45 protein-coding genes (2 of these 45 running past the window's edge) are annotated in these 57,671 nt (G+C 43.9%); 16 read left to right on the top strand and 29 right to left on the bottom strand.

Annotation, left to right across the window (positions count from 1 at the left end; genetic code table 11):
- The 9 genes from gltB to ACYUCY_RS00935 form a co-directional block, all read right to left on the bottom strand.
- Positions 1-3,776, bottom strand: partial view of a glutamate synthase large subunit gene (gltB, locus tag ACYUCY_RS00975; RefSeq protein WP_460224566.1) — the 5' portion only. Its footprint begins 673 nt before the window's first position; only the first 3,776 of its 4,449 coding nucleotides appear in the window; its start codon is at positions 3,774-3,776; its stop codon lies beyond the left edge, outside the window.
- Positions 3,777-4,279: 503 nt separating this feature from the next.
- Positions 4,280-6,019 (bottom strand): AAA family ATPase, encoded by a 1,740-nt coding sequence (locus tag ACYUCY_RS00970; RefSeq protein ID WP_460224565.1) that lies wholly within the window; start codon positions 6,017-6,019, stop codon positions 4,280-4,282.
- Between the two features lie 300 nt (positions 6,020-6,319).
- The gene (gene aroB / locus ACYUCY_RS00965; protein WP_460224564.1) at positions 6,320-7,396 is read right to left on the bottom strand and encodes a 3-dehydroquinate synthase; all 1,077 of its coding nucleotides are present in this window, start codon (positions 7,394-7,396) and stop codon (positions 6,320-6,322) included.
- Positions 7,397-7,545: 149 nt separating this feature from the next.
- On the bottom strand, positions 7,546-8,073 hold the full coding sequence (gene aroK, locus ACYUCY_RS00960; protein ID WP_460224563.1) for a shikimate kinase AroK: 528 nt from the start codon (positions 8,071-8,073) through the stop codon (positions 7,546-7,548).
- Between the two features lie 9 nt (positions 8,074-8,082).
- Positions 8,083-10,188: a type IV pilus secretin PilQ gene (gene pilQ / locus ACYUCY_RS00955; RefSeq protein WP_460224562.1), complete on the bottom strand. Its 2,106-nt coding sequence runs from the start codon at positions 10,186-10,188 to the stop codon at positions 8,083-8,085.
- 6 nt (positions 10,189-10,194) lie between these two features.
- Positions 10,195-10,728, bottom strand: a complete 534-nt coding sequence (locus tag ACYUCY_RS00950; RefSeq protein ID WP_460224561.1) for a pilus assembly protein PilP — start codon at positions 10,726-10,728, stop codon at positions 10,195-10,197.
- A gap of 1 nt (position 10,729) precedes the next feature.
- Entirely contained in the window at positions 10,730-11,335 is a 606-nt protein-coding gene (locus ACYUCY_RS00945) for a type IV pilus inner membrane component PilO (RefSeq protein ID WP_460224560.1), read from the bottom strand.
- Positions 11,336-11,908, bottom strand: a complete 573-nt coding sequence (locus ACYUCY_RS00940) for a PilN domain-containing protein (protein WP_460224559.1) — start codon at positions 11,906-11,908, stop codon at positions 11,336-11,338. It lies immediately after the preceding gene.
- Complete coding sequence (locus ACYUCY_RS00935) at positions 11,908-12,966, bottom strand: pilus assembly protein PilM (protein ID WP_460224558.1); 1,059 nt, start codon at positions 12,964-12,966, stop codon at positions 11,908-11,910. Before ACYUCY_RS00935 ends, ACYUCY_RS00940 begins: the two co-directional genes overlap by 1 nt.
- Positions 12,967-13,017: 51 nt before the next feature.
- Here ACYUCY_RS00935 and ACYUCY_RS00930 point away from each other — a divergent pair, with 51 nt between their 5' ends.
- On the top strand, positions 13,018-15,900 hold the full coding sequence (locus ACYUCY_RS00930) for a penicillin-binding protein 1A (protein WP_460224557.1): 2,883 nt from the start codon (positions 13,018-13,020) through the stop codon (positions 15,898-15,900).
- A gap of 126 nt (positions 15,901-16,026) precedes the next feature.
- Positions 16,027-17,190 carry a PQQ-dependent sugar dehydrogenase gene (locus ACYUCY_RS00925; RefSeq protein ID WP_460224556.1) on the top strand — a complete coding sequence of 388 codons (1,164 nt, stop codon included), beginning with the start codon at positions 16,027-16,029 and terminating at the stop codon, positions 17,188-17,190.
- A 96-nt stretch (positions 17,191-17,286) separates the two neighbouring features.
- Here ACYUCY_RS00925 and ACYUCY_RS00920 read toward each other — a convergent pair whose 3' ends face one another.
- Together ACYUCY_RS00920 and rpmE are read right to left on the bottom strand one after the other, a co-directional pair.
- Positions 17,287-18,531 (bottom strand): malic enzyme-like NAD(P)-binding protein, encoded by a 1,245-nt coding sequence (locus ACYUCY_RS00920; RefSeq protein WP_460224555.1) that lies wholly within the window; start codon positions 18,529-18,531, stop codon positions 17,287-17,289.
- A gap of 561 nt (positions 18,532-19,092) precedes the next feature.
- Positions 19,093-19,305, bottom strand: coding sequence for a 50S ribosomal protein L31 (rpmE, locus tag ACYUCY_RS00915; protein ID WP_460224554.1), 213 nt, complete (start codon positions 19,303-19,305; stop codon positions 19,093-19,095).
- 251 nt (positions 19,306-19,556) lie between these two features.
- On the opposite strand from rpmE, the gene ACYUCY_RS00910 reads away from it, so the two are divergent.
- The 9 genes from ACYUCY_RS00910 (at position 19,557) to ACYUCY_RS00870 (ending at position 33,660) form a co-directional block, all read left to right on the top strand.
- Positions 19,557-21,833 (top strand): primosomal protein N', encoded by a 2,277-nt coding sequence (locus ACYUCY_RS00910; RefSeq protein ID WP_460225099.1) that lies wholly within the window; start codon positions 19,557-19,559, stop codon positions 21,831-21,833.
- Between the two features lie 297 nt (positions 21,834-22,130).
- Positions 22,131-22,643, top strand: a complete 513-nt coding sequence (locus tag ACYUCY_RS00905; RefSeq protein WP_460224553.1) for an SPOR domain-containing protein — start codon at positions 22,131-22,133, stop codon at positions 22,641-22,643.
- 113 nt (positions 22,644-22,756) lie between these two features.
- The gene (gene hslV, locus ACYUCY_RS00900; RefSeq protein WP_460224552.1) at positions 22,757-23,296 is read left to right on the top strand and encodes an ATP-dependent protease subunit HslV; all 540 of its coding nucleotides are present in this window, start codon (positions 22,757-22,759) and stop codon (positions 23,294-23,296) included.
- Between the two features lie 37 nt (positions 23,297-23,333).
- Positions 23,334-24,668, top strand: coding sequence for an ATP-dependent protease ATPase subunit HslU (gene hslU, locus ACYUCY_RS00895; protein WP_460224551.1), 1,335 nt, complete (start codon positions 23,334-23,336; stop codon positions 24,666-24,668).
- Between the two features lie 69 nt (positions 24,669-24,737).
- Positions 24,738-25,127, top strand: a complete 390-nt coding sequence (locus tag ACYUCY_RS00890; protein ID WP_460224550.1) for a gamma-butyrobetaine hydroxylase family protein — start codon at positions 24,738-24,740, stop codon at positions 25,125-25,127.
- Positions 25,128-25,381: 254 nt separating this feature from the next.
- Complete coding sequence (locus ACYUCY_RS00885; protein ID WP_460224549.1) at positions 25,382-25,891, top strand: RNA polymerase sigma factor; 510 nt, start codon at positions 25,382-25,384, stop codon at positions 25,889-25,891.
- 235 nt (positions 25,892-26,126) lie between these two features.
- Complete coding sequence (locus tag ACYUCY_RS00880; RefSeq protein WP_460224548.1) at positions 26,127-27,386, top strand: FecR family protein; 1,260 nt, start codon at positions 26,127-26,129, stop codon at positions 27,384-27,386.
- 173 nt (positions 27,387-27,559) lie between these two features.
- Entirely contained in the window at positions 27,560-30,526 is a 2,967-nt protein-coding gene (locus ACYUCY_RS00875) for a TonB-dependent receptor plug domain-containing protein (RefSeq protein WP_460224547.1), read from the top strand.
- A 365-nt stretch (positions 30,527-30,891) separates the two neighbouring features.
- Positions 30,892-33,660: an EAL domain-containing protein gene (locus ACYUCY_RS00870; protein ID WP_460224546.1), complete on the top strand. Its 2,769-nt coding sequence runs from the start codon at positions 30,892-30,894 to the stop codon at positions 33,658-33,660.
- Between the two features lie 47 nt (positions 33,661-33,707).
- Here the strand turns inward: ACYUCY_RS00870 and ACYUCY_RS00865 are convergent, their stop codons facing one another.
- The 7 genes from ACYUCY_RS00865 to ACYUCY_RS00835 all read right to left on the bottom strand — a co-directional run bounded on the left by ACYUCY_RS00865 (position 33,708) and on the right by ACYUCY_RS00835 (position 42,612).
- Positions 33,708-34,271, bottom strand: coding sequence for an FKBP-type peptidyl-prolyl cis-trans isomerase (locus ACYUCY_RS00865; RefSeq protein ID WP_460224545.1), 564 nt, complete (start codon positions 34,269-34,271; stop codon positions 33,708-33,710).
- A 67-nt stretch (positions 34,272-34,338) separates the two neighbouring features.
- Positions 34,339-36,399 (bottom strand): cation:proton antiporter domain-containing protein, encoded by a 2,061-nt coding sequence (locus ACYUCY_RS00860; protein WP_460224544.1) that lies wholly within the window; start codon positions 36,397-36,399, stop codon positions 34,339-34,341.
- Between the two features lie 186 nt (positions 36,400-36,585).
- Positions 36,586-37,098, bottom strand: coding sequence for a DUF1993 domain-containing protein (locus ACYUCY_RS00855; protein ID WP_460224543.1), 513 nt, complete (start codon positions 37,096-37,098; stop codon positions 36,586-36,588).
- Between the two features lie 206 nt (positions 37,099-37,304).
- Positions 37,305-37,883, bottom strand: coding sequence for a redoxin domain-containing protein (locus ACYUCY_RS00850; RefSeq protein ID WP_460224542.1), 579 nt, complete (start codon positions 37,881-37,883; stop codon positions 37,305-37,307).
- A gap of 340 nt (positions 37,884-38,223) precedes the next feature.
- Complete coding sequence (locus ACYUCY_RS00845) at positions 38,224-39,711, bottom strand: phospholipase D-like domain-containing protein (RefSeq protein WP_460224541.1); 1,488 nt, start codon at positions 39,709-39,711, stop codon at positions 38,224-38,226.
- Between the two features lie 50 nt (positions 39,712-39,761).
- The gene (locus ACYUCY_RS00840; RefSeq protein ID WP_460224540.1) at positions 39,762-40,241 is read right to left on the bottom strand and encodes a paraquat-inducible protein A; all 480 of its coding nucleotides are present in this window, start codon (positions 40,239-40,241) and stop codon (positions 39,762-39,764) included.
- A 73-nt stretch (positions 40,242-40,314) separates the two neighbouring features.
- The gene (locus ACYUCY_RS00835; protein WP_460224539.1) at positions 40,315-42,612 is read right to left on the bottom strand and encodes a xanthine dehydrogenase family protein molybdopterin-binding subunit; all 2,298 of its coding nucleotides are present in this window, start codon (positions 42,610-42,612) and stop codon (positions 40,315-40,317) included.
- A gap of 138 nt (positions 42,613-42,750) precedes the next feature.
- Here ACYUCY_RS00835 and ACYUCY_RS00830 point away from each other — a divergent pair, with 138 nt between their 5' ends.
- Positions 42,751-43,224: a hypothetical protein gene (locus ACYUCY_RS00830; RefSeq protein WP_460224538.1), complete on the top strand. Its 474-nt coding sequence runs from the start codon at positions 42,751-42,753 to the stop codon at positions 43,222-43,224.
- A gap of 127 nt (positions 43,225-43,351) precedes the next feature.
- On the opposite strand, the gene ACYUCY_RS00825 is transcribed toward ACYUCY_RS00830, so the two are convergent.
- Both ACYUCY_RS00825 and ACYUCY_RS00820 read right to left on the bottom strand, forming a co-directional pair.
- A complete protein-coding gene (locus tag ACYUCY_RS00825; RefSeq protein ID WP_460224537.1) occupies positions 43,352-43,903 on the bottom strand; it encodes an AAA family ATPase in 552 nt (183 codons plus the stop codon).
- 415 nt (positions 43,904-44,318) lie between these two features.
- Complete coding sequence (locus ACYUCY_RS00820) at positions 44,319-45,311, bottom strand: hypothetical protein (protein WP_460224536.1); 993 nt, start codon at positions 45,309-45,311, stop codon at positions 44,319-44,321.
- A gap of 464 nt (positions 45,312-45,775) precedes the next feature.
- Here ACYUCY_RS00820 and ACYUCY_RS00815 point away from each other — a divergent pair, with 464 nt between their 5' ends.
- Both ACYUCY_RS00815 and ACYUCY_RS00810 read left to right on the top strand, forming a co-directional pair.
- Positions 45,776-46,906, top strand: a complete 1,131-nt coding sequence (locus ACYUCY_RS00815) for a hypothetical protein (protein WP_460224535.1) — start codon at positions 45,776-45,778, stop codon at positions 46,904-46,906.
- A 23-nt stretch (positions 46,907-46,929) separates the two neighbouring features.
- A complete protein-coding gene (locus ACYUCY_RS00810) occupies positions 46,930-48,099 on the top strand; it encodes a hypothetical protein (protein ID WP_460224534.1) in 1,170 nt (389 codons plus the stop codon).
- Between the two features lie 10 nt (positions 48,100-48,109).
- On the opposite strand, the gene ACYUCY_RS00805 is transcribed toward ACYUCY_RS00810, so the two are convergent.
- A complete protein-coding gene (locus ACYUCY_RS00805; RefSeq protein ID WP_460224533.1) occupies positions 48,110-48,514 on the bottom strand; it encodes a hypothetical protein in 405 nt (134 codons plus the stop codon).
- A 150-nt stretch (positions 48,515-48,664) separates the two neighbouring features.
- On the opposite strand from ACYUCY_RS00805, the gene ACYUCY_RS00800 reads away from it, so the two are divergent.
- A complete protein-coding gene (locus tag ACYUCY_RS00800; protein ID WP_460224532.1) occupies positions 48,665-49,444 on the top strand; it encodes a helix-turn-helix domain-containing protein in 780 nt (259 codons plus the stop codon).
- Between the two features lie 40 nt (positions 49,445-49,484).
- Here ACYUCY_RS00800 and ACYUCY_RS00795 read toward each other — a convergent pair whose 3' ends face one another.
- From ACYUCY_RS00795 to ACYUCY_RS00760, 8 genes are all read right to left on the bottom strand, one after another.
- Positions 49,485-49,823, bottom strand: a complete 339-nt coding sequence (locus ACYUCY_RS00795; RefSeq protein WP_460224531.1) for a RidA family protein — start codon at positions 49,821-49,823, stop codon at positions 49,485-49,487.
- 12 nt (positions 49,824-49,835) lie between these two features.
- A complete protein-coding gene (locus ACYUCY_RS00790) occupies positions 49,836-50,282 on the bottom strand; it encodes a hypothetical protein (RefSeq protein ID WP_460224530.1) in 447 nt (148 codons plus the stop codon).
- Positions 50,283-50,304: 22 nt separating this feature from the next.
- Entirely contained in the window at positions 50,305-51,009 is a 705-nt protein-coding gene (locus ACYUCY_RS00785; RefSeq protein ID WP_460224529.1) for a LysE family translocator, read from the bottom strand.
- A gap of 250 nt (positions 51,010-51,259) precedes the next feature.
- Positions 51,260-52,108 (bottom strand): agmatinase, encoded by an 849-nt coding sequence (gene speB, locus ACYUCY_RS00780; protein ID WP_460224528.1) that lies wholly within the window; start codon positions 52,106-52,108, stop codon positions 51,260-51,262.
- 24 nt (positions 52,109-52,132) lie between these two features.
- On the bottom strand, positions 52,133-53,296 hold the full coding sequence (nspC, locus tag ACYUCY_RS00775; RefSeq protein WP_460224527.1) for a carboxynorspermidine decarboxylase: 1,164 nt from the start codon (positions 53,294-53,296) through the stop codon (positions 52,133-52,135).
- A gap of 13 nt (positions 53,297-53,309) precedes the next feature.
- The gene (locus tag ACYUCY_RS00770; protein WP_460224526.1) at positions 53,310-54,515 is read right to left on the bottom strand and encodes a saccharopine dehydrogenase family protein; all 1,206 of its coding nucleotides are present in this window, start codon (positions 54,513-54,515) and stop codon (positions 53,310-53,312) included.
- A 45-nt stretch (positions 54,516-54,560) separates the two neighbouring features.
- Complete coding sequence (gene speA / locus ACYUCY_RS00765; RefSeq protein ID WP_460224525.1) at positions 54,561-56,534, bottom strand: biosynthetic arginine decarboxylase; 1,974 nt, start codon at positions 56,532-56,534, stop codon at positions 54,561-54,563.
- A gap of 123 nt (positions 56,535-56,657) precedes the next feature.
- The gene (locus ACYUCY_RS00760) at positions 56,658-57,107 is read right to left on the bottom strand and encodes an FAD-binding oxidoreductase (RefSeq protein ID WP_460224524.1); all 450 of its coding nucleotides are present in this window, start codon (positions 57,105-57,107) and stop codon (positions 56,658-56,660) included.
- A gap of 87 nt (positions 57,108-57,194) precedes the next feature.
- On the opposite strand from ACYUCY_RS00760, the gene ubiE reads away from it, so the two are divergent.
- A protein-coding gene (gene ubiE, locus ACYUCY_RS00755) for a bifunctional demethylmenaquinone methyltransferase/2-methoxy-6-polyprenyl-1,4-benzoquinol methylase UbiE (protein WP_460224523.1) crosses the window boundary here: on the top strand, positions 57,195-57,671 show its 5' portion. It continues 291 nt past the right edge of the window; the window shows 477 of its 768 coding nt (coding positions 1-477); the start codon lies at positions 57,195-57,197; its stop codon lies beyond the right edge, outside the window.

Genomic DNA, 57,671 nt, shown 5'->3' with positions numbered 1-57,671 from the left:
TCACCATGTCGCTGCGCGATTTCGCCGCTAAGTCGAGCACCAATTGAGCGATCACAGTTCGTTACACGATATTCAAAAACACCGCCTGATTTGCTTTCTATCGTCGGCAATATTTCGGCAACCATTTTTTCTGCGAGCACACCGGTATCGAAAGGGTTGTTTCTTTCAATCTGGCACGTTTGAGGCTTAGAACGAATTAACTCATCGGAATAAACAATTGGGCTCAAATCTAAACGATGCTGTTTTGCCGTATTGCCATTTAATGTTTCCAACAAATCGACACGACCCACCAATTCTTCTAAGCGACTAACCCCGAGTACAGCCATCCATTCTCTTGTCTCTTCAGCAACAAATTTAAAAAAGTTCATTGCCATCTGTACGGTGCCTTTGTAATGATCTTGTCGAAGCCGATCATTTTGAGTCGCAACTCCAGTGGCACAATTATTAAGGTGGCAGATTCTTAAATATTTACAACCCAATGCCACCATCGGCGCGGTACCAAAACCAAAACTTTCGGCACCAAGTATGGCCGCTTTTACAACGTCTAAACCGGTTTTCAAACCACCATCAGTTTGCACTCGAACTTTTCCACGCAGATCATTTGCACAAAGCGTTTGATGTGTTTCGCTTAAACCCAATTCCCAGGGCGAACCCGCATGGCGAATAGACGTTAGCGGACTCGCTGCCGTACCACCGTCGTAACCCGATATGGTAATTAAATCTGCGTAGGCTTTTGCAACACCCGCTGCAATGGTTCCCACACCTGGGCGAGATACTAATTTTACCGACACCAGTGCTTTCGGGTTTACTTGTTTTAAATCGTAAATAAGCTGCGCCAAATCCTCGATCGAATAAATATCGTGATGAGGCGGCGGAGAAATTAATGTCACGCCAGGCACCGAATAACGCAAGCGAGCAATTAAGGCGTTCACTTTACTACCAGGTAATTGTCCGCCTTCTCCGGGTTTCGCACCCTGCGCCACTTTAATTTGTAATACTTCTGCACTAGCTAGGTATGCAGGTGTAACACCAAATCGGCCGGAGGCGACTTGTTTAATTTTTGATGATTTTATCGTGCCATAACGGGCAGGATCTTCACCGCCCTCACCACTGTTCGAACGACCACCGAGAGTATTCATTGCTTCGGCCAAGGCTTCATGTGCTTCGGGCGACAAGGCTCCTAAAGACATGCCAGCAGAGTCAAAACGAGGAATAATATTTTCGATCGATTCAACGTCTTCGATCGCAATCGGTTTTACATCTTCGCGTAATTTTAATAAATCGCGCAAAGTCGCAACGGGGCGACTGTTTATTAGCGATGCGCAATCCCGCCAGTCAGAATATTCGCCGCTGATTACGGCTTTATGCAAAGCATGAACAACATCAGGATTAAAGGCGTGATACTCCTGGCCATGAACAAATTTTAAGAGCCCGCCGGGGTTAATTGGTTTTCGATCGACCCACGCAATACTTGAGAGAATTTTTAAATCTTCAGTCAGATCGTCAAAACCCGCGCCTTGAATTCGACTGGCAACACCGACGAAACATAAATCGATAATTTCTTTATCAAGACCGACGGCTTCAAATAATTGCGCGCCACGATAAGAGGCGATTGTAGAAATACCCATCTTTGACAATATTTTCATCAAGCCTTTGTTAATACCTTTTCGGTAATTTTTGTGGGCTTGTCGACGCTCTAGCATGATCTCTGTTTTTGCTACCAAGTCATCGATAATAGCAAAACTTAAATAAGGGTAAACGGCAGTGGCACCGAAACCAATTAAAGTCGCGATCTGATGAGAATCGCGAGCAGTTCCGGTTTCAACAATAATATTTGCCTCACAACGCAACCCTTCTTCAACCAAACGGTGATGCACAGCACCCGTTGCCAGCAAAGCATGTATTGGCAATAAATCACTTTGAATTTCGCGGTCGGTTAAAATCAAAGTCACTTGATTATTCCGAACCGCCTCTACTGCTTTATCTGCGATATTCTTTATCGCCGCTTTTAAATCGGTTTTGAGTGGGTCATATTGCAGCGACAAATAAGAAACCAAATAATCGGGACGATCAAAAGTTTCAATTGCACGAAACTTTCCCGGAGACAACAATGGAGACGTCAAAATAATTCGGCTTGCATGTGATTCTGTTTGTTCAAAAACAGACTCTTCACGGCCGAGACATGTCTCCAGAGACATCACTATCGTTTCACGTAGGGGATCAATCGGCGGGTTGGTTACTTGCGCAAATTGTTGTCGGAAATAATCATAAAGCGGTCTGACATGCTGCGACAAAACAGCCATTGGCGTATCATCACCCATCGAACCTGTGGCTTCTTGTGACGATTGCGCCAAAACGCGAACGACCTGCTCTCGCTCCTCCATCGACGACTGATAAAGTTTCATATAGGTTTTTAGTTGCGACGCTTCAACACCACAATCAACAATCTCATCACCCATCTCATCTTCAATACGAACAGCGCCCTTATTCAACCATTCGCGATAGGGGCTACCGGCTTTTAGTAACTCATCTACGTCTTCAGTTCGCAGTAGCTCACCAGTTTCTGTATCGACGGACAAAATTTGCCCCGGCCCGAGACGACCTTTCGCAACAACATCTTCGGGCTTGTAACTGTAAACACCAATTTCTGATGCAACAGTAATTAAATCGTCTTTAGTAATGACCCAACGTGATGGTCGTAGACCATTTCGATCAAGTGTACATACCGCGTATCGTCCATCAGTAATAACCAATCCCGCAGGCCCATCCCAGGGTTCAATATGCTTAGAATTAAATTCATAAAAAGCGCGAAGGTCTGGATCCATTTGCGGAACGTTTTGCCAAGCGGGCGGCACTAGCATACGAATCGCTCGGTACAATTCCATCCCGCCCGTCAACAAAATTTCTAACATGTTATCGAGGCTGGAAGAATCTGAACCGGTACGATTTACCAACGGCGTAACTTCCGAAAGTTCAGGTAGCATTTCGGTTTGGAATTTGGGCGTACGGGCAACCGACCAATTTCTGTTCCCCATAATGGTATTAATTTCACCATTGTGAGCTAACAAGCGAAACGGTTGCGCCAAAGGCCATCTCGGCATGGTGTTGGTTGAAAAGCGTTGATGAAAAACACAAATCGCAGTTTCCAAACGCTCATCTGCCAAGTCGGTAAAAAACTTTGGCAAATCAACCGGCATCACCAAACCTTTATATGAGACAACTTTCGCGCTTAGGCTTGAGACATAAAAATCTTTGTCGTCCGTTAAACGTATCTCTGCTTTACGGCGCGCCATAAATAATTTTGCTGCCAACTTACCATCACTCACACCTTCCGCATTTACAAACACTTGTAAAAACTGTGGCAAAGTTGTTTTGGCGATCGGCCCCAAACAGCTTTCTTCTGTTGGCACCACCCTCCAAGCAGCAACTTCCAAACCTCGAGCGTGCAACTCTTCCGCTAAAATTCTTTTTGACGCATCTGCTTTTTCTGCATTCTGGCTCAACATGACACTACCAACGCCGTATTGCGATGCGAGCTCCACGTTACATTCTTGTTTTACAAGGTCTCGAAAAAAGCTATCGGGCTTTTGCAACAACAAACCACAACCATCACCAGTTTTTCCATCCGCCGCGATTGCGCCGCGGTGGGTCATGCAAGTCAATGATTCGATCGCCGTCTTCAAAAGCTTGTGGCTAGGCTGACCCTTGAGATGGGCAATAAGGCCAAAACCACAGTTGTCTTTGAATTCGTCTAAGCTGTATAGCCCACTTGTCATGGTTTTTTCTTTCCAGGATAAAGCGATTGATTTTTGATGTGCCTATCTAATCTAACTTAGGCGAGGCAATTTAATTGCCCAATTGCTGCGTCTAAAAAATCGTAAAACTGCCGCGCTTTTAACGCTAATTTGGACGCTTACGATGCTAGGGCATTAGCTAAATTGTGCCCATGCCGAATAACTTCAAAGAGCCAATAAAGCCAAAACTGGCAGTGGTAGGCACAGGAGTCATCGATCCCCAGACAAAAAAGCCCCTGACGGAGGGGCTTGGCTTTGAATGGGCGGCAGATAGTACCTGCAAGCGGCCAAATTGGCAAGCGATAAAAATCTCTTAAATATCAGGAGCTTAGCTGCGGTATTGCACAAATAATGTACAAAAACTACGGAAGATTCCAGAATGGACAAGTTGGCAGAGCGTCCAAACGAACTAAAACAACAAAATACCCAAGTCTTGGACATTACGTCAAGCTAGGATTTAAAGAACTCGCTTTGGGGGACCATACTTAGAGTTCGCGAAATTCACGAATGTCTGATTGGACACTTGCAAAGGCTCTCGGCCAGGGGCCTGTTTTTTGCTGGGCGCTGGGAAGCGTTTTAATTGCGTTTCTCGCTAGAACAAGAGTCGAATAATTTCCGGCGACGATGATATATACGGTTTTACTGTTTCGTCGAGCCGGATAAACAACCAGATCTTTTGCGTTAGATTGACGACCAATAAAATCTTCTGCTGCCGCCAAAGAACTTGCCGCTAAAATCTGCAAAGTAAATGCTTCAGAAGGCTTGTTGAGAAGCGCCGTTTCCGCAACTGATAGAAGAACTGCTTCATTACTCGGAACATTTTGTGTTCTCGGACTTTCTGCATTCTGTACAACCTGGGATGCGGGTTTTTCCGTTTGCAGGGGCTGAGGCCCAGGCACTTGATCAACAGGCACCGGACTGGTAGCCACCAAATCAGCAGACACAGCATCAACAGCTTCTGGTACTGCAACGTCATCGCGAACAACACGTGTAGCTTCCGCCTCCACAGTTAAGGTGGGGCTCGACTCAAAACTCGGCGTGGGAATTTTTATGTTGACCTGAGGTACTTGATCAATCGATTGAGGAACCGGAACAGCTTCTAGGTTGGAAGCCGGGCTTGTAACTAGAGAAGCTGGATTAACTTGCTCGGAGATTACCGCCACCTCCTGCACGCCTTGTTGATCCCCCAGTATTAACTCAGATTCGGGATTTAACGACAGTTGATCATCTTCATTTCGGCTTTGATAAAAAACAGCTATCAGTAATCCAACAACTAAAACAGCAACGAGTGTCATGTGGGCCGGGGGTAAACCAATTGACTTATTATTTAGCGGCGGCATTGCAAGCTCGATTAGAATCTCGCGCGCTGCATTATTTAGAGCGGCGGGGACACCTTGCGAAATATCCCACAAAAACTGAACATCCTCATCTTTAAACGGCAACAAGCCATCAAAACCGACGTTATCCAATCTAAACCGTAAGTATTCTTTCAATTCAACAAGTGATAGTGGCTTAACCAGCAAAAACTGAAAGAGCAGTGCTTGATTTGCCGCGGTTTTCTTTTTGTTTATTGCCGAAAACCTTTCTCGTAAATCGGGTTCACCGAAAAAAACCAAATGAATATGCCGGTGCTCTTCCATCACAGGTTGAGCCAATTCTATTAGGCGCTCTAAAGAAAAATCATCGAGATGATGTGCATCATCAATACAAATTAATTTAAGTGGATCATTTTCTTCCGCTTGAGCGCCGAACTGCTGAATTAGATTAAACAGTTGCTCACTGTCACCGGCATCTTTAGCCTCTTGTAAGCCGAACTGCCGTGAAATATCTAACAAAATCTGATCCAAATTAGATATCGCGGGAATCTCTAGTTCACACACCAGATCTTGGGATTCCAAGTATTCTAATAGGGCGTACCGAAAGCATGTCTTGCCAACACCAGGCTCTCCAATAACAACGGAAATACTAGAACTGAATTGGCTAAGGTGTAGCAATTGAGAAAGCATTGCTTCTCTTTCGCCACCTTGAAACAAGGGTGAAAAATTCGCTTCGAAAGGGTCGAGAGATAAGCCGAAATAATCGAGATAATTTGTCAAAGAGGAGTCAAAACTATTTGGGTCAAGGTCTGAGCCAGAACCAATTGTGTTGAGGGTGAGATTGCTCTTATCCTTAACACCGGTCTTGCGATTTCCTTGCTGTATCGGCTCTTCAATAGTTTCAGTCATAAGATCAGGGCTTTTTCATAATCCAGATGAATTTAAATGTCGGATTTGCATTTTTTTAAACCAAAATCTGTATTTTTAAACTGCTTACATCCAAAGTTTACTATCTTCACTACTGGTCGTTTCTTGCGTTTCTTGAAGTCGCAGGCTACGACGATTACTCACAGAATACAATCACCAAAAAATCTCAAGATGTTTCGGACTGCCTAGCTTTTTTTGTTTATGTGCCACGCCCCACAATCTCAGCAAATTTTTATGTCAGGTCGTTTAAAATCGACTTCGAAACGGTTCCGATTTCAAATTCTACTCTTTACTTGCACGTAAAGTTTCTAACAATTTGTCCTCTGGAAAATCGGTCGTTGTTATCGCTTCCCCAATTGACTTTAAAAGTACCAAGCGTAATTTTCCATCCAACACTTTTTTATCACCAGCCATTAATTGTAGAAAATGTGCTTCGTCAATATCCGGAGAATGAATTGGAAGGTTTGCTTGCAACAACAGGCTAACCAAACGATCACAATCCTTTTTGCTCAACCAAGATAAACGCCGGGAAAGGTCCGCAGCCATAACCATTCCAGTTGCAACCGCCTCTCCATGCAACCATTGACCATAACCCATTGCGTTTTCTATCGCATGCCCAAAGGTGTGGCCAAGATTAAGCCATGCACGAACGCCTGCTTCTTTTTCATCTTGAGCAACGATGTCTGCTTTAATCTCACAAGAACGCTTTATTGCGTAGGAAATTGCGGCCTCATCCAACCTCAACAAGGCTTCAATATTTTCTTCGAGCCAATCAAAAAATTCGGCGTCAGCTATCAATCCATACTTAATAACTTCAGCTAGACCAGCCGACAACTCCCTTTTTGGCAAGGTCTGTAAGATATTCACATCGACTAACACTGCTTGCGGTTGGTGAAAAGCACCAATCATATTTTTCCCCAACGGATGATTCACGCCGGTTTTTCCGCCAACAGAAGAATCGACTTGAGCAAGCAAAGTAGTAGGGATTTGAATGAAGTTTACACCTCTCTGAAAGGTGGCGGCCGCGAAGCCAGTCATGTCACCAACCACCCCACCGCCTAAGGCTATGAGTGTCGTTGTGCGGTGATGATTTTTCTCTAACAAGACATCGAAAATTTTGTTGAAAGTCGCTAAGGTTTTAAATTGTTCGCCGTCTGGCAGAGTAACTACCGCAAGGTCATAACTTCCAAGGTTTTTTAAAAGCGTATCGAGGTATATAGGCGCAACTGTCTCATTTGTCACGACACAAACCTGCTCCCCTCGAATATATGGCTTTAGTACTTCAGCATGGTTAATTAAGCCTGGGCCTATAAAAATGGGGTATTTACGATCACCAAGATCAACAGTAATTGTTTGCAAACTTGCCTCGCAGGACACGATAAGGGCTTAAGAATAATTTCGAAATTTTAACACAGCACTAGCAAATTAGTCAGAGGGACGATACAACTGCCTTTGTTCAAGCCAATTGGAGAGAGTACCAATTTATAAGGGATTATCTTGAGGCTTGCCTAGAGAAGAGAAAGTTTTTTCGCTACCAATTCCGCAACCGACTTCGGCGACTGGGAATCAGTTTCGATCACATAATCAGCCACGTCACGATACCAAGGGTCGCGTTCATTAAAAAGGTCAATGACTCGCTGCTGAGGGTTTTCAACTTGAAGCAATGGGCGCTTCTTATCCCGGCTAGTTCTCGCGATCAATTGCTTTATATCGGTAGTCAAATATATCGTCGCGCCAGCATTTTTTAATAGTTTTCTATTTTCCTCGCGCACGACAACACCACCACCTGTTGCGATGACGATTTTATCTTTTTGGAGCAGCTCTTTTAATATAGCGGACTCCCGATTCCGAAATCCAGCCTCGCCTTCAACGTCAAATATCCAAGGAATATCCGCGCCCGTGCGCTGCTCAATAACTTGATCGGTGTCTTTAAATTCGTACGAAATTAAGTTAGCCAGAACCCGGCCAACGGTCGACTTACCAGCCCCCATGGGGCCGATAAGCACTATTTGAGAGGGGTTTGCATCATGCTGCAAAACGAAGACTTACTGAACTAAAGTTTCTGCTTGAATGCGCGGTGTGATAAAGATTAGCAATTCTCTTTTATCCGTGTTTGAAGATGTACGTCGAAACAATCTGCCGAAATAAGGTACGTCACCAAAAAACGGCACTTTGGTAACTGAGTCATTTTCCGTTGTTTCATATATTCCGCCCAATACAACCGTTTGACCATCAGCAACCAGTACCTGTGTTGTCACGCCCGTCGTATCGATAACCGGAATCAATCCGCCATTAGCACCAGCAATAAAACGATTCACGTTATCTTGTGTGATAACCAAATCCATGATGATGTTGTCATCTGGGGTGATTTGAGGAGTAGCATCTAGCTTAAGGAGAATTTCCTCAAACCGGGTAATAACGTCACCATCTTCATCAACAGTTTGGTAAGGAATACGCTGACCTTTGGAAATCGTCGCCTGCTGCTTATCGCCCGTAATAATTTTTGGCTGAGAAACGATTTCGCCTTCGCCATTATTTTCTAGCGCAGATAATTCTAAATCCAATAAAATATTGTCCGTCAGAATGCTTGCTTCAATCGCACCCGCTGGTAAACCCGCAGCCAAATCCACAACTGTATTATTAAAAGGAGAAGTTGCACCATTGATCGACACGACATCGCTCCCAGGAGTATCTATAGCGCTACCACCCCAGCGAACACCGATGTCATCGCGGAAAGTTGTGTTTGCGATGACAATTCTTGCCTCAATTTGTACTTGTTGAATAGGAATATCGATTTGATCCACCAAGGCCCTGAACTGTGCAATTTTATCCTCGGTGTCAGTTAATATTATCGAATTAGTTCTCTCGTCAACAATTGCAGTACCTCGCGACGACAAGATAGACCCTGTTGTATTTCCTTCATCATCTTGTTCATCTTCTCTTGTATTGAATAAATCGAAAAGTTCTCGAGCATTCGCAAATCGAACTCGGATGTACTCAGTACGTAAAGGTGCCAATTCTTCCAATTGTTTTAAGGTCTCAATTTCTTGTCGCTCTCGCTCAGCAATTTCGTCCGCTGGCGCAACCAATAACACATTCCCTATTTGACGCTTATCTAGCCCTTTGGATTTTAGTACTACATCTAAAGCTTGATCCCAAGGTACGTTATCTAAACGAAGGGCAATATTGCCTGAAACATTTTCACCGGTAACCAAATTCAAATCGTTAAATTCAGCCAACAACTGCAACACACTTTTAACGGGGACATCTTGAAAGTTAAGTGAAATTCTTTCACCGATATAATCGAATTTATCTTTCCTCGCCTCCACCTCTTTCTTGGTCAAAGGCTTAACACTAACAACATATTCGGTGTCCGTTTGGTATGCAAGGTAGTCGTAGTCGCCGCTAGCCTCAACTCGAATTACCGCGCCACCACGCTGGGTATCGGCGTCAACAAACTTAACCGGCGTTGCAAAATCTACAACATCGTATCGATTCATTAAATCTGCGGGAACGCTGACATCATCAAAACTCAATTGGATTGAGCTGCCTGATTTTTGTAAATCAATATTCACATTCGGATTCGACAAGGTGACGATAACTCGACCCTCTCCCTGATCTCCTCGGCGGAAGTCAATATTTGTAATTCTATTTCCTTGTCCGCGTGACGCAGTAGCCCGACTGGAACTGGCAGTGCTACTAACCGAAGAAGTAGTGCTCGTTGAAGCTTGCGAGCTGGCAACCTGATTTCCTCCGCCCACCTCAATTATGTATGTATTTCCTTCAGCGCGTGAGGAATAGCCGCTAAGCTCTGCTAAATTCAAAATTAAACGAGTTCGATTATCGCCAGGTAATACCATTGCCGTTTTCGCGTTCGCGATAGACAAAGGAAAACGTCTTTCAGCAAGACCATTCTCTACGCCGGGAAAATCCATTACGATTCTCGCGGGATCTTCAATCGTATAGCCTTCTGGCTCAGGGGGCGCTTCAGAAAAATCTAAGCGCACTTCAAACCGATCACCTGGCAAAGCGGAAAAATTAATGCTTTCCAAGGTATTTGCAGCCAGTAAACTCGCCCAAAAAAATCCCGCCCCCAAAATTAGTAACTTGGCGAGGGGAATTAAACAGTTCCGCTTTTGCACGATTAACATGATCGATTATTCCTTCTCTTTCAATTTTAATGTTCTTGGACGCTCAACCCAGCCATCTAGACCATCAGTAACTATTTCAATGATATCTACTTGAGTCTTTGTCGTGGCGACAACTCTGCCATGATTTTTACCCATGTAGTTGCCAACTTTAATGTAGTGTATTTCGCCTTCGCTATCGTCAATGAGGCCCCATAAGGTTCCTGACTTTTCAAACGTCCCAACCATACTAAGGGAAGCGAAATTGAAATTTTCCAACAACTCTTTGGGTCGGTTAAAGTCCGGCTTCACGTCGGTTCTTAAACCCACTAATTGAGTCTGCGGCTGATTAACAGGCGGTTCAAAGGGGTTCCGGAGCCGAGAGGCATCATAAGTAAATGGCTCGTTCGGACGAAACTCTGGTATAGCTGGGATTTCACCTTGAGGTCGGCGCTTGGTTTCCTCAATAAAATCTCTGAGATCTTGGTGATCTTGGCCACCAAAACAACCTACCAAGGATAGGCAAAATACTGTCAATCCAGCGCCAAAAAAATTCTTGCCCATATTATTCATCCTGAGATTTATACCGATATGTCCTAGCTAGGATAGTCATATCCAGACCACGACCAGCTTCAGATTGACTGATAGTAAAGTCATGAAGAGTAACGATTCGCGGCATCCCAGCGATACCACTCACAAATCCACCTAAATCGTGGTACGTACCCTGCACCTTCAATTCAATTGGAAGCTCAACATAAAACTCTTCAACTTTTTCTTCCTGGAAAGTTCTATCGATAATATTGAGACCTGTTGCGGTTCCTTTCTCTTGAATATCCTCAATCAAATCTGGTACTTCCGTTCCACTTGGGAGTTGCGCTACCAAGCCCTTAAATGTTTCTTCCATTGTCGCCAACTGTTGCTTCAACTCTTCCAGGTTTGCGGCTTCGCTAGCCCGAGACTCAAAGGTTTTCTTTAACTCAACTTCCCTATTTTCAGCTCTACTCAACTCAACATTTAGGTTTTTAACAAATACGAAATAAGCAGCAAAGAATATGACCAAAACAGCCATTACCCATAAAGCGACCCTTACCAGGATTGGCCATACACCGATCCTCTCGATATCTGAAAAATCGACATTTTGAATTTGTTCGATAGTATCTGCGATCGCCATTTAGTTGACCTCCTGGTTTTCTGCTTCAGGATCAGGAACAACTGCAGCAATAGACATGCGAAATTGTTGTGCTTGCTCCCCGGATTCAGGAGCCAAACGAATTGTTGATACGTTTGCTGATCCAAACCACTCGGACTCATCGAGGTTACGCATTAATGCAGAAATTCGGTTTGGCGACTCAGCGATCCCTTCTAAATCAATTTGATCGCCAACTCTCGTTAATGAGGTCAGGTAGACACCATCGGGTACAGCACGAACCAAACTATCAAAGTAGCGTACGATGACAGGACGTGAACCCTGTAGATTCTTAATAACCCTCATCCGGTCAACAAGCTCGGCGCGACGTTTCTTTAATTCTTGAATCTCTTCAACTTCTTTTTGCAAAATATCAATTTCGGTTTGCAACATCGCATTACGACTATTCTGATCTGCAATCGCATCTTTAACCGATGTCACCCATACAAAACCGCAAAGTAAACCAAGAACACAAAAACCAATTAATACGGTAAAAAATTCTTTCTTTTTCTCTTGGCGTTGTTCGTCACGCCAGGGAAGTAAATTAATCTTAGCCATTAATCAAAGCTCCTCATCGCAAGACCAGTAGCGATCATTAGTGACGGAGCATCGTTTGCTAAAGATACCGCGTTAACTTTCGGTGCAACTGACATGTTTGCGAACGGGTTCGCAACCGTGGTCTGGGTACCTAGCTTCTCTTCAATTAAATCCGGCAGCCCTTCAAGAGAAGCTACACCGCCAGCCAACACAATATGATCAACGTCGTTATATTGGCTAGAAGAGAAAAAGAATTGCAATGAACGCGTGACTTGTTGCACTACAGCCTCTTTAAAAGGTTCTAACACTTCGGCCTCGTAATCATCTGGCAACCCGCCTTGTTTTTTGGCGATACCGGCTTCTTCTGTCGACAAGCCATAACGGCGCTGAATTTCTTCGGTTAGTTGTTTGCCGCCAAACAATTGCTCGCGTGTATAAATTGTTTTTCCATTTACCAAAACGCTCAAGGTTGTCATTGTTGAACCAATATCAACAACGGCAACAACCTGGTCTTCTTGGTCTTCAAACTGTTCTTGAATTAACGAGAAAGCTCTTTCCATAGTGTAGGCTTCAACGTCAACAATTCTGGGTTGAAGGCCGGCTAAAGCAAGAACATCAACTCGTAAATCCACATTCTCACGGCGACAAGCGGCGAGCAGCACTTCAACTTGATCTGGATTGCGCTCAGATACCCCCTGCACCTCAAAATCGATGGCGACTTCTTCCAAGGGATAAGGAATATATTGGTCAGCTTCAAGGGTGATTTGCGTTTCCATCGCATCATCAGATAGACCCGCAGGCATCTCGATAAGCTTGGTGATAACCGCTGAACCAGCAACCGCTACCGAGGCCGATTTTACTTTTGCCTTAGCAAGCTGCATTACCGCCTGAATGACTTCAGCTACCGCCTCTAAGTCATTGATATTCTTCTCAACAACGGCATTTGGCGGAAGCGCTTTCACCGCATAACTTTCTACGCGAAAGCGGTCGCCTTGGCGGCTGAGCTCCAATAACTTCACGGATGTGGAACTGATGTCCAATCCAATGACAGGTTTTGTCTTTTGTTCGAAGATTCCCATTTTTCTATCAATTTCCGATACTTATACGTGATTGATGTTATAGCACCTTAAATGGCACGTGCAACAGCGATCTTGATAGGTAATCCGTCAAAAAGTACGTATAATAGTCAAGATCAACCTTCGAAATACGCTAACTTGTTAATTTTAAAAGAAAAAATGTCTTTAAACCGCTCATACCTATCAATCTGCCTTTTGGTACTTATTTCTGGTTTTAGCAGCTTATTGCTCGGATATGGCGCTCTCTATTTATACCTTAGTCCGAATTTACCGTCTGTTGAAACTCTTAGAGAACTTAAATTCGAAACTCCTTTAAGAGTGTATTCGGAGGATCAAAAACTGATCGGGGAAATTGGCGTAACGCGAAGTATCCCAATTAGCTTCGAAGAAGCACCTCCTCTCTTAATTAAAGCCTTTCTTGCCGCAGAAGACGATGGATTTTACGCCCATAATGGGGTGAGCATCATGGCGATATTGCGAGCAACTTCACAAATGCTACTTCCAGGGCAAACTCAAACCGGTGGCAGCACAATCACCATGCAAGTAGCAAAAAATTCTTTTCCCATTGATGACGGCTCGGTGATTTATAAAGCCAATCAGATTTTTTTGGCGCTTAAGATCGAAAAAGAATTAGAAAAAGACGAAATCCTAGAACTGTATATAAACCAAAACTACCTCGGAAACAGAGCCGTAGGCATCGAAGCCGCCGCTCAGGTTTATTATGGCAAGGCGACCAGCGATCTCTCCATCGCCCAGTACGCAATGATTGCAGGGTTACCCAAAGCCCCATCCTCTTACAATCCAATCGTGAATCCAGACCGCGCCCTGGTTAGACGTGACTGGATACTTTCTCGGATGTTAAAGCTCGATTACATCAATCAAGAACAATACGACCAAGAAATTGCCGCCCCAGTGACCGCGAGCTTGCATGGCCAAAGTCTCGATATCAGCGCGCCATACGTTACTGAAATGGTAAGAAGCTATATGCTCGACCATTACGGCGAGGAAGCTACAACATTGGGCTACAAAGTTTTCACGACGGTCAATAGCCGCTTGCAGGACTCTGCCCAGACCGCAGTAGTGAATGGTTTACTTGATTACGACCAAAGACATGGCTTTCGAGGCCCTGAAAAACAGCTGACGCCACAATTTGTATCAGCAGAAGACGCTCTTGAAAATGAAGAACAAGAAGACTCGCCGAGAAAACTCTACAAGCTCGCCACTATTCAAGAAGAGACCCTCGAGCTCATAGATGTAAACAATGCCGCCATCCAAGAAGGGGATAGTGACAAGTACCTCGATCTTGATCCCTGGCTAGCTGAGCTCGCACCTATCGAATCATTTGCTGGCTTGCACGCTGCGGCGGTGTTAACAGCGTCAGAGCAAACCCTAATTACGGTTTTGGCCGACGGCCAAATCATCACAATCCCTTGGGAAAACGGTCTCAACGAAACCCGCCGCTACGTTAATGAGAATTACGCGCCTAAAATTTCGTCCATCAATGACATCCTAAAACTCGGCGACGTCATTAGAGTGAGAGAAATAACACCCGGACAATGGCATTTCTCTCAATTACCCAATGTGCAGTCAGCTCTCGTTTCCATGGATCCAAGTAACGGTGCCGTGCGTGCTTTAGTAGGCGGGTTTAACTTTTATCACAATAAATTTAACCGCGCCTATTCAATTCGCGGCCAACGACAACCTGGCTCGAATTTCAAACCATTTCTCTACACAGCTGCACTAGAAAACGGTTTCACACCAGCAACTATTATCAATGACGCACCCATTTCAATTTATGACCCAACCTTAGAAACAACATGGCGCCCACAAAATTCTGATGGGAAATTTGAAGGTCCAATGCGCTTAAGAGAAGCTTTGTATCGATCGCGAAATATTGTCGCTATAAAAATGCTACAAACTCTCGGCACCTCAAAAGCGATAAAAGATATCGATCGTTTTGGTTTTGAAAAATCCCATTTCCCCCGCAATGATCTTTCGATTGCTTTAGGCACGCGAGGCCTAACACCTTGGCAAGTAGCAAGGGGTTATACCGTATTCGCAAATGGTGGCTACAAAGTCGAACCGTATTTTATTCAGCGAATTGAATTATTAGACGGAACCGTGGTGTTCGAAGAAAAACCGATAACGGTCTGTGATGATTGCAAAAAACCATTGAGCGAAGAAGAGTTAGAAGCATTAATGTTGATGCAAGTTAAACCAAGAGACATTGCTGATAGAAAAAATGATCAAGATATTGTGCCTTCACAAAACTCCCTTGAACAAAGTCTACAGGCGGAACTAGATGCGCTTACAGATTCTAACAAGCCTTCGAATTTCAACACTGAATCGGAAAACGAAAATCCATTGAGTGAAGCACATGAATCAGCGAGAACTGGCCTCAAGCACGAAAAAATAATTCCAGAACCGTTACCCCAAGCACCGAGAGTTGTTGATGAAAGAACTGCTTTCATCATCGACAGTATGTTACATGATGTAATCGCCAGTTCACGTGGCACCGGTTGGCGCGCGCGCGAACTTGGAAGAAGCGATTTAGCCGGAAAAACAGGAACTACAAACGACAACACCGATGCTTGGTTTTCTGGTTACAATGAGGGCTTAGTGACGACCACATGGGTTGGCTTTGACCAACCTTCTCCTTTAGGTAGGAGCGAAGTGGGCGGCTACGCAGCTCTGCCAATTTGGATGGAATATATGAAGGTCGCGTTGGATGGTGTTCCCGAAAAAACATTGCGGCAACCAGAAGGGATTACGCGGGTACGAATCAATAGTAAAACCGGTTTACGTACGCAAGCTAGCGACCCCAATGCTATTTTCGAATATTTTAAAACTGAAGAAGTACCGGAATGGGACAATAGTACTGAACAATTGATTGATTCTTCAGGCAGCGAAGAAACCCACCCAGATCAATTATTTTAGTTTTCTTTTTAAACACAGCAACTAAAGCACTACCAATAAAACAACATCTTCTCTTAAGATATTTTCATTTTATTCTAATAAATTTTTCGATCATACGAAGCAATTTCAAGCGCCAGGAGTTTACGAATGCAAACTATATCGCCAAAAATAATGCTGAAAAATCTTATAGCAATAATTTTCCTTGTAACCATTTGCAGTAATGCTATTTCACAACGAGCGGGCGTCGCGAACAACCCAATGACGGTAAACGTCGATGAATATTTATCAAAAATTCAGCTCCCTGAAGGTTTTGAAATTTCCATTTATGCTCGCGACGTCAACAATGCGCGATCGCTTGCCTTAAGCGAAAACAATGTACTTTACGCAGGAAGCCGACGAGGTGGTAAAGTTCATGCCATCACGGATACAAACGCAGATTTCGTTGCGGACCAGGTTAGCGTGGTCGCGGAGGGATTAAATATCCCCAATGGGGTCGCATTAAAAAATGGTGATTTATATGTTGCCGAAGTAAGTCGTATTTTGAAATTTAGTGATATCGATAATAATTTTGACAAAAAACCAGATTATACCGTCGTCACTGATAAATACCCGACTGAAGGCCATCATGGCTGGAAATTCATTCGCTTCGGTCCAGATGGCAAACTCTACGTGCCGGTTGGCGCTCCGTGCAACACCTGCGAACCCGATGAGGAACACGCCGTTATCACTCGAATAAATGATGACGGTAGTGAGAAAGAAGTTTTTGCTAAAGGCATTCGCAACACTGTCGGTTTTGATTGGGAACCAGATTCTCAGCATCTTTGGTTCACAGATAACGGCCGTGATATGTTGGGGGATGACACGCCACCGGAAGAATTAAATCGTGTCACCAAAGCGGGAGAACATTTTGGCTTTCCTTATCGATACGGAAATTCCGTCGTCGATAGCGACTATAAAACCGATAAAAAAGCTGAGGAATTCACTCAACCTCAGTTGGAATTTCCCGCCCATAGCGCAGGATTAGGGATGCGTTTTTATTCCGGAGACTCGTTCCCCAGCGAATACAAAAACGATATTTTTATCGCCTACCACGGCTCATGGAATCGTTCGAAGCCGCAGGGCTATTACATCATGCGCGTCGACATGGAGAACGGGGAAATTAAAAACCAAGAATTGTTCGCTTCAGGCTGGTTAATCGAAGAAAAATATTGGGGACGCCCTGTGGACTTAGAAATCATGGCCGACGGTTCTATGTTGGTGTCCGACGATCACGCGAATGTGGTTTATAGGATTCAATATACCGGAAAGTAAAAAAAACAGCCTCTGAAATTTAACCAATATTTTCAGAGGCTCCTCGAGCTTTACCGTTTCAATTTGTTCAACCGGTGATTGCCCAGCTCAATTTTTTTATAAAGGATAATGCTGGGGATATGGCAAACGAGCTACCTTAGTTTCAATCGCCGCTGCTGCAACCGCTGACGATACTGTTGCTAACAAGCGCGGATCAATAGGTTTGGGCAAAATATAATTAGTACCGAAACTAAAATCACAGTTTCCGTATGCTTGCTTAACTTCTTCAGGTACCGCCTGCTTCGCCAATGCGCGAATCGCTTCAACCGCCGCCAATTTCATTGCTCTATTTATTTCACTTGCTCTGACATCTAGGGCGCCGCGAAAAATAAATGGGAAACACAACACATTGTTAACTTGATTCGGATAGTCGGAACGTCCTGTCGCCATAATTAAATCGTCACGTGTTGCGTGAGCCAGTATCGGTGATATTTCCGGATCGGGATTCGAACAAGCAAATACAATAGGCCGTGGCGCCATTGATTTTAATTGTTCCGCGCTCAATAAATTTGGCCCAGACACTCCCAAAAAAACATCGGCATCAACAATTGCGTCACCTAAGGTACGCTTATCCGTTTCGTGAGCGAACTGTTTTTTATATTGATTTAAATCTTCGCGGCCGCTATGAATCACGCCTTTGCTATCTATCATTGTAATATTGTTGATATCAGCTCGAGCATCCAACAATAGCTTGCAGCAAGCTATTGCAGCAGAACCCGCACCTAAACAAACAATTTTTGCATCGCGAAAAGATTTACCTTGAACTTCTAACGCATTCAGCAAACCGGCAACCGTTACTATTGCAGTGCCATGTTGATCGTCATGAAAAACTGGGATATCGCAACGGCGAATTAATTCCTTTTCAATTTCAAAACATTCCGGTGCTTTTATATCTTCGAGATTAATCCCACCAAAAGTTAAAGCGATGCGGCTCACTGTGTCGATAAATTCCGTCGCCGACTCAGTGTCGATCTCGATGTCTACAGAATTAATTTTTGCGAAGCGTTTGAACAACAAACTCTTGCCTTCCATCACCGGCTTGCTAGCCAGCGGACCTAAATTTCCCAGCCCTAGTATCGCCGTTCCATTGGTAATTACGGCAACCAAATTGCCTTTTCCGGTGTAGCGATAAGCGTCCTCGGGATTTTCAGCGATAGCGCGAACCGGCTCAGCAACCCCTGGGCTATAAGCCAGGCACAAATCCTGCTGGGTCTCCGCCGACGTTGACAGCTCCGAGCTCATCTTCCCTGGTGTGGGGAACTCATGATAATCAAGCGCGGCTTGGATAAATTCGTTTCTCATAACAGATACTCTTAACGTGACCACCAGCGCTATAGCTGAGGTCTTTAATATCAAGCCTAGCAGAGACTGAGATTGACGAATGCGGTCGCCAAAGAACAAGGTCGCTGCATAGGGGCAAAAGATCGCGTTCGGTCTATGTTTCCCGGTTTAAGCTCAATAACACAGCGATTGGCAGGCTCTATTGGCGGCAGTCCGCTACTAGCACTTCACAAGTTTATTCAGCTCACTTGACCCAAATAAAGATGTGCACGCCATAACAAACGCAAGCACAGGCTCAGCCAACACGCTGCTCATTAGCAGGTGACTTAACATTAGGAGTTTTGATACGTGGGTAAAGGTCGTACCACTGGATCGTCGCTTAGACGAGGGGTGTTACTTTCATGAACTGCGGATAGTTGAATCGTTCATGAATTTGCATTTCAGTAAGCAATATTTTTGTCTTCAAACTCAGCTTCGCGATCTTTAGAACCTGAGGTGACACACAAAGATTAAATTACTGACTGTTTGCCTAGCCGACAAATGCTGTCGGCCGGACAACACTAACATTTCCAAACTTTAAAATTACTTAGCGCCGCGAGTACCAAAACGCTTCTTAAAGCGATCGATACGGCCGCCCGCATCAGCGACTTTTTGCTTGCCTGTATAGAAAGGGTGGCACTCAGCGCAAACGTCTAGAGAAATCTCTTTCGCCATCGTAGATCGAGTTTTGATAACATTCCCGCAACTACAAGTCGCTGTCATTTCGCCGTAATTTGGATGAATTTCTGCTTGCATCACTGCTTCCTCAACAATATTGTTCGTGCCACGGCGACCAACGCACCATGATCACAAATTAAAGGCGGTTTTCCTAGAGAGGGTTTAAGCTCCGGACGAATTTGGCTTGGTGTCACCAAATCTAACCACCTTTGGAAAAATAAGACGGCGCATACTACCAGAAACCCCATACAGCGCAAGCAGAGATGCGGGATATTCATACAGATCAGCAATTAATCTCTAGCATCACATTTTAGAGTCGGAGCAAGCTCATTACAGTCCAGCAAGAAGTCGCCAACAATCAACATGTCCGGCATAGAATCCAGCGTCTTATCATCAAAGTTGCTTTACCAACGCCACTGCGCAGAGTTTTCGATTATCTCCCTCCGGCTGGGCTGGATGATCCGGCCTTACAGCTGTGGTCACCCGGCATGCGCGTGTTGGTGCCGTTTGGGCACCAAAGCCTTATCGGCATAGTACTCGGGGTCAAAGACGACTCTCATTTAGCCACTGAAAAGCTTAAACCGATTAAAGAGGTTCTCGACACCGAAGCCTGCATGAGCGGTGAGATTTTAGCCCTATGCCAATGGGCCGCCAGTTATTATCAACACCCAATCGGCGAAGCTTTAAGTACGTCTCTGCCTACTCTGTTGCGACAAGGTGAAGCCCCGGAGCTGCAAACTGAAACAGTTTGGACATTAACTACAGAAGGTAAAGGCTTACCTCGCGACGCCTTAAAGCGCTCACCGAAACAGGCTTTATTGTTTCAGGCCCTATTAAATTCTGATCAGCTCAGCCGCGAAGAAATAAAACACCTCGATATTAGCACCACCTCAATCAAGCAACTCGAAAATAAAGCATTGATTCAGCGCACTCAGAGGCAGATCGAATTAACACCGCGCGAACCGTCAAAAGATGAAAGCATCCTCAAAAATAACCCTCTTACTTTGAATGAAGAGCAGGAAAACGCGTTAGAACAACTTCGTTTCAACGCCTATAACGCCTACCTGCTAGAAGGCGCCACAGGAAGCGGTAAAACCGAGGTTTATTTACAGGCCATTGAAAAAGTTCTAAAAAATGGCAGGCGGGCTTTAATACTGGTGCCAGAGATCGGACTCACACCACAGTTGATGGAACGTTTCGAGCATCGCTTCAACGCCAAGATCGTCGCTCTTCATTCAGGCTTGAACGACAAAGAACGCCTGCAGGCATGGCTCGAAGCTTCCAAAGGCATAGCGCAAATTATTATTGGCACTCGCTCAAGTGTGTTCACGCCGATTCCCGATCTCGGCATCATCATCGTCGACGAAGAACACGATTTATCTTTTAAGCAGCAAGATGGCTTTCGCTATTCGGCGCGGGATCTCGCTATAGTGAGAGCACAGCGCAGGGGAATTCCACTGGTCCTCGGGACTGCCACACCCTCTCTCGAAACCCTTTACAACAGTATTCACAATCGCTATTTGCATTTACGCTTAACGCAACGCGCTGGCGATGCTAAGCCGCCGAGCATCGAACTCATTAGCCTACGTGGTGCTCCTTTAGTTGATGGCTTTACCGGTCAATTAATTACTGAAATTAAGACCGAATTGCAGCTCGGCAACCAGGTTTTAGTGTTTATTAACCGCCGCGGTTTTGCGCCAACTCTCATCTGCCATGAATGTGGCTGGATTGCCGAATGCAATCACTGCTCCGCTCGTCTCACCATCCATAAACATCCAGCGCATTTGCGTTGCCACCACTGCGATCATCAGCGTCCTTTGGCCAGCAAATGTCCAAGCTGCTCAAGCTCCAACTTGGAATCATTGGGCCAAGGTACAGAACGCAGCGAAGCGGCTTTGCAGAATGTATTTCCAAATACTCCAATAATCCGTGTCGACCGTGACACAACGCGACGCAAAAATTCGCTTGCGGACATGGTGTCCCAAATTCACCAGGGTGAGCCCTGTATTTTAGTGGGCACACAAATGTTGGCTAAGGGGCATCACTTTCCCAATGTCACCTTGGCCGCTCTCATCGATATCGATAGCGGTCTTTTTAGTGGCGATTTTCGCGGTCCTGAGCGGATGGGACAACTATTAATCCAAGTCGCTGGGCGCGCTGGTCGAGCGCAAAAACCAGGCAGAGTGATAATTCAAAGTCATCATTGCGAACACCCGAACATCCAAAGTTTGATCAAAGAAGGCTACCACCGCTACGCACGTCGCTTACTACACGAACGCCAAGTAACAAACTTACCGCCTTACCGCCACATGGGCCTGTTGCGCTCAGAATCAAAACGGCCGGAAAATGCCGTCGCATTTTTAAAATTGGCGCGGCAGATTAGCCAACAAAAGTTTCCAGCCAGCCAACAATTGTCCTATTTGGGTCCCTTGCCCGCACTAATGGAACGGAAAAAAGATCGCTTTTGCTTTCAGCTGCATATCAGCAGTGAAAGCCGCAAAATGTTACATACCGTTCTGCTCCATTTGGGCCAAGAAATGGAGAACAATGCCCTAGCACGACGAGTTCGCTGGTCGATCGATGTAGATCCCCAAGATATGAGTTAAGAAATCACCAACTTTTTTTGAGAGGCTTCTGAATTAATTAAAAGGGCGAATAGAGCACAAATAAAAAAAATGCGGTTCTGACAGCTCCGCTAAACTTCAGTACAATCTCGCCACTCTGAGATGAATTTTTATCAAAAGCTCATTACCTCACAATCATAACTGGCAGCGAAAATGGCTCGAGATTACGCAAAGCGTAAGCGCTCCAAAAAATCGCCTAATAGGAGCAGAAATTCATATCGCTCTAACGTACCGGCGTGGGTCTGGTTATTTACCGGCTCTGTGTTGGGCGCGTTTGTTATGTTTCTGGTATACCTTTCAGGCGTCCCACCGCAAGCCAGTGCTATTGCGGGAAGCTTTGAAAATAGCGAAGGCGAAAACGCGAATGAGCTCGCGAAACTAGACCGCGAAACGGTTCCAAAACCACGTTTTGATTTTTATCAGATTTTGAAAGAGAGCGAAGTTGTTGTAAACAACGGTCCCGAAAGCTCGACTACTAATAACAGTAGCCCCGCAAACAACTCCAGCACCGCGCGAGAAAATAGCAGCCAAGCCGCCCCTGGCTATGATCAACCATCCCACGAGTATGTTTTGCAGGTAGGTTCCTTCAAAAATTCTGAAGATGCAGATCGATTACGCGCAAAACTCATTCTTTTAAACCTAGAAGTCAAAACTGAAACGGTAAAAGTTCGGAATGCCGAAATCTGGCATCGCGTCTTGGTAGGCCCCTTCAATTCGCGCAACACCATGGAAAAAGCCAGAACCACACTCGCTAGCCAAGACATAACCAGCTTACTGACACAAACCCGATAAGCTTGAACCCAACGCTTGAAATCAGAGAACCTTGCCCCCACTTCTGAAAACTAGCGCTGTAATCAGGCTGGAATAAAATTCAACTCAAACCCTGCGAATACTAAGGATTGTCATTGGAACAATATCGAGGGACTACCATCTTATCCGTGCGCCGAGGCAACAAAGTCGTAATCGGTGGTGACGGCCAAGTATCGATGGGTAATACCATCATGAAGGGCAATGCCCGCAAAGTGAGACGTCTATATCGCGATCAGGTAATCGCTGGCTTTGCTGGCGGCACGGCGGACGCGTTTACTCTTTTCGAACGCTTTGAAGCCAAACTCGAAGCACATGGCGGCCAACTGGTTCGCGCAGCAGTGGAACTAGCAAAAGACTGGCGAACCGATAGAGCCTTGCGCCGACTCGAAGCCTTGCTCGCCGTCGCAGACAAGGACGCCTCTCTCATCGTTACCGGAAATGGCGATGTCATTCAGCCGGAAGACGACCTAATTGCCATCGGGTCTGGGGGCAGCTTCGCACAATCAGCAGCCCGCGCTCTGCTCGAAAACACAGAACTAGAAGCCCAAGAAATAGTTAAAAAAAGTTTAACGATTGCGGGTGACGTTTGCGTCTACACCAACCATCAATTCACTATTGAAGAACTGCCTTACTAGTTAAGCCGGTTTCAAATTATTACGGTAACCTAATTCCATGACCGAGATTACACCTCGCGAGATCGTCCATGAACTCGACAAACACATCGTTGGCCAACAACAAGCAAAACGAGCAGTCGCCATTGCATTACGTAACCGCTGGCGGCGAATGCAACTTGATGAAGCATTGCGCACAGAAATAACGCCAAAAAACATCTTAATGATCGGCCCAACCGGTGTTGGCAAAACCGAAATTGCGCGCCGTTTGGCGAAGTTAGCCAACGCGCCCTTCATCAAAGTGGAGGCCACTAAATTTACTGAAGTGGGTTATGTCGGCCGAGATGTCGAATCCATTATTCGCGACTTAGTAGAAACATCGATCAAACAACAGCGTGAACAAGCCAAAGAAAAAGTAAAATTTCGCGCCGAAAATGCCGCCGAAGATCGTATTCTCGATGTATTACTGCCCCCGGCCAGAAGCGAAGCCAATCAGGAAGTTGACAACGAGAAAAATGAATCCGGCACTCGTCAAATGTTCAGAAAAAAATTACGCCAAGGCGAACTCGATGACAAGGAAATTGAAATCGATGTCGCCGCGACACCGGTCGGCGTTGAAATAATGGCGCCTCCGGGTATGGAAGATATGACCAGCCAGCTGCAAACAATGTTTTCATCAATGTCTCCCGGTCGCAGTAAAAAAGTAAAACTCACTGTTAAGCAGGCATTAAAAAAGCTGTGCGATGATGAAGCAGTTAAATTAATTAATGAAGAAGACACAAAAAGCAAAGCGATAGAAATGGCTGAGCAAAATGGCATTGTTTTTATTGATGAAATCGATAAAGTCACGCGACGTAGCGATAGCAATTCCGGTGGCGATATATCACGTGAGGGCGTACAAAGAGATCTGTTGCCTTTAATCGAAGGTTGCACCATTAGCACTAAACACGGAATGATAAAAACAGATCATATTTTATTTGTCACCTCCGGTGCGTTTCACTTAACCAAGCCCAGTGACTTAATTCCTGAACTGCAAGGTAGATTACCCATACGTGTTGAACTAGAAGCACTTACGGCAGACGACTTCGAACGCATTTTAACTGAACCCAATGCATCGCTCACCGAACAACACCAAGCACTATTGGCTACAGAAGGCGTCGAATTACAATTCACCAAAGACGGAATACGGCGCATTGCTGAAACCGCATTTCATGTCAATGAGACTACTGAAAATATCGGCGCTCGTCGATTACATACTGTGCTCGAAAAATTATTAGAAGATTTGTCATTTGCCTGTGGTGATGAAACTAAAACATTAGAAATCGACGCGGCATACGTTGACGAACATATCGGCGAACTCGCACAAAACCAAGATTTAAGTCGTTTTATTCTTTAAGCAAACGCGACTTAAATGTAAGCCGGTTGAGAACAACAACCAAAGATATTTATTTTAGAAAGAAAAATCATGACTCAACACGTTCCCAATAAAGTACAGCTTCATAAGAAATCAAAACGCTTAGAAGTTCAATACGGTGAAGAGTCATTTCTATTGGAAGCAGAATATTTACGCGTCTGCTCTCCTTCAGCAGAAGTAAAAGGTCACGGCCCAGGACAAGAAGTCTTACAAGTTGGCAAACAGGATGTTGGCATTACGCACTTGGAAGCAAACGGAAATTATGCAGTTCGAATTATTTTTGATGATGGCCATGACTCAGGAATTTTCACTTGGAATTATCTTTACGACCTCGGTAAAAATCACCAACAACATTGGAATGCTTACCTAGAGAAACTCAATAAAGCGGGCAAGGGTCGTGACTCGAACGTCAGCGTAGTTAAATTCATCGACCCCTCATAGCCCACTCTCTCACCTCTTTACACGACGCTTCGAAATCAGTTTTTAAAAACCATTCCCGCCTATTGCTTTAATTTAATCTTCGTTTTATGGTTAGGCGTTCTGGCTACAAATAATCGAAGAAAGATAAAACAATTTATGGCCTGAGATTTGCTGGAAAAGATTCAGCTACTCACTGTTTGAGTTGTAACTCATTTTTATTACTCGTTGCCAAGTTAATCAAGAAATTTTATTTTCAATGACAGAAGGGGGACAGCTTGGGGGATCTAGTGTTAGCCGCGCTGTGCAAAGAACATAGTTCTTCGCTGGTCAGATTTCTCACGCGCCGCCTGAAAAGCCGCGAAGAGGCTGAAGACATTGCTCAAGCCGCGATGCTTAGAATCCACAATTTGGCCCCCAGTAAATCGCTCGAAAACCCAAAAGCCTATCTTTTCCAAATCGCCAATAACTTAGCTATTGATTCAATACGCAGAAAAGAGCTTCTCAAGCGCTATATTGACCTGGAATACAAACAGCAATCCGACTCCACAGATCAAGATTGTGGAATCTCACCGGAACGAATTGTCGCCGCACAACAACAACTCAGACTCATCGACTCGGCAATCGCGCAATTACCTCCTAATTGTCGCCATGCATTTTTACTGCATCGTCGCCACGGTTTATCTTATTCTGAGATTGCCAAATCTATGGACGTATCGGTCAGCAGCGTCGAAAAATATATTCTGCAAGCGCTGCGACAATGCCGCAAATCCCTCGCACAAACCTGAGCAGGCATAATCCCGCCAAAGTTCAAATCATTCGTCAAGCGCAGATACGTATGCTTTAGCTGCAAAATCTGTGACTAGATTCGAATTCTTGTCGTCAAAAATTGTTGATTGGATAGCGGTTTCAACCGTCTATAGGAGTGATTTAGCAAAGAAACTCCCGTAAACTTGCCGATTGTCCCGGGATCATTTAGATGACAGTCATCAAGTAATTGGTAAAAGGTTTGTTGGTGCGGTAATGGATTTTGACGATTTTGACGAAGATGTTCTCGAACAAGCCTCCGCCTGGGTCGCGCGTCTCCGTTCTGATCAGCAAAGTGATTCTGATCAACGAGATTTTGCCTTGTGGCTAGCTGAATCAGATCAGCACCGAGCAGCCTTTGACGAAACTATCGCATTATGGGAAGCGATGTCAGTCCGGGTTCAGCGCGAAAGCACCGCGACGCGAAAGCCTTCGACTCACGGCAAATCTTCGACTCAAGATGGTAATAACAAGGAATCAGTGGACAACCGCGCCTACTTGGGACAAGTTGCCGCCACAACAATTCACTCCGCATCAAACGATTGTTGCCAGTCACCGCACTCAGATTCAGCGACACTAGATTCCCTAAACACTGCAGACAAAGCTCACCTCCCTAACACCCAATCAGTACTAAACACTAGTTCTAGCGCCGTACTCGGTGAGTCTGGGGCTAGAAAATCATGGCGGCGGATCGCTACCTTATCCGTTGCTGCAAGCTTGTTAACAATTGCCTTGTCGATTTTTTTCTACATAGAAAAACCGCAGGATTTCGATTCCACAGAAATCGCTCAGCAGTTATATGCAACGCCAATAGGCAAGCAGCAATCGTTCAGTTTGAGCGACGGCTCGACGATACAACTCAGCACAGGGTCACAAGTCACTGTGAGCTTTAGTGAAAATAAACGCAGCTTACATTTATTGAAAGGTGAAGCTTACTTTGAGGTCAGTCCCGACCCTAAACGGCCTTTTGTCGTGCATGCTGGGCTCGGAGAAATAACCGCGATTGGTACTGCATTCAACATTAGGCGATCTGAAAACTCTGTACTGGTTGCTGTCACCCACGGCGTTGTCGCTGTTGCTGACACCCAAGTGTCAGATCATTCACGCAATGCAAGCCTTCAAGATAATATAAAACAGAATCAAATTAAGGTTACCGTAGGCAAGAAAGTTAGTGTCGATAACAAATCTGGAATTGGTGCGATAGAAAACGCCGACATAGAAAAAATTACCGCTTGGCGTGTAAATACACTTATTTTTAGAGATACACTTTTAGTGGAAGCGTTAGCGGAACTCAATCGCTATCTCATCCAACCCATTGATCTCTCTGATCAATCTCTGCAAGCGTTGCGCATCTCTGGCACATTCAATGTAGGCGACCCTAACACGACTTTTGACGCGATTGTGACTTCCTTCCAATTAGAGTCGTATAACAGTCCAATTACCAATAAAACACGATTGTACCGCCGCACACTATAAGGTATAAATTCCAACTTAAGATATTCAATCGCCAACCCGATGTCGTTAACAATCGTAATCCAAATAATAAAAATAGCGCTTTGACTGAGAGCGTTTTTTGATACTCATGAACAGGAGCAGATTAGCGCCTATTTTTACAATTGTTTTTGATTTAGGCGTCGCGGCTATAGTTAATGTTGGCAACTCTTTTCAAAAATTTATTCATGCGAATACTTACGCCAAATCAAGCCGTAACCTTAGTAAAGTATTTTTTAGCTGCCTTCTTTTTATCGCTCTCCGCGAATCAGTCCTGGGCCGACCTAAACTCGCCAGTTGCACTAGACATTCCCTCCCAAGCTCTTTCGGACGCGCTAATTGAATTAGGCTCGCAAGCAAACATCACTGTTGTTTTTCCTTCCGCATTCAATCTTGATCAAGAATCAGCGACATTAAAAGGTAATTATTTACCACGCCAAGCTTTAGATATTTTACTGCAAGACCAGCCCTTTGAATGGGAAGAGTTTAGCCAGCAAGTTGTCGCGATTAATCGCTCAACTGTGGAAGAAAAAAATGAAGTTGTTTTTAAAGCGACCCCACTCACCGAGATCATTGTCATTGGTCAGCAAATTACTGGCTCGCGTATAAAAAGACTCGATCTCGAAGGCAGCGCACCCGTAGATATAATTACCAATGCTGAAATTAGTGCTCGCGGAGTACAAACTATCAGCGACTACTTAAAATACATTCCTGCGGTTGCTGGAAATTCGACGAGTACCGCGGTGAGTAACGGTGGTGACGGAACAGCAACTATCACCTTACGCGGTTTAGCAGCATCAAAAACTTTAGTTCTTATCAACGGACATCGCACCTCTAATAGCGGTCTAGCCGGAGATTCCGTCGATTTAAATAGTATTCCCTTAAGTGCAGTAGAACGTATTGAAGTGCTTAAAGATGGCGCCTCAGCAATATACGGCTCCGACGCGATTGCTGGCGTAGTCAATATTATTTTGAAGAGAGAATTTGAAGGCACCGTAGTCGATCAATATTTTAGTGAAACAAGCAGAGGAGATTTAAAAACTTCTCACACGAGTATTCTCACTGGTTTTGCACACAACGATACTCGCTTTATGTTGAGCGCTTCGCATTTTGATCAAGATGGTATTTATAGTCGTGACCGAAAACTATCAGCAAACGCCGATGGCAGAACACAAGGTGGAGTCGATCAACGGTCATCAGCAACACCATTCACAAGGATAGATACACCTAACTTAGGTACCGTTGTTTTAGAGAGTGAAGATTCTGATAGCAGCTTAATATCCAGTTATCGCCCAGCGACGGATGAAGACCTTTATAATTATCGCGAAGAAACGTCGTCATTTTCTCCCTCGGAACGCAGCGCTATTTATTTTAGCCTCGTGCGGCCAATGGGCAGTTATAGTGAATTGTTTGTTCAAGCTGGGCAAACCCAAACCAATGCTGAAGTCACATTTGCAGCCCAACCTTTATTTAATGCATTTGAAAAAACGCCCGTTATCACCGGTGCAAACAATCCTTACAACCCCTTCGGCGTCGAACTTACTGACTTACGAAGACGTTTAGTCGAACTCGGCCCTCGAAAACAAGAAAGTGAAGAAAATGCACAAAGAATAAATGCTCAAATTGAAGGCGCTCGAGGAAAAATCCATTGGGACTTTGGGATTAATTTAAATCAAACCTTGGCAAAAAAAAATATCTCAGGACTCACCGATCCAGATAACATTCGCCTATCCCTAAGTGACGATTGCTTACTTATACCCTCTTGCGTACCGCTAAATTTATTTGGCCCGCCTGGATCTATCGACGCTGCGCAACGTAGTTTTATTATTGGCGAAGAAAAAATAACAGGTAAAAGCAATCTATTCGAAATTACGGCTAACGGTGACACTTTGTTAGAAGGTGTGCTGAAAAATCCGATCGCCCTCGCCTCCGGATTTGCAATACGCAAAGAAGAAACGAAATTCAAACTCGAAAAATCCCTAGATTTATCGACCCCTCGCCGCGTGCAAGGCGAGCGTGATGTTATTGAAGCTTATCTAGAATCAAGCTTCCCAATTCTTTCCGGTCTCCCGCTTGCCTACCAATTCGATATTGATTTGGCACTGCGTTACTCGGACTACAGCGACTTTGGAAATTCAAGCACACCAAAGTTCGGTATCCGCTATCGACCAAAAAAGAATGTGCTGCTAAGAGCCTCTTACTCTGAAGGTTTTCGTGCTCCCAGTTTATACGAACTACATCAAAGCCAATCGACTTCATTTGATGTTCTCAATGACCCTTGCACACAAATTGAAAATATTGGCGTTCTAATCGGATGTACACAACTATCAACCGCGAATCGCTTACAAATACCTAATACCGTAAGCGGCAATATGGATTTACAACCGGAGCAATCTGTGAGTAAAACCGTCGGCTTCGTCTGGACTCCCCAATTTGCTGAGGATTTGCACCTCAGTATCGATTGGTACCATATCGTCCTGAAAGATGTTATTGACTCGCGAGCGCAATATGTCATCGATCAAAATGCTAACTTAGGTTTATTTAGCGACCAGATACAACGAGACAATGACGGTAATTTGATTCAGGTATTCTCTGACTTTATTAATGTTGGCAATTTACAAGTTGAGGGGTTTGATACCACTTTAAGGTATCGCAAACTTAATACTGCGAGCGGTAATTATATTTTCTCACTAAACGGAGCCAATATACTTCGCTACAACCAACGAGCGGATCCAAACAGCGAAACTTTGAATCTAGCAGGTACTTTTGCTGATCTTGCGTCGGAAGGAGCAGGAGCAATCCCCAATTGGAAAATTAACGGCGGCGTCAGCTGGTCGAACACTCGCTGGGAGCTCAGCTACAACATCGTTTATATCGATAGCTTGCGAGAAACAATTCCGCGCACCCAAGACAAACGCACGATCGAAAGCTGGACCACTCAAAACATTCAAATTAGTTATTTGGCCGGCTCCTTAAAAAATATTCGCTTAAGCGCTGGCATTGATAATATCGGAGATAAACTACCGCCATTCGCCGCGAGCGCCTTCAACGACAACTTTGATGCGCGAACTTATGAACTAAAAGGCAGAACCTGGTACGCCAAGCTGCGATATTTTTTCGATTAGAGATTGTGTTAATTTTACCTAAATAAAAATTATTTCTTTTATACATCTAAAACCCAGCGAAAGAACGTTGATTTAGTTACTTTGAGAGGACTTCTCGAGAAAATCTAAGAAGCAACTCATCGTCATAATTTTGACATTTCTAGTTTTCTACTCACGACCTTCCTAAAAACGCCAAGAAAATATACTCTGCAGTCAATTAAAAAACGCTCCTAGCATCGATGTTCTGCCGCTTAAGTTTTTCTTCATCGACTATTTGATTTGGCGAAAGTAAATTTCGCAATAGATCATTGTCCATGTTTCCTCTTTGGATTAAGGGTCTACAATTAAAATAGCTTCCATCATCTGACCAAGAAATACCTAAGAGTATGTTAAGACGTAAAGTCATTCGCCAGATTATCATCATAGAGCTAGCTATACTGTGCTTGTTCAGCATCGGCTATGTGACTGTCTACGGAAGCTATATACGTTTAGAAAATGAGGGTATCAGCACTAATATCAATCGAATTAAAAGCGCACTTGATAGGGAATTAGAAAAACTAGAAACATTTAATACAAGCTGGGCTAAAAGTGGGATTCTTTATTATTCAATAAGCAACGAAGAACCAGGTAGGATATTACTACGAAATATGCTGGTAAATTATATCGTTGGTGTATTTAGCGTTGACCGTTCCGCGATTTCTGACAAGGAAGGCATGCTTCGTATTGCTCGTGAGTTAGTAGCTGAGGGAAGCGTCGAAACCGATATAAGCAGCGACCATAGTGGATATCAGGATTTTCAGCGGATATTAAAAATCAACAACGACAGCAACACAAAATCGACTCTTGGTTTTTTCGTCGACAGTGAAAATAGTATTCGATTAGTTAGCGCCGAACCCATAACCTCTCTTATATCGCCGGGCGCTAGCTTTGGAACACTAGTGTCTTCCAGCCGGATTGATACTGACGCATTGGCCGAAGTGGTTTTACAAGAAGTAAACATTCAGACAATCAGTGATTTTGCTAAGAGCAACAATGGAAAGAATATACTTGAGTTGCTGAATGCTTCGCCTAATACCTTTGTAAACATACCCAACCAAAGCAACAAGATAGATTCCTTTTCATATCTACAGGATATACAGGGGAAAAACTCACTAGTGCTTTCAATTCACAGCGACCGAAATGTTATCACTCAAGCAAAGGAAACTTTCTTAGCGGCGAGTCTCGGCTTGCTCGCATTATTCATGTTTTTAGCGGCCTATATAATAATTTTTTTAGATAATAAAATATTACGTCGCCTAAAAAACCTCAGCAATGACATGACCGATTTGAGCACACGTAACCTAATCGGAAAAACATTGCCTGTTTTTGGGAATGACGAAATTAGCAATTTAACCCTGGCTTTCAATCGCGTACTTGTTTCGCTTGAGCGATCTCACAAAGACATGAAACAGGAAAAAGATAAAGCGGAAACCACCCTAGGCTCCATTGGCGAAGCAGTCATCGCAACTGATATTGAGGGTAATGTACAGTATCTCAACAAAACAGCTGAAGCGCTGACAAATTCTAAATCCGAGCAATGTATCGGTAAGAATCTCAAAGAAATATTCGATCCTCGCGACGACGATGGAAATTCTGACGAGCTCAACCTTGTAGAAATTTGTGTAGGCGAACAGGCCACAGTACATCGAAAAAAATATAATCATTTACACACCACGTCTGGCAAAGAAATTACAATTGAAAGCGAAGCCAACCCCATATTCGATCACGACAATAAAATTAATGGCGCAGTAATTGTGTTCCGGGATGTTTCCGAAGCAAAAACACTGCAACAAAATTTGGTTTATCAAGCATCCCACGACAGTCTAACGGGCTTGTTCAATCGCGCCGAATTTGAGAAAAAGCTCGACGAGATTGTCCAGGGTCCTGCAGCTGAAAATCACCAGAATCACCTATTATTCATCGACCTCGACAGATTCAAGATCGTAAATGATAGCTGCGGCCATTTGGCCGGTGATAAAGTATTACGCGAATTATCCGCGCTAATGAAGTCGTTAATTCGGCAAAGCGACATCATTGCACGAATCGGTGGCGATGAATTTGGGGTGATATTACATAATTGCCCATTTGACAAGGCTTTCGACGTAGCAGAAAAATTGAGGAAAAAAGTGGCGGAATTTCGATTTTTTAGTAATGAAAAATCGTTTTCTTTTGGCGCCAGCATAGGCCTAATCAATCTGGAAGATCACATTTATGATGCCGACGCTGGAGTTCTTTCGTTGGCAGACAAAGCCTGTATGGCTGCCAAGAACGCGGGCAGAAATAGAGTACATGTTTTCAAAAGTACCGACGCGCATGTTGCCGAACATCAAAATCAAACGTTGTGGGTTAATCGTATAACAGACGCGCTGGAACACAATCAATTTACGCTGTACTTCCAAAAGATTCTCCCCGCTGAACAAAATTTATCAGGGAAGGTAAAAGTCGAAGTTTTATTACGAATGCTGGATAAAACAGGCGCGATCGTAGCACCAGGCGTATTCTTGCCCGCCGCAGAACGCTACGGATTAATGCAGCTTATTGACAAATGGGTTGTCGAAAATTTCTTCCAGTGGCATATTGAAAATGCGCAAGCGCTACAAGAATTCGAATCTTTCTCAATTAACTTATCTGGACAATCACTAAGCGATGAGGAATTTTTAAGCTATTTAATTGACTTCGCGACTAGCTCACAAGTCGACGCAAAATCGATCTGTTTTGAGATCACCGAAACAGCCGCGATTCAAAATATAACTAACACCCTAGACACTTTTACAAAAATGAGAGAAAAAGGATTTAGTTTCGCGCTCGATGATTTTGGCTCAGGCATGTCTTCTTTTAATTATTTAAAGCACTTGCCGATCGACAGCTTAAAAATTGATGGAATATTTATTAGAAATATCGACAACCAGCCTTTCGACTACTCTATGGTTCGCTCGATCAACGAGCTTGCTCACTTGATGAGTATTTCTACAACGGCGGAATTTATTGAAACAGAAAGAGTCAGTGCTCTTGTTTCTGGCCTGGGCGTCGATTACTTACAGGGCTATCATCTGCACAGACCCGAACCCTTGTCGGTATTGGTCGAAGAGAAAGAATTAAGAAGAAGTGCTCAATAAACGCCTATCCGATCAACACTGATAAATTAAAAAATCGAAAATCTAATTTAGTGTTGATGGCCACCAACTCCGTGAGCGTGCCCGTGGGAAATTTCTTCTGGGCTTGCACTTCTAATGTCTTCTATTTTGATTTGATAACGTAACGTCGATCCCGCGAAGGGGTGGTTAAAATCCACATCTACAGTAAATCTACCCGCCTTCACGACCGTCACGTGTCGCGGCCCCTTTTCGGTTTGCACCGTTACTATTGATCCTACCGGCAATCTTTGCTTTTTATTTTCTAAATGAAGATGCTTAATAGGAACACGACTAATAGCGTTATCTCGCCTTAATCCATAAGCATCTTCGGCTGGGATAGTAATGTCTTTCTCTTCTCCTACCTTTAGTCCGAGCATTGCGTTCTCGAGGCCAACTATTACATTCTTATGGCCACATAAAAATACAACCGGATTATTTTCGAAGGAATCTTCTAGCCATTCGTTTTCGTCGCCATCATCTATTTCTCTCATTCGATAATGAAAGCTAACGACTTTGTTAGTTGCAACGACTAACTCATCGGATTTAGAATTCGTTTCTTTTTTTTCTTGATTTTCTTTAGTTGTTTCGCTCATCTCACCATTTCACATAGTTGTTTTTTTAAAAACTCTTTAGATAAAAGCTTATAAGTTAGCTCTGGATTTAACGACCTGCTAGCAAATAACCTTCACCACTATCCACCTGCTCCATCGTACCCTGCATAATAATGATATCGCCAACTTGAAGGGTAATTGTTTCATAATCAGCTTTTGAAATTGGTTTCTCATTTCGAGAATATTCTATTTCAAATTCCTCACCACTTGATCCTGCTGAATACGCGGCCCAATTAAGATCGGGAATACGTTTACCACAAGCCCACGAGTCTTCACTAATTTTAACAGCGTGCTTAACGATGGGCTGTCGATCTTTATTGTTCAATAACTTTATCCGTTCTCCATGATAGAAACCATGCAATATTTTGTAGCGACTATGACGAACCTCATCAATGACTTCGTGAATCTTTTTTGATGGCACGTGCAACATCAACAATACATGTTGAACTAACATCAGACTTGCCTCCAATGTTTCCGGTACCACTTCCGTCGCACCCGCATTGATTAATGCATCTAAACTGGAGTCATCTCCCGTTCGGGTAAGCACCGGCAAAGTCGGAAACTCTTGCTGTGTGGTACGTAAAATTTGCAAAGCTTCATCAGTGTCATCAAAACTAATAACCAGTAGCGCCGCCTTCGCGATTCCGGCAGCTTTAAGCATATCCGCCCGCGCTGCATTTCCGTAGTAGACCGGCTCACCCGCGGCTTGCGCTTCAGCTATTCGTACAGTATCTGTTTCGAGCGCGATATATTCTAAGTCGAGCTTTTTAAGAAAACGGGCAATTGTTTGCCCGACCCGACCAAAACCTAAAATAATGACATGCTGTTGCTTGTGTAGCTTCTCCGAAAGCAAAGTAGATTCCGGTTCGACTACAGTGGAATTTTTCTGAAATTTTCTAAGCAGCCATTCAGTCAATTCACCAGCGTGACGAATCAGAATCGGAGTAAGCGCCATGCTAACAATCGTAACCGCCAGCAGAAAGGAGGCAACATCTGAAGCAATAAAATTATCTCGCGTCGCGAGTGCTAACAAAGCAAAAAGAAATTCTCCACCCTGAGCTAAGGCCAGCCCCGCCGGCAAAGCCGCACGCCATGTTTCCCCTAATAGCTTCGCCACGCAAGTAATAATTGCTGCCTTGAAAATGAGCAAAGCAATACCCGATGCTATTATTCGCAACCAATATTCTTGCAACATTCCAATGTCAATCAACATGCCGATGCTAATAAAAAAGAGACCTAAAAGAAGATCGCGAAACGGTCTAACATCGGCTTCTAACTGGTGTTTGAAGCGGCTATCGCCCAGCATCATTCCCGCCAAAAACGCGCCCAATTCCATGCTAAGGCCAATTGCAGAAGTCAACAAACCCGCAACGAGTACGATAACCAAAGCAGATAATACAAGTAGCTCATCCGATCTCGAACGCGCAACTTCAGCAAGAATTTTTGGCAACAAGAATCGAGCGGAGAAAAAGAAGAAAACAAGGAGGCCGGCACTTTTTAAAATAGGCAGGCCAATGTCTTTAAACATTATTAATATCGACGAATGAGAATTCGCATCGTCGCTCACCGCAAGATCGCTAACTTCCTTGGCCGCCAACAGCGGAACAGCAATTAGTAAAACGATGGCGACAATATCTTGAAACAAGAGCACGCCAATTGCGATTTGTCCGTGACGCTGCTGCAGCTGTCCTAACTGCGCCAGTTCCCGCGAAACAATTGCCGTAGACGATAGCGCCAAACCACCAGAAACGACGAGCGCGGTTTCCCAGGTTAGGCCCCACCAATAAAATGCAATTGAAAACGCCAGCGTACACACTAGGACTTGTGCTCCGCCAACGCGTAAAACGGTGTGGCGCAATGCTATCAAACGCGGTAAAGAAAACTCTAAACCTAAAAGAAAGAGTAAAAAGGCAAGTCCCAGTTCAGCAACTGCCCGCAGCTCCTCTGGATCTTCAACGACCTTCAATCCCGTTGGACCACAAGCCAATCCAACCAACAAAAAAGCCAATAGCGCAGGTACGTGCAAACGATAAAAAAGCGTCGTTAATGCTGCTGCGCTACCGAGAAGGATTAATATCTGAGTTAAAACATGACCCATTTCACCGTGCAATTTGATATACCTCTATTGGGTGACCGGTCCCACCGCTAAAACTTGTGGTCGCTTAACATACCACGCGACCTAGACTGTTTTTCACAATCTAGGTCGCGTGGTCAAGAAGGGTCGTAATTTATCAAATACAGGAAACAAATAATATGCTTCTATCAAATGATAAGCCTTTACACTATAAGAAAAGCACTATTGAGTAATATTGCCAATAAAATCCCTCTTACCTAGTTCAAGGCCATTTTGTCGCAATATGTTATAGGCCGTTGTCAGGTGAAAATACATATTGGGAAGGGTGAATTCATGGAGGTAAACGGCGCCCTTAAGATCTAAGGTGATGCTGGGAAAGCTTAAATGAATATCTTTTAACTCGGTACCGTCAAGTTGTTCTGCTTTAACGGTTTCTAAAAAAGCCAAAGTTTTTTCTATCCGGGTAATCAATTCGGGTAAGGTTTTTTCACTGTCTTCAAACGTCGGTGCTTCAATCCCCGCCAGCCTAGCGACACAGCCCTTGGCCTGATCACAAACAATCTGAACTTGAGTGGATAGCGGATACATATCTGCAATAATTCTGCTAGCGGGTAAGACATCATCCGCAATATTTTTCTCTACTGAATACGCGATAGCTTTTTCTAAAAATGATTTCAAATTGCAAATCAAGTTGGTGAAACGCGGTACTGACAAGGTATACATTGATTGACTCATTTTACTGTCCTTTAACGTAAGTAAACGGTTTTTATTCAAGAAGATCTTAGATGAGGCCACCAAGAGTCAATTACAATCCATTTAAAAATTAAACTTTCGTCTTGGTTAAATAACCTACAGTTTGGCCGAATTCGTTCTGCGGGAAAAACAAGCAAAAAAAACCACACTATCGAGTGTGGTTTTTTTTGCTTGGAACTGAGATTTAATTAAAGGATGTTAACAATACACCCCTTGGCTTCTACCGCGTCAACGGCAACCGCTTTACCTGCAAGTAGAGCGTCTAATGCATCTGCCACGTAATCATGTGCTGCTTGCTGCTTCTGCGTTTCATAACCTAATCTGTCGTCTAGAGCACCACGATATTTTATCGTCCAATCCGAAGTATCAATCACGTAAGCATCGGCAGTTCTTTCCACACCTAGCGCTTTCGCAATAGCTTGGGTTTCATCAATTAAGATCGGAAAGTCGATATCAAACTCGGAGGATTCTTTCGCAATACTTTTTAAATTGTCCTGAATATTTGCGTTGAGCATTAAAAATTCCACACCCTTCGCAGCATACTTTTCCCTCAAAGCCTTGTAGGTATGATTGGCGTTTCGAGCAATTGGGCAGCCATTACCATGAGTCAACAATACGACGATTTTTTTATTGGCAAATGAATAAAGCTCGTGAGATTTTTCCATCTGGTCCATTAATTTGAAATTTTCGATGTGATCACCAGGCTCAAGCGCAAGAGTTGGCAATGCAAGAGCAAATAAAGCGGCAAAAATTGATAGGCGTTTCATTACTTCAACCTCTAGATTTATGTTGTATTGGGTGAAATGAGATGCAGCCGATGTGCTTTCGACTCGTATGCACTAAAAATCGTTCCTCTGATAATAGCGAATTTCTATGTGGCTTTAAGTAAAGAAGCGTTTCTTCGAGTAATTCCATGTTAGTGACGCTCCAAATAATTCGATACACCCATGACCTTTGGGTCATTGACCCGCAGCGAAAACGCTTACTCCATAATTGTATTGATATCAAAATTACTGATTCAGCTTGTTGTTTTAGATCAAGCAATTCCAATTATCATTCTGACCAAAAGTTCGGCGAGTAATCTCGTTTAAATGCTCGAAAAAACATTCAGAGAATTGAGGTCAACGGCAACATTTTTAGCCACATAACACGGAGTCTTTTCCCCAGACTGGCGTGTTTATCAGGGTTATTCCCCAAAAACGTTTGCCAACTATTATTACTTTCAATGTCTAACAAGATCGATTGCTCAACCTGCTGAGCAAGTCTCTTATTGCTTACCAACACGCCCACCTCGGTATTAAGATTTGCTGATCGTGGGTCCAGATTAAAGGTTCCCACGTAAAGCGTCTCCCCATCAACCACGAAAGATTTTGCATGAAGTGCAAAGATTGGCTGGTTTTTTTCTATACGCTCAAATCGCGCAATCATCTCAGTACGGTGAGCAGGCTCTGGGTTGAACTCGTAAATTTCTATACCGGCTTTCAACATCGCTTTTCTTTGCTTCGAGTAGCCACTGAATGCGGGGAGATTGTCCGTAGATGCCAATGAATTTGTCGAAATTTTAACATCAACACCACGTTGAATAAGTTCAGCGAAAAAATCGATGCCCCCACTTGGCATGATTAAATAAGGTGATTGAATAAGTATGGATTGCTTCGCATTTGATAACACTTCAACTAAAGCATCTGTCGAATCGCCGCCTCCAGACAATCCGAAGCCTGAATCGTTCTTCCCCGGCGCATCGCTTATAAAAATTGCATCAGCCCAAACCAAATCTGCCAAAACCTGGGGTACCACTTCTGAAATATTTTTAAAGTATTCTCGTATTTCTGGCTCGAAATTTTCCGGATCGTCTGCGTAATCATGGAGTAATTTATAGTAACTTGTCACATCAATATTCGATTTTTTAGATTCATATCGCGACAAAACGTCTTCGATATTCTTTGACAAATCACTCTCCCAAAACTCGTCAAAGTTATTTTGCATTTCTTTTACGCTTCGCCCAACTAACAATATGTCACGATCTCTAAAGTTATATTCTTGGTCGTAGTCAAAGTATTCGTCAGCCATATTCCGACCACCAGTAATCCCCGCAATACCGTCAAAAATAGCGGTCTTATCATGCATTCTTTGATTGGAATCTTTAAATCGTGCCGCTAAATTCCATGCGCGCTCAGTGGTACTCACACCAACAGAATGTAAAGGGTTATAAATTTTTATCGACACATTAGGATGAAGATTCAAACCAATAAGCTCACTCTCAGAGGCATCTACTAACAAATCGTCTACGATAACGCGAACTCTCACCCCACGCTCTGCCGCTTCCAGCAAGGCCTCGGCCGCTAAAGTTCCGATATTGTCCGAGCTCCATATAAAATACTGAACATCAATACTAGTTTGCGCATGATCAGCAAGCCACGACCTCGCAAGCAGGGCTTCCTCTCCTTTTTCTAAAACATAAAGCCCAGTTTTTTCTCCCGACAACGACGCACATCGATCACAAGACTTTTCAAGATAAGTAGCGATCGTGTCGTTCGCCGCTGCAAATATGGAAATTTTTAAAAGTGAGATTGCAAGAAGATATTTAAAAAACATGGAATTCAAATTCAATTTTTTCTACCCAACATTTATTATTAAACTAAAATTTATTCGGCATCAGAAACTAGCTTTACCGTCAAACTCGTCACTATCATCAAAAGTATTATTGCAAAAGCGAAGAGATAGAGGCCGTAATGAATTTCAACGCTCGCCACAAGATTCATTTTGACACTAACAAACAAAATAGCCGCAATCATCACATCCAACATAGACCAGCGGCCAAGGTCGTGGATTAAATGCAAAAAGCGAGTTGAGACTTTTTTTCCTGCCAAATTGGAGAACAATACTCGATACAAAAAAATAATTTTCACGGCGGGAAACAATACACTAAATAAAAATATTGCTATAGCAAGGAGATAGTGACTCTCGATAAAAAGGTCGTGTATGCCAGAGAAGATCGAAAAGGAATGACCAAGAAATACAAATTTCTTAATTGTCATTATCGGCAACAGCATCCCGGCAATTAACATCGTCGACAACAGTGTCAGCGAAAACACTAAGCACTTGATTGAACTAGCCCTGTTCAATAGCTTCACCTTGCCGGGACCGAAATCCAATCAACTACTTATTAAACAACGATAGTCGTTTGCAAACGACTGTTTACACCGTATAGCCTTGTTTCTTTATCGGCATGCTTCGAACGCGCTCACCGGTCGCAGCAAAGATTGCATTTGCAATCGCTGGCGCGATAGGTGGCAAAGCGGGCTCGCCAATTCCTGTTGGAGGATAATCGCTTTCAATGAAATGAACATCGATGGTTGGGGTGCTGCCAATACGAAGCGGTATGTAATCGTGAAAATTACTTTGTTCTACGCGACCATTTTCCATCGTAATTTCCAAACCGTACATAGTGCTAAAGCCATCTAACACCGAACCTTGAACTTGGTTTTCTGCACCGCTTCTATTGACCACGGGACCAATATCAGCAGCAACAGTAATATTATGAAGCGTTATTTTTTTCTTGCTATCAACACTCAACTCAACCACTTCCGCGATATGACCTGCATGACAAAAATGAAACGCCAAGCCTAATGCACGACCTTGCGGCAGTTCCTTACCCCATCCCGCTTTTTCAGCGGCCAACTTAATCACGTCAACCGCACGCCCGGTGTTCAAAGATCTGTTATTAGTTTTATCAAACCAGCGTGGCTCACCCATTATTTCTATTAAAAATTCTAGATGATCACGCCCCGCAGCGTGAGCCATCTCGGCGATAAAGCTTTGTATCGCCCAAGCAGTAACATTTGAACCGGGGGCTCGCCATGGTCCACAAGGCGTCTTAGTATCGATTAAGGACATCCCGGCACGATAATTAGGAAGGTTTAATGCGGGGAATTCCTCGGCAGATAAACGGGTACCGGTCGTTGCGGCGCCGCGAAATCCAGGGCCAATTAAATGCGTTTCCATCGCGACTAGCTTGCCATTTTCATCAACTGCCCCTTTCATGGCATGGAAACCACCGGCGCGATAGAAATCGTGTTGCATGTCATCTTCACGAGACCACACGAGCTTCACCGGTGCACCCAATCGTTTCGAAATAGTCGCCGCTTCCATTGAAAAGTCCGTGCGCCCGCGACGACCAAAACCACCACCCATACGTCGTTGATGAACAGTCGTTTGTGAAGCGGGAATACCAAGAACTTTTTCCGCTGCGCCAAAAACTCGAGCGGGATATTGGCTTGGCACCCACACTTCTAATGTTTCTTTTTTGCCATTAGCTGCGGGGGTGTAGTGCGCGGTGCAATTCATTGGCTCTAAGCAGGCATGAGACACATAGGGATGTGTATAAAAAGATTCGACTACTTTATTTTTTGGATTAGAGTATTCCGCGTTTACATCTCCCCGCGACGTGATACTCCTTTGCGGTTCATTTTTAGATAATTCTTTTGCTTGAACGGAAAAATCGCTCCAGCTATCTTTCGAGGCTTCACTTTCGTCCCACTCGACAATTAATTGTTTTTGCGCAGCGAATGCTTGCCAAGTCGATTTCGCAACAATGGCAACACCGGGAAGTAATTCATTAACTTCGCCATTACCTTCGACAACGAAGGCGTCGACGATTCCAGGTAAGGACTTGATATGTTCAATATTCGAAGAAATAACTTTCCCGTAGTAGGCAGGGCATTTTTCATAAACCGCGTGTAACAGTCCCGGTAGCAGTTGATCAACGCCAAACAAAGGTTGCCCCGTTACTAGCGCCACATTATCAACACCCGTTACACGCTCACCGATAAGGGTGTATTCCTCTTTTGCTTTGAATACGATAGATTTTCGCTGCGGCGCTTTTTGTAAAGCCGCATTTGGCGCCAGCTGCGCAAAGCTAGCGCTACGACCACTGGCGGCATGAACGACTTGGCTATTTACCGCTTTTAATTCATTTTCATCAACGCCCAGCAATTCAGATGCAGCGGCAATAAACATCATTCTCGCCGCCGCTCCCATTTCTCTCATACGATTAAATTCTCGCCCTACACTGCGTGAACCACCGGCTTGCTGAGCGCCATAGCGTCTTTCATTAATAGGCGCTTGGACAACTGTTACGTCATCCCAGCTCGCCCCCAGTTCCTCTGCGGCAATCATTGGAATTGCGGTTTTGACACCTTGACCCATTTCCGGAGTGTGGGAATAAATAGTGAGTTTGCCTAAGGCAGATATCTCGATAAAGGCATTCATCGACAATTGACTGGAGCTCTCGCCATCTGAATCTAGCTCGCCGCCATCAGCAGGGGCCCAGCAACTGGCTAACGCGAAACCACCGCCAGCAATACCGGTGAGCTTGAGGAGACTGCGCCGCGATAAACCGGTGGTCTCACCCAAAGCCTCAAGAGAAGAATTAATCTCATTCATTATGCTCGAATAACGCGTTTCCTTTATGTCTACTGACGGGGCAGGCTTCATTGTTCTCTCCTAGATAGTGTTTGCACTTGGTGAGGATAATTAGTGATGGATTAATCAATGCCTTTGATGCGCATCAAGTATAAAGTTCGATTATTTTGCCATATTATTGACCGATGATTCCAATCCTTGAGGTTAATTATGTCGCCGCTCCGTTACTCTGCTCTATTCTTAATCCTAAGTTCGCTTCTCGCCTGTGAAGTCGCCGACGAAGCAAAGGCGGATACTGCGACTAACAATATGGCTAGCTTGCAACCGGCAGTAACGGTAAGAGAAGTGATGCTAGGTGTCATTGAGCCCGCCAGCAATAACCTATGGGCGGCCGCTCTTGAGGAAAATGAACCCAAATCTAACCAAGATTGGCGAGCGCTTGAGTACAATGCAATTCAAATTATTTCAGCGAGCTCAACCATTGCGATTGGTGGCACTGGGCCAAATGATTATGATTGGGCGAAGCAACTTAAATGGCAGCGATACGCCCAAGAGATGGCGTCGATTTCCGAAGAAGTGCTGAAGTTTGCTCGCGATAAAAAATATGATGAGCTGTTAGAAGCCAGCAATAGACTGATAGAACCTTGCGGCAGTTGTCATAGCGATTTTCCAAGCCCGCTATAAGCGATAATTTTATAACTTTTTTTAAAAAATGAAGTCACAAAAGAAAAAAGAACTAAAACATTATTTTTGCTTTAGTTCTTTTTTAAATTTATCAACTATTTGTTGAGCGCTCACGTCGATTCTCTAACTAGGCTTTAACGATCGCATGCATCCGTCGCACCGCATTGGAATCCAATCGCCGACAACCATCAACAGCAAAAATAATCGAACCGCTATAGTCACTTAAAAAATCCAATAAATAATTGGTCTCATTTTGAGTATATCGGTCATGATTATCTTTTACTTCGCTGCGTTTACCGAACAAAGCATCAGCCTCATCAAAAAATAAAATAGCGCCAGTTTTCTTTGCCTCAGAAAAAACCTTAAGTAAGTTTTTTTCCGTCTCACCTATATATTTTTTTAATACTCTAGAGCAGTCAACATGCATAAGTGGCTTCGTTAATTGCTTTGCTAAATAGCTAGCAATTCTGGTTTTACTTACATCACAAGAACCTGTTAACAAAAGAAAAGCCTGATCGCCTTTACGCGCTTTTTCACTAAATGATTTTAAATATTTTTTTTCACGCTCAGATAACTGAGTATCTTGCCAATCTACTCGCTTAGGCTGATACAAAGTATGTCCGATATTGGCGTCTAGTAGATGACCAGGTCCAAAGTTTGCCGTATCACAAAGTGTCATAAACACCTCCCGCTAAATTTATCAGGATAGCAATCTAAAATATCAAACCGAATATCAACTAATTATTTGCCGCTCAAAAATGCATAACGCGTGAGCAAATTAGTCTGTGGATCGCTGTTGTTATTTTTTATTATTAAATCAACTTATTTTTATAACTTAGAAGCTTTAAGACTTTTACACTCTTAGTACTCAAGTTTTTTCATTCAAAAAAAATACAATCTGAATGATTTTCAGTCGAAACAACGGATCACGAAGTGGTGCAACTGATCTCGTCAACGCAGAAGCACGTTATTTATTAACAAGCCATTATTGTAAACGGTCGTTCAACGTCGACGAAGGTAATCTACTACTGTTTAGAAAATGTTACAAACGATATCAGCTGTCTAATTCTCAATTTTTGAGATTGACGCTGAGTTCATTTTTTATCGGCGGCTTGCTGCTCTTCTTGTCGCGCGCCTTGCAATATCCCCGGAAGCCCGTAGTTTCCCTCGTGACAAGCGTACTCATAGATCGGCGTGTCAGAGGTAACGAAGGGCAGCTCGCCGGTAAAGGGCTTGGTAAAAGCTACAGGGTCTTCAACGGTGAAGCGATATTTAATTTTATTTTCGGCGACGCGTGTGAAGCGCTCGGTGATTACAGCTGTTTCCGAGGTACCGCGGAAGCTTTGCTCTGGCCTAAAGTTAGTTGTCTTGACAACCAAAGTGTCTCCATCCCAATAACCAATGGAATCACCCATCCATTTTTGTCGCGTATCGTGCTCAAGATCCTTACCAATCCTGATGATCCTCACGTCATGAACCATTTCGGCCATGATCGCAATGTAGCCCGGAGACTGGACGATTTGGTAATGAGGGTTATACATTGTTGGCAGCATGGGGGGGCCGGCTAAAGAGCCGAAAGATAGTAAGCAGCGCTCACCCAGCGAACGGCCTTCAGGACCATCGTTACGGTTGGCTGGCCGTGAGTTTCTTTGCCGCTCCAATCCTTCTTTGGTCATACTTGGAATACGTCCATCAGGGGGGTCAATAATCATTGATGTCCGAAACTCGCCATCAATCAAGGCGACACTCATGCCCCTATCCGTCCAGAACAGATTGTAGTTACCCACCGGCGGTAGGGCTTCCGCTTTAGGAGGTGGCGCATTGGGATCAGTCGGCACCGCATCAGCTTCGACCCTTGCAATCGCAGCACGGCTAATTTCTTCTGCTTCTTCCACGGTAAATGCACGACGATTACCCAATTCAGAAGATCGCTGCAAAGGGGTTGCCGTTGCATTTCGCCAAGTACCTTGCAGATCTGGGGTACCATCCGGCATTCGCGGTGTCTTATAGTCGGCCGCAAACACACTGAATGACAAGGCCATGAATGCGCCGGTCACTGAAACACCTAGGGTAGGCAAAATTTTCATAGTTCCTCTCAGATAATCAAATGATTGCTTCAATTAACATTGCTCCGTTCATCGAATTCTTGAACAAAGCAAAAAATAATATCGTGTAATTTTGGATACTCGCCTGAAAACATTTACCCGTTACTGTTTGGTATACCGATAAATATAGACCAAGCCATTCGACCCACTTTTTATTGTTAGATAAGGTATGTGAGCGTCGCGGATCATCCTAATAGAAGACGGTCTTCTCTCCAATCAAATCTACATAAGTTAACAATCCGAAGAGAACAAAGCTGAACTTTTGAAAGGCACTAAGGTCTCGGATGACGATGATAAAACCCGTCGACACGTGACCAAAACGAAATTATTGTTCAATTCTCAAAAAGTTTGTCGCTATTTTCAATATCTATAACAACTTATAAATACAGTATAAAAAATAGAATCCCTTTTTTATTAATACCTAAGGTATTTAGGAGAGCCTCACGATGCCAACACTATTAGATCTTAACAAACGGTTTCCGAAACACTCATATCGAAAACAAGGCGCTTTAGTGATTGCCTCTCTTTGCCTGACGCTTGGCTTTACTAGTGCGGGCACTTACGCTGATCAAGGTGCGGTATCTTTGCAGCAAGCCGGTCCTCTCGCGTTCGCGCCAGGAGGTGTGCTGTTAATTGGAGACACTAAGGCGGCGACGCTTTACGCTGTCGAAACTAAGGATCTAAGCACTTTAGAAGGACGCGGCGAAATTAATTTGCAAAAAATCGATGCTAAGATCGCAGCCGCTCTTGGCACTAGCACTGATAACATTTTAATTAATGATCTCGCTGTCAATCCATTGAGCGGCAAAGCTTACCTATCAGTTTCCCGCGGCAAAGGTCCAGAAGCACAAGCAATTATTTTGACAATTTCACCCGATGGCACGCTAAAAGAATTAGCTTTGAATCAAGTCACTTACACCAAGGCCGCTCTCCCAAATGCACCAGGTGAAGAAGATAAAGATCGTCGCGGACGTAGCACCCGTTTAATGTCAATAACCGATATGTCTTACCACAATGGCAAAGTGGTTGTGGCTGGTTTATCGAATGAAGAGTTTGCATCAAATTTACGAGTATTAGATTTTCCATTTAGCACATCCGGTAAAGGTACTGCTGTAGAAATTTACCACGGCAACCATGGCCAGTGGGAAACCCGCTCACCGGTGAGTACGTTTACGACGGTAAACATAGAAGGTACCGATTATGTTGTTGCCGCGTACACCTGCACACCGTTGGTTTTATTCCCTCTCGATGCACTTAAAGAAGAAACTAAAATTAATGGCATAACGGTTGCCGAACTCGGCGCGCGAAATCGTCCGCTGGATATGTTTGTATATGGCGAAGAAGGGAATCAACATATTCTAATGTCGAACAGCAGTTATGGAATCATGAAAATAAGCATGAAGGACATTACTAAAGTAGACGGTATTGAAGAACGCGTTGGTGGTACTGCAGGGCAAGACTTTGAAACCGTTGAGGAATTAAAGGGTGTAATTCAACTAGCGCAAGCTAATAATGGCGCGCTAGCAATTATCGACAACAATGGCGGCCTCGACTTAAGAAGCATAAATTTGCCGTAAGTTATCGGGCTTCTTAAAAAATTATGCGCCTATCTATATCCAAGCTCTCGGCCAAAATTTGTTCGTTGCCGAGAGCTTATTTTCTATCGCTAGTTCTGTTTTCAAAACTCATTTTTCCACTGAATGGTTTTGCCAACGCAGTTGGCATCGACCCTGAAGCCATTGTCTTCACGGATCTATCTCCGGCTCAACTCCAACAACTGCAAAATACATCACCAGATGAGCTATCTTCTCTAGTAACAGTGTTTACCGCTGTAGCGGACTTATCAACAGCGGCTTCGCCAACTCCAATTTTTGGCAGCGTAACATTTGAAAAAAATAAAGTAGTTTTTAGACCGCGCTTCGCATTTGATGCGAATCAAGCTTACGAATACCAATTTGTATTGGGAGGCGAGCGTATTCAAGATCGCTTTTTATTAGCATCACAATCGACGACACCAAGAGCAAAAGTTACGCAGGTGTACCCAAGCGCCGATATTCTCCCAGAAAACTTATTTAAGTTTTATATTCAATTTAATCAAGCGATGAGTCGAGGAAATATTTATCGTCATGTTAGCTTACTCAATGAAGCCAATGTCGCCGTAGAATTGCCTTTTTTGGAGCTCACTACTGAGTTATGGAGTCCAGACGGAAAACGCCTAACGCTGCTGTTTGATCCAGGAAGAACCAAGCAAGGCATAAAACCAAATCGTGATATGGGATTACCCTTGCAGGAAGGGAAGAAGTTTACTTTAGTCATCAGTAAAAACTGGTCCGATGCAGCGGGCCAGCCAATGCTTGAAGATTTTAAAAAAGTGTTTCTGGTTGGCGCTCGAGACATTCAACAGCCCGACATAAAAAATTGGAAAATAGATATGCCCGAGGCTGGCAGTAAACAAGCGTTAACGGTTACTTTCGACGAAATTTTAGATTTTGCCTTAATTCAGGATTCAATTAGCATTCAGAATCAACAGGGGGTGACTATTTCAGGAACCATTTCTGTCTCGGATAATGAAACGCGCTGGCAGTTTATCCCAGCCCAAAAATGGGCGCCTGGTATTTATTCATTAACCGCCAAATCGTATCTTGAAGACATCTCTGCCAACAGTCTTGGTCGGGCCTTCGAAGTTATACGGACAAAAGAGGAACCGACAATTCCCGATAATTTTTCCCTTGGCTTTACTCTGCAAGCGAAAAAATCAGGGACGGAGTGAAACAAACAATTTATCGACTCGGCCAACCGTTTTCTTCAAATAATTTTATGTGTTGACGCTCTAAAAAAGAAAAAATTGCCACAATGAAAGCAATTTCAACCAACAGCATAGTGCCCCAAAAACTCAAGCGCTGATTAAAAAGAATAATCGCAATAGGTGTGAGCACAACCCAAGCACAATCTGCGGAGAAAATAATATTTAGGTGTTGGCGTATTCTCTTCTGATCAAGAGCTGTCCAAAACACTCCTATTGAGAACAAAACCAAACCAACCCCCATCGCAACACTTACCCAAAGCGGTATCGTACCGAAAAAATTTGCCAAAGCCTTGGGAGCCACTAACAGTGCGGCGCCGCCAATACCGGAAAACACCGCATTACTCACTAGTACAGTTTTAATACTTGGAAGATTCACCATTAATTCCTCTTAGTCAGTTGATGGATTCTTAACAAGGGCACCTACTGTGTCGCTTTTGTTTACTTAAATCCATTACCTCTGAGGTAATGGTAAGCTTACGGATTGCGTTTTAACTTACTTAACGATACGTAAATAAAACCGGAGCCTCATATGTCGTCAGTAGGAACATTGTTAAATGAATACAGAAAAACACGACGAATATCCCAAATGGATCTCGGTTTACAGGCGGATGTTTCCTCCCGTCATATTAGCTTTATCGAAAACGGCCGCTCGCAACCAAGCCGAGAAATGCTGCTGCGCTTAGCAGATGTATTGGACTTGTCACTCAGAGATAGCAATTTGTTATTGGCTAGCGGTGGCTACGCGGCGGCCTACTCAGAAATCGCCTTGAACAGTCCAGCAATGTCAGCCGTCTACAACGCCTTAAATATTATGCTCGACAATCACAACCCCTACCCCGCCATTGTTGTTGATAATGCGTGGAATATTGTTATGGCGAACAGCGCGTATCTTGCTTTTAGTGGCTTGCTGGCGGGAACATCAACTACGACTGAAGTTAACCTAATAAGAATGGTGTTAGGGGATACTCAATTTAGATCGATTATTAGGAACTGGGATGAGGTTGCAAGCTATTTACTAAGAAGACTAAAGAAACAAGTTTTGGTTTTCTCTAGCCCAGAATTAAATTCGCTATATCAAGAAGTGATGGAATTCGATTTACCGGACAACTGGCAACAACCTAACACCCCCACCGAAGGACCGATGTTAACAGTCAATTTAAAAATTGGTGAATTAGAGCTAAGCACTTTTTCCACGCTGAGTCAGTTTGGTAGTTCGCTGGACGTAGGCATTCAAGAATTATTGATTGAAAGTTATTTCCCAGCGGACGATATCACAAAAGATTTTTTCCATTCGCTGAGCTTAGATTAATCTGCAGCCGAACGTCGCGCAGTAACTTCAATCTCTAGTTTCATAGATTCGTCAGCCAAACCGCGACAAACATCGTCGCTGCAGGCTTAACTTCGCCTAAATATTTTTTGAAAGTTGGCCAACACGTTTTAAAATCATCACGATTGGGAAATATATAGCGGACTCTGACGATGTCTTTCAACGAGCAACCTGCTTCGATTAACGCCTTCTCGATATTTCTAAAACATTGTTCGGCCTGATCAACCACATCATCCGAGATACTCATGTTTTCATAGTGGTAACCCGTGGTACCGGAGACAAAAACGTAATCTTTATCAATAACTGCCCGAGAGTAACCAATGTCAGATTCGAAAGTAGAGCCACTAGAAATACGTTTCATTTGAATTAACTTTCAAGACAATTGTTTGCGCAAGAAAACATGTCGGTTTAAGAAAATCAATATCAAACAACATAACCAAACTCCACAGGCCATAAAGAACAGCACACCACCGTCGGTGTTGCCTTGCTCATCGATGACACGATTGACACCTAAAGGCGTAAACAAATGAAAAAATATTGCGCCAGACATAATAAAAAATCCCATTATTGCCCCGACGATTCGCGTTTTTGGCACTAAGATCAATATACTGGCAATCAACTCGGCGGATCCAATAATAATTCCGCCGTGAGCGGCGAAACCATCTGCTAGCCTAGTTGGCAAACCGATACTTTTCATCCATTCGCCCAAGGTCGAAAAAATAATAACGGTTTCTTCTGATCCTGTGAATTTAAAAAACAACGATTGTATAAAGACAAACGCCACGAACAGTGCCAGGACCCAGGGTAAATATTTTTTCATGAGAATTTTCCTCTTTGTTTATTCAGCTGCCTTGTAGACTTTGACGGGCTTGCCAAAGCAATCGTAAACCTAAAGTCGTCAATAAAACGCCAAAGACACGTTCAATCCAAACACCAAATCGCTGATACATTTTTCGTGATCGTGCGGTGGAAAACAACATAGCCACCAAAGCATACCAAACCACTTCAATTAAAAACCCACTACTAACTAACAACACCTTCATCCAAATAGGCGCGTCGATAGGCACTAATAACGCAAATATACTTACAAAAAATGTAATCTCTTTGGGGTTCGACAAACCTACAATCAAACCGGAAAAAAATGCGCGTGATATAGGCATACCCGGCAAAATCAAAATTCGTCCATCATTCTCCGAAGCCTCATTTTCAGGCGCCTCATTCAAACACTCGCGATCCCATGCGATCTTTTTTTGCAATTTTTTTGCCGACAGCCATGATGAAATGCCAAGATAAATGAAATAAACACCGCCCAACAGCTGAATAACTATAGTCAGCCAAGCATATTCTCCCAGTATTTGCGCCAGCCCAATAAGGGTCAACACAGCGTAGATAGTTGCGCTTACCGCAACGCCAAACGAAACGGCAACGCCCGCGCCCCGTGAATGGCTTACCGAAACCCGGGATACCAAAGCGAAGTTAGGGCCAGGACTCAATATAGCTAAAAACCACAACAACAAGATCGTTGCTAAAGGATAAAAATATTCCATATATTAGCCGCCCAATTATTTTTGCTTATCTCGATTTACTGTGGTGATCAATCCTTTGTTTACCAAAAAAATCAGACAAACTAGGGAATCGCTAATTAGGTGAATTTAAATACGTAGCTAAATCCAAAAAAGTAACAAGAGCTAACATTCGTAATTACAGCTCCAAAAATTTTCAACATCTAGGAGAGTTAAATTCACTTGTCTTATCTGAAGAACAATACGATCACATTCTTGGCACGACGACCACTCACTAGCGCCGAGATACGATACCCATCATTTTGTATAACAGTTGGCTGGCTGCAAATTCATAGGCATGAAAGCCGGGAATAGGTGCAAATTCGAGAAGGTCAAAACCAATGATTTCTCGCTGTTTTGCAGCACTCTCGAATAAACTCAAGGTTTGATACCAACCCAAACCGCCAGGCACTGGCGTGCCGGTAGACGGAAAAATAGATGGATCCATGCCGTCGATATCCAAGGTAAAAAAAACTTTGCTGGGAAAGGACTCTGGTAATTCAAAACTCATAAGGTTATTGGGCACAAGTTCTTCTGCATCAATGTAGCCAACATTAAATTGTTTTCTGGCTTCAATTTCTTCTTCGCAAAAAGCACGTATTCCCAATTGAAATAGAGGAACGCCAGCCTCGACAACACGTTTCATCACCGAGGCATGGCTGTATAAATCACCTTCGTAGGCGTGACGTAAATCGGCGTGGGCATCAATTTGCACAACGCCGAAATCTTTTATCCCAGCGTCGAGATAGCCTTTAATGATTCCCCAGGTAACCGTGTGCTCACCGCCAATACCAACCGGCATACCGCCAAGCTGTAAAATTGCAGCGGTCTCCGTGGCAATTCGCTCAATGACCGTTTCAGCTTCGCCTTCACAATTAATTGCCGGATGGGTATAAATTCCTAAGTCACAGGGCTTACTTTTACCGTCCCACTGTTCCAATTGTTCCGACGCTTCGATGATTGACGCAGGACCATCGGCGGTGCCGCCACCATAAGAAACTGTTTTTTCAAGCGGTACCGGTAAGATATGAAATTTGGCTGAACTTTTTTCCGGTTGTTCGATTTCCGAACCGAGAAAAATCATAAGTATTTTCCTTTAAAAAGAGATCTAAGAAAGCCGTTGTTTAAAATCTTCGTAGCCAAATTCTTTAATGACTTTAACGCTATCGTTTTCTGAGTTCCACAATACAATCGAAGGTAGTTTGGTGCCGTTAAAGGTGGATGTTTTTACCATGGTGTAATGAGCCATATCTTCAAAAATTAATCGCTGGCCAACCTTTAAGGGTTCTGCGAAAGAATAATCTCCAATCACGTCTCCAGCCAAACAAGTCATTCCACCTAAGCGATAGGTGTTCGCAAGTTCATCTGCAACAGCCGCATTCATAATCTCTGCACGATAAGGCATTTCCAAGGTGTCAGGCATATGACACGTAGCAGATGTATTCAAAATTGCTTGGTTCATTCCGTTCCAGGTTAAATCAAGCACTTCTGCAACCAATACGCCGCAACCAATTGCAATCGCTTCTCCAGGCTCCAAGTACACTTGCACATCATATTTTTTGGAAAAATCTTTTATCGTTTTTATCAGCTCCTCAACCTGATATCCCTCACGAGTAATATGATGACCACCACCAAAATTTACCCAAGCCATTTTATGAAGATACTCACCAAATTTTTCTTCGACCGCCGCCAAAGTGCGCTGTAGAGGAGGCAAGTCTTGCTCGCACAAGGTATGAAAATGCAGGCCACTAATACCCGACAACTCATCGGGTTTAAATTGCGAGAATGGGATGCCGAGACGAGACTTGGGCGCGCAGGGATCGTAAATTTCAACATCGCCTTCAGAATGCTCTGGATTAATACGTAAACCAAATTTTAATTGTGGATGTTCTTTGCGCGCTCTTTCGACTTGCAAACGAAAACGTTGCCACTGGCTAAAAGAATTGAATACAACCGTATCAGCGAACTTGAGGATATCAGTTAGATCTTTTTCAGTGTAGGCGGCAGAGAAAACATGGCTCTCACCGCCGTATTCTTCGTAACCTAAACGTAATTCATTAATACCACTTGAGCAGGTACCACTTAAATACTGAGAAGTTAAAGGACCTAAAGACCACATTGAAAAAGCTTTTAAGGCCGCAAGAATTTTTGCTCCGCTTTGCTTTTGAACATAGTGTAGTATTTCCAAGTTTTTTCGGACTGCCACCTCATCAACGACAAAGCTTAAGCTTGGCACTCTCGATAAATCCAATTTTGAAAAATCTGTCTGCAAAACTTAGTTTCCTTTAAGACTGAAAGTCTTTTACAAACTCTGGATCTTCGATGACCTGCCAGGGCAAACCGTAGCTGTTCATATCAGCCAAGAATGGATCGGGGTCGAGCTGCTCCATGTTCCAAACACCGGTTTCTTTCCATTTTCCTTCTAGCATCATTTTTGCGCCAATCATTGCCGGTACGCCCGTTGTGTAGGAAATCGCTTGTGATTTTACTTCGGCATAACACGCTTCATGATCGCAAACATTATAAATAAACGCGCTTTTCTTTTTCCCGTCTTTACTGCCTTGAACTAAACAGCCGATGCAAGTTTTTCCTTTGGTTCGCGGCCCCAAGCTCGCCGGGTCTGGCAACAAGGCTTTTAAAAACTGGAGAGGAATAATCTCTTGACCCTGAAAATTAATCGGCTCAATACCAGTCATGCCGACATTCTCTAATACTTCTAAATGTTTTAAATAATTTTCAGAAAAACTCATCCAAAATTGCGCTTTCTTCAAGCTGGGAAAATGTTTTGTCAGCGATTCCAACTCTTCATGATACATACGGTAAATATTGTAGGTACCTACTTCACTTGGACATGTGAAAGCTTGCGTTTTAGACATCGCAGCAGTTTCTTGGAAATCATTATTTTCCCAATGGCGACAAGGAGCGGACACTTCGCGAATATTAATCTCCGGATTGAAATTCGTCGCAAAAGGATGGCCGTGATCGCCACCATTGACATCAATAATATCGAGGCGGTCAATTTCATCAAAGTAATGTTTAGCAAGATATGCAGTGAAAACATTGGTTGCACCAGGATCAAAGCCCGAGCCTAACAATGCCATTAAACCAGCATTTTTAAATTTTTCTTGGTAAGCCCACTGCCAACTGTATTCAAATTTCGCAGTATCAGGTGGTTCGTAATTTGCGGTATCTAAATAATTAACGCCGTATTCCAAACAGGCGTCCATAATTGTAAGGTCTTGATAAGGTAGGGCAACATTGATAACCAAATCAGGCTTTTCTGCCTGAAAAAGATTTACTAAATCACTGACGTTATCCGCGTCCACCTTCGCCGTTTTAATCTTTCTATCGAGCTGCGCCGCTATTTGGTCGCACTTTGAAACAGTGCGACTTGCTAAAACGATGTCACTAAACACGTCTGGCAAGCTTGCACACTTATGTACAACAACACCGCCAACGCCGCCTGCACCAATAATAATTACTTTTGACATAGAGCTATTCCTTCTTCAGAGGCCCCTGGAAAAAATTTGACTAAATTAACGTTCGAAGTAAGTGTATCCGCGTAAGCTCTCTGAGAATGCTTCGAGCATTTTTTTGCGCATCGCCACGGATATTTTTCCATCGCGCACCGCCCGCTCTGCGGTACCACGAAACTTCTCTAGCATTTGCTGCGGATTATATTCAACATAACTCAACACGTCGGCGATACAGTCACCATGAAATTCTTTTACGAAATCAAAACTACCGTCTTCATTAATTTTCACACTCACAACATTAGTATCGCCAAATAAATTGTGAAGATCGCCCAATGTTTCCTGATAGGCGCCCACCAAGAACACCGCCAAGTGATATTCTTCGTCCTCGCCAATTGGGTGCAATGGTAGCGTTGTTAATTCACCATTGGGGTTGGCAAAGCGATCAATTTTCCCATCACAATCGCAGGTGAGATCAGCAAGTATTGCTTGCCTTGTCGGCTCTTCGTTCAAGCGCTCAATCGGCATAATTGGGAATAATTGACCGATTGCCCAAATATCCGGTAACGATTGAAATACGCTAAAGTTTCCGTAATAAATATCGCTGAGTAGTTCTGGCAGGGCTTCTAACTCCGGTGATACTCGTCGCGCTAAGGGGAGTAATTTGGTAATTTTGTATAACACGGCACGACAGTAATTATCAGCAAGGGCTCTATGGCGAAGACTTAACTGACCATGACGAAATAAATCATTCACTTCATCGCGATAGTAAAGCGCATCATTAAACCCTTCTTGCAAATTATCTGGCGTTAAATTTTCTACTACAGCGGCCAGGTTTACGATTAATTCGTTTGCATCTTCCGGCACCACACTAGGCAAATTTGTTGGCTCTAAAGTTCTTACATCAAGTACGTTGAAAAGTAATAAAGACGAATATGCGATTGTCGCGCGACCTGATTCCGTCACCAAAACGGGATGCGGAATATCTTGCGAATCTAAAGTTTCAATTACTGCTTCGATAATATCTGCACAATATTCATCAAGCTGATAATTCATGCTGTGAGTACTGTTAGAACGTGTTCCGTCATAGTCAACGGCTAAGCCGCCGCCTAAGTCCAAATAACCCATCGGCGCACCTTCTTCTACGAGGCTTACGTAGTACCGACATGCCTCTAGTACGCCGAGTCGAATATTTCGAATATTAGGGATTTGTGAACCTAGGTGTGCGTGTAACAGTTGCAAGCAATCCAACATATCCGCAGCGCGTAGCTGATCAATAACATCTATCAACTGCGCCGAAGTTAAACCAAATATACTTTGCTCGCCGCTATCTGCCGCCCAATGGCCGTCAACTTTAGTTGATAATTTCATTCGCGCACCAATCAAGGGGCGAATATTTAACGCGCGACTGCGCTCAATAATAATTGGGATTTCTGCCGGTGTTTCGGCGACGAAAAAACAGCGAACGCCCATTTGCACCGCGTACAAGCCGAGTTCAATAAATTCTGCATCTTTGTAGCCATTACAAATGATTAAGCTTTCGGGATCCTCAAGTTGCGATAGAGCGATCGTTAGCTCAGCTTTACTTCCCGCTTCAAGTCCATGATGGTAACGGGATCCAAACGATGCGATTTCTTCAATGACATGAAACTGTTGATTAACCTTTATTGGAAAAACACCGCGATAATAATTTTTGTAACCTGCGGTCTTGATGGCTTTGGCGAAAGCCTCATTGAGTTGCGAGATGCGATGATCCAATAAATTTTCAATACGCAATACCGCTGGCATTTCCAAGCCACGATCTTTCATCCCTTGAACAATGGACATTACTGGTACCGATACAATATTTTCACCAAAGGTAACTTCAACGGATACTTTGCCGTCATCGGTTACATTAAAATAGCTAGCACCCCATTCCCGAATGCCATACAAATCCGCGCTATCACTGGCCGTCCAAACGCCTTCACTGGAGAGTGGTGTTAAATCTGCAGAGGCTTCACTCTGCCCTTGCGCTCCAAGGTGTTCGGGTTGAGACATTGTTTATAACTCCACAGGATCTGAAACTGGGTTCAACTAGCGTTGGCAACCCTATATGAGGCAGCGGATTATTCACATTTTTACCAACAAAGAAAGTGAATAATTTGCTACCTGAAAAAAATTTTAGGGGCTCGGCTTGTCTTTTTCCGCCTGGCTCTCTAACAATTCGACTTGTAGCTTTTCATCTTCACTTAAGACCCGATACCCTCTTGGCCGCCAGCCCTGCCAATAAGGCCAACCGTAACCCCAACGGTAGCGAGTAATCCAATAGGGTGAGCCGCCGACTCTCACACCCGCCAACATCAGCAGAGCAATTTCGGGCTCTCCAACGCCGGCGACACAAGATTGTAACTCCTTGTCCGCGAACTCTCTTTCAGCCTGGGTTCCGCCCAACCAATAAGAACGATCGTGGGCTGTACAGCAATCCAACCACAAAGTCTTTTGCTGCAATGTTCCGTCAGGGAAATCACTACAGCCATCACTAGAGAATGGCGCCAACTCGGCTGCTGCACACAAGCCGACCCAGCCATATCCGAATAGACCAAGCAGCAAACTCGATACAATGATTCTCACCAGCGTTCCTTTTTTATTGTGTGAGTATTTGGTACGGGTACAATAGCCCACCAATCTGATGACCAAATGTAAAGTTGAATAGTGGCGATGGCTAAACAAAATAGCAAACATGATGAAGACACAACACATTTCGGATTCGAGAATGTCCGGACCGAGGAAAAAGCCGGAAAAGTAGCACAAGTATTTCACTCCGTTGCTGCTCGCTATGACCTCATGAACGACCTCATGTCTGGCGGCATACATCGCCTCTGGAAGCGTTTTACCATTGAGGCCTCGGCAGTTCGACCGGGTCATAAAGTTCTCGACATCGCTGGCGGCACCGGAGATCTAACCATTAAGTTCTCGCAGCTGGTAGGCGAACAAGGTCAGGTGGTATTGGCAGATATTAATGGATCAATGCTGGCGGTTGGCCGCGATCGCCTAATTGATCGGGGTGTCGTGGGCAATGTCCACTACTTGCAAACAGACGCTCAGGCTTTACCCTTTCCAGACAACAGCTTCGACTGTATTACCATCGCTTTCGGCCTTCGGAATGTTACCAATAAAGATCAGGCCCTTGAGTCG

This window comes from Aurantivibrio infirmus, assembly GCF_054767315.1.
The sequence above is the reverse complement of the archived record's forward strand: the minus strand, read 5'-3'. Positions and strand labels throughout refer to the sequence as shown.

What these genes read in the sequence shown, in the direction of transcription:
- ACYUCY_RS00970 (WP_460224565.1), bottom strand. Translation starts at nt 6,019, where the DNA reads ATGACTGAAACTATTGAAGAGCCGATACAGCAAGGAAATCGCAAGACC.
- pilQ (WP_460224562.1), bottom strand. Translation starts at nt 10,188, where the DNA reads ATGTTAATCGTGCAAAAGCGGAACTGTTTAATTCCCCTCGCCAAGTTA.
- ACYUCY_RS00950 (WP_460224561.1), bottom strand. Translation starts at nt 10,728, where the DNA reads ATGGGCAAGAATTTTTTTGGCGCTGGATTGACAGTATTTTGCCTATCC.
- ACYUCY_RS00945 (WP_460224560.1), bottom strand. Translation starts at nt 11,335, where the DNA reads ATGGCGATCGCAGATACTATCGAACAAATTCAAAATGTCGATTTTTCA.
- ACYUCY_RS00940 (WP_460224559.1), bottom strand. Translation starts at nt 11,908, where the DNA reads ATGGCTAAGATTAATTTACTTCCCTGGCGTGACGAACAACGCCAAGAG.
- ACYUCY_RS00935 (WP_460224558.1), bottom strand. Translation starts at nt 12,966, where the DNA reads ATGGGAATCTTCGAACAAAAGACAAAACCTGTCATTGGATTGGACATC.
- ACYUCY_RS00930 (WP_460224557.1), top strand. Translation starts at nt 13,018, where the DNA reads ATGGCACGTGCAACAGCGATCTTGATAGGTAATCCGTCAAAAAGTACG.
- ACYUCY_RS00925 (WP_460224556.1), top strand. Translation starts at nt 16,027, where the DNA reads ATGCAAACTATATCGCCAAAAATAATGCTGAAAAATCTTATAGCAATA.
- ACYUCY_RS00920 (WP_460224555.1), bottom strand. Translation starts at nt 18,531, where the DNA reads ATGAGAAACGAATTTATCCAAGCCGCGCTTGATTATCATGAGTTCCCC.
- rpmE (WP_460224554.1), bottom strand. Translation starts at nt 19,305, where the DNA reads ATGCAAGCAGAAATTCATCCAAATTACGGCGAAATGACAGCGACTTGT.
- ACYUCY_RS00905 (WP_460224553.1), top strand. Translation starts at nt 22,131, where the DNA reads ATGTTTCTGGTATACCTTTCAGGCGTCCCACCGCAAGCCAGTGCTATT.
- hslU (WP_460224551.1), top strand. Translation starts at nt 23,334, where the DNA reads ATGACCGAGATTACACCTCGCGAGATCGTCCATGAACTCGACAAACAC.
- ACYUCY_RS00890 (WP_460224550.1), top strand. Translation starts at nt 24,738, where the DNA reads ATGACTCAACACGTTCCCAATAAAGTACAGCTTCATAAGAAATCAAAA.
- ACYUCY_RS00880 (WP_460224548.1), top strand. Translation starts at nt 26,127, where the DNA reads ATGGATTTTGACGATTTTGACGAAGATGTTCTCGAACAAGCCTCCGCC.
- ACYUCY_RS00875 (WP_460224547.1), top strand. Translation starts at nt 27,560, where the DNA reads ATGTTGGCAACTCTTTTCAAAAATTTATTCATGCGAATACTTACGCCA.
- ACYUCY_RS00870 (WP_460224546.1), top strand. Translation starts at nt 30,892, where the DNA reads ATGTTAAGACGTAAAGTCATTCGCCAGATTATCATCATAGAGCTAGCT.
- ACYUCY_RS00865 (WP_460224545.1), bottom strand. Translation starts at nt 34,271, where the DNA reads ATGAGCGAAACAACTAAAGAAAATCAAGAAAAAAAAGAAACGAATTCT.
- ACYUCY_RS00855 (WP_460224543.1), bottom strand. Translation starts at nt 37,098, where the DNA reads ATGAGTCAATCAATGTATACCTTGTCAGTACCGCGTTTCACCAACTTG.
- ACYUCY_RS00850 (WP_460224542.1), bottom strand. Translation starts at nt 37,883, where the DNA reads ATGAAACGCCTATCAATTTTTGCCGCTTTATTTGCTCTTGCATTGCCA.
- ACYUCY_RS00845 (WP_460224541.1), bottom strand. Translation starts at nt 39,711, where the DNA reads ATGTTTTTTAAATATCTTCTTGCAATCTCACTTTTAAAAATTTCCATA.
- ACYUCY_RS00835 (WP_460224539.1), bottom strand. Translation starts at nt 42,612, where the DNA reads ATGAAGCCTGCCCCGTCAGTAGACATAAAGGAAACGCGTTATTCGAGC.
- ACYUCY_RS00830 (WP_460224538.1), top strand. Translation starts at nt 42,751, where the DNA reads ATGTCGCCGCTCCGTTACTCTGCTCTATTCTTAATCCTAAGTTCGCTT.
- ACYUCY_RS00825 (WP_460224537.1), bottom strand. Translation starts at nt 43,903, where the DNA reads ATGACACTTTGTGATACGGCAAACTTTGGACCTGGTCATCTACTAGAC.
- ACYUCY_RS00820 (WP_460224536.1), bottom strand. Translation starts at nt 45,311, where the DNA reads ATGAAAATTTTGCCTACCCTAGGTGTTTCAGTGACCGGCGCATTCATG.
- ACYUCY_RS00815 (WP_460224535.1), top strand. Translation starts at nt 45,776, where the DNA reads ATGCCAACACTATTAGATCTTAACAAACGGTTTCCGAAACACTCATAT.
- ACYUCY_RS00810 (WP_460224534.1), top strand. Translation starts at nt 46,930, where the DNA reads ATGCGCCTATCTATATCCAAGCTCTCGGCCAAAATTTGTTCGTTGCCG.
- ACYUCY_RS00805 (WP_460224533.1), bottom strand. Translation starts at nt 48,514, where the DNA reads ATGGTGAATCTTCCAAGTATTAAAACTGTACTAGTGAGTAATGCGGTG.
- ACYUCY_RS00800 (WP_460224532.1), top strand. Translation starts at nt 48,665, where the DNA reads ATGTCGTCAGTAGGAACATTGTTAAATGAATACAGAAAAACACGACGA.
- ACYUCY_RS00795 (WP_460224531.1), bottom strand. Translation starts at nt 49,823, where the DNA reads ATGAAACGTATTTCTAGTGGCTCTACTTTCGAATCTGACATTGGTTAC.
- ACYUCY_RS00790 (WP_460224530.1), bottom strand. Translation starts at nt 50,282, where the DNA reads ATGAAAAAATATTTACCCTGGGTCCTGGCACTGTTCGTGGCGTTTGTC.
- ACYUCY_RS00785 (WP_460224529.1), bottom strand. Translation starts at nt 51,009, where the DNA reads ATGGAATATTTTTATCCTTTAGCAACGATCTTGTTGTTGTGGTTTTTA.
- speB (WP_460224528.1), bottom strand. Translation starts at nt 52,108, where the DNA reads ATGATTTTTCTCGGTTCGGAAATCGAACAACCGGAAAAAAGTTCAGCC.
- ACYUCY_RS00770 (WP_460224526.1), bottom strand. Translation starts at nt 54,515, where the DNA reads ATGTCAAAAGTAATTATTATTGGTGCAGGCGGCGTTGGCGGTGTTGTT.
- speA (WP_460224525.1), bottom strand. Translation starts at nt 56,534, where the DNA reads ATGTCTCAACCCGAACACCTTGGAGCGCAAGGGCAGAGTGAAGCCTCT.